The organism is Luteimonas terrae (genome assembly GCF_004358165.1).
Lineage (GTDB): Bacteria > Pseudomonadota > Gammaproteobacteria > Xanthomonadales > Xanthomonadaceae > Luteimonas > Luteimonas terrae.
On sequence record NZ_SMTG01000005.1, the window covers coordinates 282,239 to 332,337 of the forward strand.

Consider the following 50,099-nt stretch of genomic DNA (forward strand, 5'->3'; position numbering starts at 1 on the left):
GGCGACCGGGTCGACGTCGGCACCGGCGAGCGCCGCGGTACGCGCAGGTTTGGCGGCATCGTCCTCGGCCTTGTGCAGCAGTTTGTGCAGGACCTTCTCGAAACCCTCGTAGCAGAGGAACAGGCCGCCGGCCATCAGCAGCGGCGTGACCAGCCACGGCAACCACGCGCTGATCGCGAGCGCGGCCGGCACGAGGATCAGCTTGTTGCGGGCCGAGCCCTTGGCGACCGCCCAGACCACCGGCAGTTCGCGGTCGGCGGTGACGCCGGTGACCTGCTGGGCGTTGAGCGCGAGGTCGTCGCCGAGCACGCCGGCCGACTTGCGCGCGGCCACCTTGGTCATCACGGCCACGTCGTCGAGCACGGTGGCGATATCGTCGAGCAGGGTCAGCAGGCTGGACGCCATGCGGGTGGATCCGGAAGGGAGGGCGCGCGCAGTATGCAGCGCCGATGTGGCGCTTGTGTCAGCGCGCCAGCGCCCAGGCGGCCAGGCCGAACGCCAGCACCGCGACCGTGGTCGCGACGACCGCCAGCGCCTGCGCCCGCAGCAGCCGCTGCTCGGCGCGAACGGCGCCGACCTGCAAGGCCTCGATGGTCTTCTGCATGTCGGCGGCGAGCTTGCCGATCGAGTCGGCGTTCTGGCTGGCGGCGTCCTGCAGTTCGGCGATCTGCGCATCGACGACGTCGTTGCGGCGCAGCTGTCCGGCGTCGGGCAGGGCCGGCGGCGTGCGGGTGAAGATCGGCCGCGCCAGGCGGACGATCTCGGGCAGGTACGGGGCAACGACGGTGATCCAGCCTGCGGCCATGACGGGCTCCGGAGTGGCGGGCTTATTCGATGCTGGCGTAGACCGTGATCTCTTCACGGTCGTGATAGAGCTGGCGCGCGCGCAGCGTCAGCTTCTCGTGTTCGCCGATGTTGTTGGCGAACAGGTCCAGCGCCAGCAGCGTTTCCTGCCAGCGCTTCTTCATCGGCAGCTTGAGATTGAACACCGCGTTGCGGCACCAGCCTTCGCGGAACCAGGTGGCCATGCGTTCGGCGACGCGGCGCGGCTGCTCGACCATGTCGCAGACCATCCAGTCGACCGGGCCGACCGGCTGGTAGCGGAAGCCGTCGACGCGGTGGTGGTCGACCAGGCCAGTCTCCATCAGTTCGGCCTGCATCGGCCCGTTGTCGACCGCGGTCACGCGCATGTGCTCACGCGTCAGCACCCAGGTCCAGCCGCCCGGCGCTGCGCCCAGGTCGACCGCCTTCATGCCCGGCTTGATACGCGCCTTGCGCTCGCGCTCGGTCAGCAGCGCCATGAAGGCTTCTTCGAGCTTGAGCGCCGAACGCGAGGGCGCATCGGCGTGCGTGCGCAGGCGCGGAATGCCGAGCGGCCACGGTGCGCTGTCGCCGACCACCGACTGCGCCAGATATGCATGCGTACCCGAGACGAAGAACACGTGCAGGCGCGGGAAGCGCGCTTCGTCCTTCTGGCTCAGGAAGCCGCGCTTGCGCAGCGCCGGACGCAACGCGTTGCCGAAGCTCCGGGCGAGCCCGGCGAGCTGCCGGCCTTCGTCGGAATCGGAATGCTCGACGACCAGCTCGCCGTGACGGCCACGACCGGCCAGCGCGGCGAAGATCGGCGTGATGCGGTCGCTGGGATCGAGATCGCGCAGTTCGGCCAGCAGCATCAGCTTCTGGCGCGCGAAGATCAGCTCGGCGAACGGCAACGCGCCGGTCAGCGAGGGGCCGTTGTCGGAATGGAACAGCACGTAGCCGTCGTTGCGCGTCGTCTGCGCATAGCCGGCCACGTGTACGCCCGCGGCGCGCTCGGTCAGTTCGGCGGCGAGGTCGGGCTCGAAGCCCGGGCGGCAGTAGCACAGCAGGCCGGTGGCCGGCTGCACGGCATCGCCGACATCGGCGTCCGGCGTGTCGACGGCGTCGAAGGTCTCGTCGGTCGTCATATCAGTACTTCGCGCCGTCGGTTTCGCCGTAGGTCCGCAGCACCGCGCATGCCTCCTCGCGCAGGATGTCGCGCACCACCTCGATGCCGCGCTCGTTGAGCGCGCCGATCCAGTCGGCGGGCAGCGGGCCTTCGTCGAACGGCGTCAGCGCTTCCACGTCCTGCGAGCGCGCGCCGATCAGCAGCCGGTCGATGCCGGCCCAGACGGTCGCGCCGTAGCACATGCAGCAGGGCTGCGACGAGGTCGCCAGCGTCATCGCGCCGCGTTCGTTGAGGCGCGGCGTCTGCAGGCGTTGCTGCGCGAGCATGTAGGCCATGGTTTCGGCGTGCGCGACCGAACACGTGTGCGGCATCACCCGGTTCACGCCGACCGATACGATGCGGTGCTGGCTGTCGAACACGGCCGCGCCGAAGGGACCGCCGCTCTGCGCTTCGACGTTGAGACGCGACAGCTCGATCGCGAGCGCGACCTTGTCCGTGTCGCCGGGATAGGCGCGCGCGGTGTCGACGTGTTCGTGCACCCACGCGGGCAGGGTCAGGTGGACCTGGGCATACAGCATCGGGATATCCGGTAGAACGAAAGAGGAGGAGTGTCGCGTGCCGCTCAGTGCGTCACCGCGCCGGCGGGCGGCGCTTCGCAGCGCGCATTGACGCAGGCGCAGGACTGGATCTCGACGAAGCCGCAGACGCCGGCCATGCCGCGCGCCGCGCAGTCAGCCTGCAAGGCCTGCGGGTCGACCTGCGCGTTCGCGTTGACGCAGGCCGGCTGGTAGCCGCAGCAACTGCCGACGTTCCTGACCGCGCAGTCTGCATCGACCTTGCAGCTGCGGTCGGGCTGCAGCGCATTCGCCGGCAGCGGCGCGCCGTCCTGTACCGGCGTCGGCGTGGCGGCGACCGGCGCGGACGTGGCCGGCGCCGCGCAGGCCACGAGGACCAGCAGCGCCAGTGCGGCGGCGACGGACAGCAGACGGCGGAATCGGCGGCACATGCCAGCGATCCTAGCGCCGCCGCGTGTCGGCCGCGTGCGCACCATCAGCCCGCGGCGTTGCCGGCAGCCCAGGTGTCGCGCAGGGTCACGCTGCGGTTGAACACCGGCCGGGCCGGCGTGTGGTCGACGCGGTCGGCAACGAAATAACCGGTGCGCTCGAACTGGAACGACTGCTCGGGCGCGACCTGCGCCGCGGCCGGCTCGAGATAGCCGGTGACGCTGCGCTTCGAATCGGGATTGAGGTGATCGCGATAGGTCTTGCCGGTCGACTCGTCGTCGGGCTTCTCGACCACGAACAGGCGGTCGAACAACCGCACCTCGGCCTCGACCGCATGCGCGGCGCTGACCCAATGGATCGTGCCCTTGACCTTGCGGTTGGCGCCTTCCATGCCGGGACGCGATTCGGGATCGAGCGTGCCCTGGAGCTCGACGATGCGACCGTCGGCGTCCTTGACCACCTCGTCCACGCGCACGATGCCGGCGCCACGCAGGCGCACTTCGCCGCCCGGCACCAGACGCTTCCAGCCCTTGGGCGGGACTTCGGCGAAGTCGTCGCGCTCGATCCACAGCTGGCGCGAGAACGGCACCTCGCGCGTGCCCTGCGCCTCGTCCTTGGGATGGTTCGGGAAGGTCAGCGTCTCGCTGTGGCCCTCGGGCAGGTTGGTCAGCACCAGCTTGAGCGGATCGATGACCGCCATGCGGCGCGGCGCGCGCGCGTCCAGATCGTCGCGGAGCGCGCCTTCGAGTACCGAGAAGTCGATCACCGAGTTCTGCTTGCTGATGCCCACGCGGTCGACCAGCAGGCGCAGGCTCGCCGGCGTGTAGCCACGGCGGCGCAAGCCCTGCAGCGTGTACATGCGCGGGTCGTCCCAACCGTCGACCAGACCGTCGGCGACCAGCTGGGTCAGCTTGCGCTTGCTCATCACCGTGTAGTTGATGTTGAGGCGCGAGAACTCGATCTGGCGCGGCTTCGCGGCCACGACCGGCAGGCCGCGCTCGGTCAGCGAGGCCAGCAGCTCCGGATTGCTGGCGAGGTCCACCTTGTCGACGACCCAGTCGTACAGCGGCCGGTGGTCCTCGAACTCCAGCGTGCACAGCGAATGCGTGATGCCTTCGACCGCATCGCCCAGGGCGTGTGCGAAGTCATACATGGGGTAGATCGGCCAGGCATCGCCGGTGTTCTGGTGGGCGACCTGCTTGATCCGGTACAGCGCCGGGTCGCGCAGATTGATGTTGCCGCTGGCCATGTCGATCTTCGCGCGCAGGGTGCGCGTGCCGTCGGCGAACTCGCCGGCGCGCATGCGCGCGAACAGGTCGAGGTTTTCCGCCACGCTGCGGTCGCGGAACGGCGAGTTGCGGCCCGGCTCGATCAGCGTGCCGCGGTACTCGCGGACCTGCTCGGCGGTGAGGTCGCAGACGAAGGCGTCGCCCTGTTCGATCAGCTTCGTTGCGGCGCGGTAGTAGACGTCGAAATAGTCGGACGCGTGGCGCAGCTCGGACCACTCGAAGCCCAGCCAGCGCACGTCGTCCTCGATCGCGCGGACGAACTCGAGGTCTTCCTTCTCCGGATTCGTGTCGTCGAAGCGCAGGTTGCAGCGGCCGTCGAACTCGGCGGCGATGCCGAAGTCCAGGCAGATCGCCTTGGCGTGGCCGATGTGCAGATAGCCGTTGGGCTCGGGCGGAAAGCGGGTGCGGATCGCCGCGTGCTTGCCGCTGGCCAGGTCCTCGCGGACGATCTGCCGGATGAAGTCCTGGCGCACGGGGGCGGCGGCATCGGACGGCGGGGCGGATTCGGCGGGGCCTGCGGAAGACATGTGGGGCTCGGGCACGATGACGGGAAAGCCGTGCAGTGTAGCGGACGGTCAACTTGCGACACGTCCCGCCCCCGACGTGACGGGAGGGTCGCGATTTCCGTGATGCACTCCTGCCATACTTTCGTGACGACGGTACGGAAACCGTGGCACGCGAGTTGCGATGGCGCAGGGACATACAGGGGGAGCAGGCATGCGCATATCGGCGCATCCGTCTATCGATGCATTCGAGCTGCTGCCCGGCGGGGCCGACGGGCAGGTATGCCGATGGAGTTGAACGCGACGCGTTCCATGCCCGGCCACGGCTGGGTGCTCGCCGCCTGCCTGGTCCTGTTGATGGGCCTGTTCGCCGCGCTGGTCTCCACCACGCAGTTGCACCCTGACGAGACCCGCGAGGTCGCGATGACCCCGGTCGCCGACGGCGTGGTGCGCATGTCCTTCGAGCTGCCCACGGCCGGCGACCGGCGCTGGGCGCTGTGGTTCCCGCGCGAGCCGGTCGACAGGTTGCAGCTCGTTGGTCCGGACGGCTGGCACAGCGAGCCGCTGGATTTCTTCAAGGTCGGCGATGACGAGGGCATCCTGCCTGCCGGCTTCGCCTTCCTGCTGCCGCGCGACGCGCAGGGTCCGACGGTGCTCGAAGCGCATGCGGAAGGCGGTCTGCACGGCGGGCTGCGTCCAGTGCTGGCTTTGTCGCCCGACATCCGGCGGATCGAGCGGTCGGGCGTCGCGCTCGGCGGCGCGGTCTACGGCGGGCTGCTGACGCTTGCCGCGCTGGCACTGGCGCTGGCGTATGCCTCCCGCGACCGCTTGTTCATCGGCTTCTTCTGTTTCGTCGTGGCGCTGGTGCTGCTGCTGCAGGCGATGAACGGCCATCTATACGGCCTGCCCGGCGTGCGTCTGCTGGGTCTGTGGCGTCTGCAGGGACTCTCGGCGCTGACGCTGGTCCACGCGGCGGCGACGCTGTGGCTGGTCGAGGCCTACGCGATGCGTGGCCGTGCCTATCGCCACGCGCGGCTGGTCCGGGGCATCGGCATCGCCCTGGTCGCGCTGGCCGCGTTGTTCCTGCTCAATCTGCCGTGGCTGGCGCAGGCGTCCCAGGCGGTCAGCGCGGTCGGCTGGACCATGGCCGGCATCGCCGTGATCGGCCTGCTGGTCGATGCGGCGCGGCGCGGCGTGCCGCTGGGCTGGGCACTGGCCGGGTCTGCGGCGGTTTCGGTGTTGGCCGGCGTCTGGGTGGCGCTGTCGCGGCACGGGCTCCTGCCGGAAGGTCCGCTGCTGCATTACGGCTATCAGGGCGCCGCGGTCGCGTTCGCCCTGCTGCTGGCGCTGGCGCTGACCCAGCGCATCGGCGACTACCGCGAAGCGCGCGACCGCGACCGGCTCGCGCGCCTGGACACCGAACGCAAGATGCGCCGCGAAGCTGCGCGCGCCGACCTGTCGACCGCGCTGCAGACCCAGCTCAACGGCCTCGATCCGGGCGAGATTCCGTGGCAGGGCTTCCGCCTGCTGATGGACCATCTGCTGCCGCTGGTGCCGACCGAATCGTGCATCGCGGTGTTGCGCGGGTATCAGGGACGCGACCACCTGCTGGTCGAACCCGCGAGCGCGCTGCCGTCGATCGAACACGAGATCAACCGCCGCGGCCTGATCCTGCGTCGCCAGGCCACTGCCGGACTGGCGCTGCAGCAGCCGGTACATCCGTCCGCGGGCGGTCCGGTGGTCGCGATGGAAGCGCTGGTGCCGTTCCAGGTGCGCGCGCCGGGCTGGGGCGTGCTGCTGCTGCGCCGCGCCGGCGGCGACGGGTTCACCACCGACGAGATGTCGGTGATCGGCGAACTCGCGCGCGTGGTGCAGCTCCACGTCGACCAGGCGGCCGCGGCGGTCAAGCTGCGCCGCTCGGCCGAGATGGACGCGCTGACCGGCACCATGAACCGCCGCACGATCGACGTCTGGATCGAGCGCACCTTCGCCGAGGCCGAGCGCAGCGGGCGTCCGGTCTCGGTGCTGTTCATCGACCTCGACCACTTCAAGTCAGTCAACGACCGCTTCGGCCATGCCTGCGGTGACGACTGCCTGCGGGAAGTGTCGAGCGCGTTGCGCGGTGTGCTGTCGGAGGCCGACATGTTCGGGCGCTATGGCGGCGAGGAGTTCATCGCCGTGCTGCCGGGCCGTGACGGCGCCGAGGCACGCGCGGTCGGCGAGCGCATGCGCACCGCGGTGGAGAATGCCGAAGTGCGCCACGAGGGCCAGCGCGTGCGCCTGACGGTGAGCATCGGCATCGCCACGCGTCTGCGCGGCGAGGACGCCCCGGCCGCGGCGATCGCGCGCGCCGACAAGGCTCTGTACGCGGCCAAGCGTCAGGGCCGCAACTGCGTGCAGGTGGCCCCGGCCGTCTTCAGCTGAGGCCGGCCGCGCATCGCGCTGCGGGTCGCGCTGCTAGGCTGCGCGTCCCCCACGCGGACACTCTCCATGCACGACACCGCGACCGGTCGCACGGCGCTGATCTGGATGCTGTCGGGCGCGGCGCTGATCGGCACCAACGGACTGATGGTGCGGCTCGCCGGGACGCCACCGACGATCTCGGCGTTCTATCGCATGCTGTTCGCCGGCGTGCTGTTGACCCTGCTGGTGCATCTGCGTCGCGACTGGCGGCCGTTGACGCACCGCGTGTGGTGGCTCGCCCTGCTGCCGGCCGCCGCGTTCGCGGCCGATCTGTGGCTGTGGCACCGGAGCATCCTGCTGATCGGTCCGGGCCTGGCGACATTGCTGGCCAATGCGCAGGTGTTCTGCATGGCGCTGGCCGGCGTGCTGCTGTTCGGCGAACGCATCGGCCTGCGCTTCGTCGCCGGCATCGCGCTCGCGTTCTTCGGGCTGTGGCTGCTGCTGGGCGCCGATTGGGCGACGCTGCCGGCCGACTATCGCTGGGGCGTGTGGCTGGGGCTCGGCACCGGCGTGTGCTACGCGGTCTACAACATCGGACTGCGCCACGTGCAGCGCGCGGGCCACGCGCAGACGTCGGCGGCCACGGCGCCGGTCGCGCAGGTGCTGGCGATGGTGTCGCTGCTGTGCGCCGTGCTGCTGGGGCTGGCGGGTGTCGCCGAGGGCGTGTCGTTCGCGATCCCGGGCTGGCAGTCGCTGGGCTGGCTGCTACTGCTCGCGGGCCTGGGCCATTGCCTGAGCTGGATCCTGATCTCGCGCGCGATGCAGCACCTGCCGGTTGCGCTGATCGGGCTGTTGCTGCTGGTGCAGCCGGTGTGCGCGTTCCTGCTGGACATCGTCGTGCTCGACCGGCAGACGCTGCCGCGCGAGTGGCTGGGACTGGCCTTCACGCTGGCCGGCATCTTCCTCGCCAGCCTGAAGGGACGCGCGCGTCCGGTGCCGCCGCCCGCCGCGCGTACTTGAAGCGCCGCCGCGCGCCCGCATCCAGTGGGAGCGGCGCTCTGCCGCGAACGGAGATGCGGTGATGCTCGGAATCGGTGCCTGGAAACAACGCCTGCCACGTCCCGAGGACGCACTGCCCGGTCGCGCGACGCCAATGCCGGTGCACAACGCGCATGCCGTGCACGGCCGCCCGCTGCAGGGCGATTTCGACGGGCTGGAACAGGTCCAGTTCGGCATGGGCTGCTTCTGGGGCGCCGAGCGCAAGTTCTGGTCGCTGCCGGGCGTGGTGACCACCGCGGTCGGCTATGCCGGCGGCGCGACACCCAATGCCACGTACCGCGAAGTGTGTTCGGGCCAGACCGGCCACACCGAAGTGGTGCTGGTGGTCTACGACCCGGCGCAGATCGCGTTCGAGACGCTGCTGCAGACCTTCTGGGAAAGCCACGACCCGACCCAGGGCATGCGCCAAGGCAACGACACCGGCACGCAGTACCGCTCGGCGATCTACGTGACCACGCCCGAACAGGCCGCGCTTGCGCGTCGCAGCCGCGACGCCTACGAGGCCAGGCTGCAGGCGGCAGGGTTCCCCGCAATCACCACCGAGATCCTCGATCCGGCGCCGACGTTCTATTACGCCGAAGACGAGCATCAGCAGTATCTGCACAAGAATCCCGCCGGCTATTGCGGCATCGGCGGGACGGGCGTCTCCTGCCCGGTGGGCGTCGCGCTCTGAGGCATCGGGCAGCGCGCGGCACGGTCGTACACGTGCCGCACGAAGCGCTCAGTCCGACGGGCTGATGTCCAGCACGCGCAGGCGCAGGACGCGACCACCGGCGGTGGGCCAGTCGATGCGCTGACCGGTGGTCAGGCCGAGCAGGGCGGTGCCGACCGGCGCGAGCACCGAGACGCGGCCCGCGTCGACGTCGGCTTCGTGCGGCAGCACCAGGGTAAGCGCGTGATGGGCGCCACTGGCGTCGTCGATGCAGCGGACGCGGGCGTGGAGGCCGACGACCGGCGCGGCGGTGGCGTCGTCGGGCAGCAGGTCGGCGCGGTCGAGTTCGCGCTGCAGCGCGGGCGCGCCGGGGTGCTGCCGGTAGATCGGGGTGTCGAGCAGCGCGTCGAGACGCGCGAGGTCACGGGAATGCAGGCGGATGGCCGGGCTGGTGGATGGTGGCAGGCCGCTCGGGGGTTGCGAAGACATCGGATGGACTCCTGGAAGGACGGGCGCGCTGGCCCATGACGAAAGGGGCGACGCCATGCGCCGCCCCGCGGGATTGTGCCGGCTCTGCCGGTGGGCGGCGAGCGGCCTCAGGCCGCGTCGGGTTCGAACAGCGCCTGCGGCAGTTCGCGCAGCACGCCGGCGAATTCCTCGAGAAAGGCGTGCATCGCCGAGCTGCGGCGCCATACCAGCGCGATGCGCCGCGTGGGCCGCGAATCGCTGAAGTCGATCAGTCTGAGATGCGGCGACGGCGCGACCGGCGGTTTGGTCGCCAGTGTCGGCAGCAGGGTCACGCCGACGTTCGCGGCCACCATCTGCCGCAGGGTTTCCAGACTGGTCGCGCGGAACTCCGCGTGTTCGCCGGCGCCGGACAGGCGGCACACGTCGAGCGCCTGCTCGCGCATGCAGTGCCCGTCCTCGAGTAGCAGAAGCTTCTGCGACGACAGCTCCTGCAGGCTCAACCGTTCGCGCGAGGCCAGCGGATGGCGGTCGGACACCGCCAGCAGGAACGGTTCCTCGAACAGGAATTCCGCATGCAGCGTGTCCTCGTCGACCGGCAAGGCGAGGATCGCGGCATCGAGACGGCCGTCGCGCAGCCGGCTCAGCAGGACGTCGCTTTTTTCCTCGACCAGCAGCATTTCCAATTGCGGGAAACGCTCGCGGAGCAGCGGCACCGCATGCGGCAGCAGATAGGGGCCGAGCGTCGGAAACAGGCCCAGGCGGATCGAGCCGGCCTCGGGATCCAAGCTGCGGCGCGCGAGTTCCTTCATCTGCTCGACGTCGGCAACGATGCGTCGCGCACGGTCGGCGACCTGCGCGCCGATCGGCGTCAGCATGACCTTGCGCGGCGCGCGCTCGATCAGCGTCACGCCGAGTTCTTCCTCGAGCTTGCGCACCTGCGTCGACAGCGTCGGCTGGCTGACGAAGCAGGCCGCGGCCGCGCGGCCGAAATGCCGGTGATCGGCCAACGCGACCAGATAGCGCAGGTCGCGCAGGTTCATCGCGCGCGGCCCGCCGGACGCGGCTGCATCATGCGGGCCGCCGCATTGCTCACGCCGCTTCGGCCTCTTCGAGCACCGGCGCCGGCGTGCGGATCAGATGGTCGAACGCGCTGAGCGCGGCGCTGGCGCCTTGGCCCATCGCAATGACGATCTGCTTGTACGGCACCGTGGTCGCATCGCCCGCGGCGAACACGCCGGGCACCGAGGTCTGGCCACGATCGTCGATGATGATTTCGCCACGCGGCGACAGCTCGACGACGCCCTTGAGCCATTCGGTATTGGGCAGCAGGCCGATCTGCACGAACACGCCCTCCAGTTCGACGCGGTGGCTGTCGCCGCCCGCGCGGTCCTTGTAGACCAGTCCGTTGACCTTCGCGCCGTCGCCGGTCACTTCGGTGGTCTGCGCCCCGGTGACAATGCGCACGTTCGACAGGCTGCGCACCTTGCGCTGCAACACCTCGTCGGCGCGCAGCTGGTGATCGAACTCGACCAGGGTCACGTGGGCGACGATGCCGGCCAGATCGATCGCCGCCTCGACGCCGGAGTTGCCGCCGCCGATCACCGCCACGCGCTTGCCCTTGAACAGCGGACCGTCGCAATGCGGGCAATAGGCCACGCCCTTGTTGCGGTACTGGTCCTCGCCCGGCACGCCGAGCTGGCGCCAGCGCGCGCCGGTCGACAGCACCACGGTCCTCGACTTCAGCGACGCACCGTTCTCCAGCCGGATTTCGACCAGGCCGTCATCGCCGGCCGGCACCAGCTGCGTCGCGCGCTGCAGGTCCATGATGTCGACGTCGTACTCGCGCACGTGCTGCTCGAGCGCGACGGCCATCTTCGGGCCTTCGGTCTCCTTGACCGAGATGAAGTTCTCGATCGCCATCGTGTCGAGTACCTGGCCGCCGAAACGCTCGGAGGCCACGCCGGTGCGGATCCCCTTGCGCGCGGCATAGATCGCCGCGGCCGCGCCGGCCGGGCCGCCACCGACGACGAGCACGTCGAAGGGCTTCTTCGCCGCAATCTTCGCCGCATCGCGCTTGGCCGCGCCGGTGTCGAGCCTGGCGACGATCTGCTCGAGCGTCATGCGGCCCTGGTCGAACTTCGCCCCGTTGAGGAACACGGTCGGCACCGACATGATCTCGCGCGCCTCGACCTCGTCCTGGAACAGCGCGCCGTCGATCGCCACGTGGCGGATGCGCGGGTTGAGCACCGCGGCCAGGTTCAGCGCCTGCACCACGTCCGGGCAGTTCTGGCAGGACAGCGAGTAGTAGGTCTCGAACAGGAAGTCGCCTTCCAGCGCTACGACCTGCTCGATCGTGTCCTTGGCCGCCTTCGACGGATGGCCGCCGACCTGCAGCAGGGCCAGCACCAGCGAGGTGAATTCGTGGCCCATCGGCAGGCCGGCGAAGCGCACGTCGATGTCGGTGCCGGGCGAGGTCAGGGCAAACGAAGGCTTGCGCGCGTCGTCACCCGTGGTGTCGACCGTGATCTTCGCGCTGGCCTCCTTGAGGTCGTCGAGCAGCGACAGCAGTTCGCGCGACTTCGCGCCGCCGTCGACGGAGGCGATGATGTGGATCGGGCGCAGCGCGCGCTCCAGATAGGCCTTCAACTGCGCCTTGAGATCGGCTTCCAACATGACAACGCTCCTGACGACGGGTGGGGGCGTCCGCGCCGCACCGAAGGCTCGGTGCACCGGGACCGGGGGAGAGGGGTGGACCGCAAGCGGCGGGGGAGGTGGCCGCTTCCGGTCCACCCCCATCCGCGCGTGGCGGGATGGGGGCGGAGACGGCGCGATGGGCTGCGCCGTCGTGCTGCAAACGTCAGATCTTGCCGACGAGGTCCAGCGACGGGGCGATGGTCTTCTCGCCGTCCTTCCACTTGGCCGGGCAGACCTCGTTCGGGTTGGCGGCCACGTACTGGGCAGCCTTGAGCTTGCGCAGGGTCTCGGTGACGTCGCGGGCGATCGCGTTGTCGTGGATCTCGAGGGTCTTGATGACGCCTTCCGGATTCACGACGAAGGTGCCGCGCAGCGCGAGGCCGGCTTCATCGATGTGCACGCCGAAGCCACGGGTCAGCTGGTGGGTCGGGTCGCCGACCAGCGGGAACTGCGCCTTGCCCACGGCCGGCGAGGTTTCGTGCCACACCTTGTGCGAGAAGTGCGTGTCGGTGGTGACGATGTAGACCTCGGCGCCCAGCTTCTGGAACTCGGCGTAGTTGTCGGCCGCGTCCTCGACCTCGGTCGGGCAGTTGAAGGTGAAGGCCGCCGGCATGAAGATCAGGACCGACCACTTGCCCTTCAGCGTCTCGTTGCTGACCTCGACGAACTCGCCGTTCTGGTAGGCGGTGGTCTTGAAGGCGGGAACCTGGGTATTGATGAGGGACATGAAAACTCCTGGAAACAGGGGAGGGCGGGACGACTGCGGGTCGCTGCCGGTGTATCCGGCTGCGCATAGAGTAGGCGGCGTCTATCGATTTGGGAAATCGATTATAGGAATTCAATCAATAGCTGGTGGCTATCAAAGAAAGCGGGTTCGTGAGGGAGCGGAAATCGGATCCACAGGGCTTGCATTCATTGCTGCGCTGCAGCAGTATCGGGTCAACGGCGGCTGCAACACGTGTCACGCAGTCGCCCGCGGTGCTCGCACCGCGCACCGAGTTCCGTGTCCGTACCTCCCTCCCACACGTCCACGGAATCTTTGAAGGCGGCTTCGGCCGCCTTCATTTTGTCCGCGTCCCGGCCGCAGTCAGTCCGATCCGGCGCGCTCGCCGGCGCCGCGGACGAAGTCGAGGATCGCCGGCAGGACCTCGGGCGCTTTCTCCGGATCGTAGAAGGCCGCCGCGGTCACGAAGTGGTTGCCGCCGCGGATGACCTCCAGCGTTGACGACACGCCCTTGCGGCGCAGGGCGAAATCCAGCTTGCGACTGTTGGTCACGTCGACGGTGCGGTCGCCATCGCCGTGGATCAGCAGGAACGGCGGCTCGTCGCCGTCGACGAAGCGCACCGCCATCGCCTCGGGCCACTGCGCCCGCGGCCCGAAGATCTCTTCGAGCTTGCCGCTGATGACGAAGTCGTACGGCCCCGACAGGCCGATCACGCCCGCCAGATCCTGCGGTTTCATGCCGACCACCGCCAGACGCCGCGCGTCGGTGCCGAGCAGCGCGGCGATCTGCGCGCCGGCCGAATGTCCGGCCACGAACAGACGCCCGGGGTCACCGCCGTATTCGGCCGCGTGGTCTCGGGTCCAGCGGGTCGCACGCGCGGCGTCTTCCATGAAGGCCGGGAAGCCTGCCGCGGGCCAGGTGCGGTAATCGGCCACCACCGCGACCACACCGTGTTCGGCCAGGCGGCTGCCGACGAACCGGTACTGCGCGCGCATGCCATGCTGCCAGGAGCCGCCGTAGAAGAACAGCACCACCGGCGCATCCGGAGCGGCATCGCGCGGGCGGTAGATGTCGAGCGACAGACCGCGCGGCGCGTCGTAGACCGCGGTGGCATCGGGCTGCGCGCTGTCGCGGTTGACGAAGCCGAAGAACGCGCTCTGACAGCCGCTGACCAGCAGGGCGAGCGCGGCGGCGAAACACGCGCGGAACGGACGGGGCATCAGGGTGACTCCTTGCAGGAGTGCGCACCATGCACGGCACGCCCCCGGCTACGATGTGAAGCCATGGAGACGATTCCGGTACACGACGCCGATGCCCTGCTGCGCAGCGCCGCGGCGCGCATCGACGCGACCGACGCACGCTGGCTGCTGGCCCACGCGCTGGGGCGTTCGCAGACCTGGCTGTTCGCGCACGCGCGCGATCCGGTGCCGGCCGACGCGGTCGCCCGGTTCGACGCGCTGGTCTCCCGTCGCGAAGCCGGCGAGCCGGTCGCCTACCTCACCGGCGTGCGCGGATTCTTCGGGTTCGATCTCGCGGTCTCGCCGGCGACCCTGATCCCACGGCCGGACACCGAACTGCTGGTCGAGCTGGCCCTCGCGCGTCTGCCCGCGCGGGGTGCCCGCGTCGTCGATCTGGGCACCGGCAGCGGCGCGATCGCCTTGGCCATCGCGCGCGAACGGCCCGATGCCGACGTGCTCGCTACCGACGCCAGTACCGCCGCGCTCGAGATCGCGCGTGCGAACGCGGCGACGCTCGGACTGTCGCGTGTGCGCTTCGCGCACGGTGACTGGTACGCGCCGCTGGGCGGCGCACGCATGCACGTGATCGCCAGCAATCCGCCCTACATCGAGGACGGCGACCCGCATCTCGCGCAAGGCGATCTGCGCTTCGAGCCGGCGTCCGCGCTGTCATCGGGCGCCGATGGTCTCGACGCGATCCGCGTGCTGGCCGCGGGCGCGCTCGCCCACCTCGAACCGGGCGGCTGGTTGCTGGTCGAACACGGGCCGATGCAGGGCGCAGACGTACGCGCGCTGTTCGTCGAGGCAGGACTGGTCGAGGTCGACACGGCCCGCGATCTCGAGGCGCGCGAGCGCGTCACGCTCGGCCGCGCGCCCGGGGGCGCGGAAGCCGGCTGATAGACTGGACGCCGGTTTTTCCCCGGAACACGCGCATGCGCCAGCTCTATCCCGCGATCGAACCCTTCGACACCGGCACGCTCGCCGTGGACGAGCGCCACACGCTGTATTACGAGCAGTGCGGCAATCCGAAGGGCAAGCCGGTGGTGCTGCTGCACGGCGGCCCGGGCGGCGGCTGCAGCCCGAAGATGCGCAGCTTCCACGACCCGGCCAAGTACCGGATCATCCTGTTCGACCAGCGCGGCTCGGGCCGCTCCACGCCGCACGCCGATCTCGTCGACAACACCACCTGGGACCTCGTCGCCGACATCGAGCGCCTGCGCGCGCATCTGGGCGTCGACCGCTGGCAGGTCTTCGGCGGTTCCTGGGGCTCGACGCTGGCGCTGGCCTATGCGCAGACGCATCCGCGCCAGGTCACCGAACTGATCCTGCGCGGCATTTTCATGTTGCGGCGCTGGGAGCTCGAATGGTTCTACCAGGAAGGCGCCTCGCGCCTGTTCCCGGAAGCCTGGCAGCAGTACATCGCCGCGATTCCCGAAGACGAGCGGGGCGATCTGATCGCCGCCTTCCACAAGCGCCTGACCAGCGACGACGAGGCCACGCGCCTGGCCGCCGCGCGCGCGTGGAGCGTCTGGGAAGGCGCGACGAGCTTCCTGCACGTCGACGCCGATTTCGCCGACAGCCATGCCGACGCGCAGTTCGCGCTGGCGTTCGCGCGCATCGAGAACCACTACTTCACCAACGCCGGCTTCTTCGAGGTCGACGACCAGCTGCTGCGCGATGCCTACCGCATCGTCGACATTCCCGGCGTCATCGTCCACGGCCGCTACGACGTGGTCTGCCCGGTGCAGAACGCGTTCGACCTGCACCAGGTCTGGCCGAAGGCCGAACTGGTCGTGACGCCGGCCTCCGGCCACTCCGCATTCGAGGCCGAGAACGTCGACGCGCTGGTGCGCGCGACCGATCGCTTCGCCTGATCCACGCGCGCCGCGGCTCGCCCGCGGCGCGTCGTTTCCCACGCATGATCGATGCGCGGCGGCAAGCCCCGCGCACAGGAACCCGCAATGTCTGAAGAAGCACTGGTCGTCAAGGACAGCAACGGCACCCGCCTCGCCGACGGCGATGCCGTCACGGTGATCAAGGACCTCAAGGTCAAGGGCACCAGCGTCACCCTCAAGCGCGGCACCCTGGCGAAGAACATCCGGCTGACCGACGACGCCGACCTGATCGAATGCAACGTCGAGAAGGTCAAGGGCCTGGTGCTGCGCACCGAGTTCGTCAAGAAGGCCTGACGTGATTCTGTGGGAGCGCGCTTGCGCGCCAATGGGCGATCTTCCGGAAGGCATTCGCGCGCAAGCGCGCTACCACCAGAGGTATCCGGCTTCTCAGTCGGCCGACGAACCGTCCGGATTGAAGTCCACCATCCACAGCCCTGCCCAGAGCTTGAGATCGAGCTCGTAGCCTTCGGCGTGCTTGCGCATCAGCCATGCCGGCGCGGTCGCGCGCGGCACGGTGTGGACGATGATCGCCTCGTCGTCGACACCACCGCCGTCGCCGACGCGTGTCAGGTCGCGCGCACGCACGAAGGCCACGCGCTCGTTGCTCATGCCGGCCGTCGTCGGCCCGGTCAGCAGCACGTCGACGCGGCCGGCCGACCAGCCGGTCTCCTCGATCAGTTCGCGGCGCGCGGCGTCTTCCAGCGAATCGGTGCTGCCGCCATCGCCGACGAGGCCGGCCGGCATCTCGATCGTGCGCGCGCCGAGTGGCACGCGGTACTGCTCGACGAACAGCACCTCGTCATCGGGCGTCACCGCGATCACCAGCACGGCCATGCCGTTGCCGCCGTGGGTACGTTCGCAGGCTTCCCACTTGCCATGGCGGACCAGCCGCAGCCAGTCGCCCTGGTAGAGGACTTCGGTGTGTTCGCGCATCGAGGGATCGGTCATGCGCCGATGCTAACGCGGCATTCGTGACGAGCGGCAAGGGTTCTCACGCACTGACAGAAGGCGCGTACTCGAGCCCGGCGACCGCGTACAGGCGCCGACGGGTCAGCGGACCGAACCGGAGCGTTTCGCACAGCGCGTGCAGCGCGTCCGCATCGCCCGGTCGCCGCGCGAAGCCCTGCGCACCTTCGCCCAAAGGCGCGTCGCGCGCGATCGTCGTCAGCTGGCGGTACATCCGTGCGGCGTCGGCATGCAGGCGCAACTTCGGTCCGACCTGGCCGGCGCCGCGGAAGCGCAGGAACTGGATCTCCTCGCTGCGTTCGAGCAGCGCATCCAGCGTGCCGAAATGGTGCAGCAGGCTCGCCGCGGTCTTGCAGCCGATGCCGGGCACGCCGGGAATGTTGTCGACCGCGTCGCCGCACAGCGCAAGGTAATCCGCGATCTGGCGCGCCTCCACACCATGGCGGTCGCGCACCCCGTCGGCGCGCCAGCGCATGTCGCGTGCGTAGTCCCACTGCTCGTCGTGGCCTTCGAGCAGTTGCGACAGATCCTTGTCGGCCGAGACGATCACGCCGTGATGCGCCCGCGCGCGCCCGGCTTCGAGCGCACTGCCGATCAGATCGTCGGCCTCGTATTCGGTATCGGCCAGCACGACGAATCCCAGCGCCCGACACAGCGCCTTGCAGTGCGCGAACTGGCGTCGCAGTTCCTCCGGCGCCGGCGGACGGTTGGCCTTGTAGGCGGGATAGATGCGGTTGCGGAAACTGCTGTCGAGCGCCTCGTCGAACGCGATCGCGATGTAGCGCGGGCTCACCCGTTCGACCAGTTCGGCGACGAAGCGCGCGAACCCGTGCACAGCGTTGGTCGGCCAGCCTTCGGCGTCGCGGAATTCGTCGGGCATCGAATGCCAGGCGCGGAACACGTAGAGGCTGGCGTCGACCAGGTACAGCGGCGCGGTGGCCGGCGTCGCCGGTGCCTGCACCGCCTGCGGCGGCAGGGTCACGGCGCGCGCCAGTCGGTCAGCAGTGATGCCGGATCCGGGCGTTCGCGCTCCGGCGCCTCGATGCGCGGCGTGCCGATGTGGATGAAGCCGGCAATGCGTTCCTGCGCTCCGAGGCCGAGCACGTCGAGCACCGCCTCGTCGAACGCCGGCCAGCCGGTCAGCCACGATGCGCCGAAGCCCATCGCCTGCGCGGCCTGCAGCAGGGCGAAGCACACGCAGCCGGCAGTCAGCAGGCGCTCGACTTCGGGGATCGCGGTGTCGTCGGCGTCCAGCACGGCGACCACCACGATCACCAGCGGCGCGTGCGAGAAGCGCTTGCGGTCCTTGTCGAGCGCAGCGGGCGCCGCCTCCGGGTCGCGTGCGAGGGTGCGGGCGACGAGTCGCTCGCCCAGGGCATCGCGGGCGTCGCCTTCGATGCGCACGAAGCGGAACGGCACGCGCTTGCCGTGGTCGGGCACGCGCACCGCCGAGCGCAGCATGCGCAGCAGTTGTGCATCGTCGGGACCGGGCGGGTCGAGCTGCCGGGCGGGAACCGAGCGGCGCGCATCGAGCGCCGCCAGAGCATCGTGTTCAGTATTTGCGGAAATGGTCACAGACCTGCCGTGGGGGTTCGGGAATCTTATGCGCGGGGCAGTGCGCCCCTTCCCCCGATTCTCCCCCAAATGACGCATCACCACGACATCGGCGCCGGTACCGCTACGCGCGCGGGTCCTGCCCGCGACGCTGCCCGCGTGCTCGAAACGCTGCGCCACGACGCGGTGACCGCGCTGGGTGGCGTGCTGTCGGGGTTCTGGAGTGCGATCGAGGAGCAGGTGCGGCTGGCGGCGCTTGCGCGCCACGACTACATGGTCGCGCAGGAAGAGCGCATGGCCGTGCAGGACCTCAGCCATCGCGCGCTGGAACTGGCCACGCACTACCGCAAGGCGATCGAGACCGAGTTCGACCTCTGGCTGGCCGATCGCCCCGCGCCGCCCGGTGCCGACACGCTGTCGCTGATGTCGGAAGGCGAGCTGGAGATCCATCTCGCCGCGCAGCAGATCGTCGAGCTGATGGACCACCAGTTCCTGCATCCGCTGACCGCACTCGGCGAGCGGCTGGATGCACTGGCCGCGCGGCTGGGCATCGGCGGCGTGCACGCCAACCCGCTGCGCCCGGAAGTGCCGGTGATGGCCTTCATGCGTCTGTTCCAGGCCGACGAGCTGCCGCCCGGGTTGCGCACCTTGGTATTCAACCAGTTCGACAAGCGCATGCCGGGCATCCTCGGCGAGGTCTATGCCAAGGCCAACGCGACCCTGGATGCCGCCGGCATCGGCCCCGGCGCGGATGTCGTGCCCCAGGCGCGACAGCTGGTCCGTGGCACGGCGCCTGCGCGCAGCGGACGTGTCGACGCCGGCGCCGAGACCTGGGTGCCGGACGGCGGCGTGGTCGAACATGCGGTTGCCGGCGACCAGGCCGCAGCGCCCGCCGCAGGCGGCACTGGCTATGGTCCGCTGTCGACAGGACTGATGGACGAACTGGCCGCGCACGGCCAGGCAGCTTCGAATGCTGCCGCGTCGCGCGGCTATCGCGACCTGGTGCGCGAGCAGCTGCACCACTGGCGCGAGCGCCGCGCACATGAAGCGCCGGTCGATGCGGGCGCCGATGGCGCCGGCGGCAACGTGCTGGGCATGTCGCAGCTGCTGAGCGTCGCGCGGATGCTGCAGGGCGACGATCCCGCGCCGTTCGCACGCGCGCTGACCGGCGACGACCGGCGTCGCCTCGGCGACGTGATCCGCGACGAACTGCTGCGCGGACTGCGCGAGCTCGGTGTGGATCCCGAGCAGACGCCGCTGAGCCGCAACGACGAGGACGCGATCGATCTGGTCGGCATCCTGTTCCAGGCGCTGTTCGACGCCAACGATCTGCTGCAGCAGGCGCGCGACATCTACGGCCGCCTGGTCATGCCGTATCTGAAGGTCGCGCTGACCGACGATTCGATGTTCAACCAGCGCGCGCACCCGGCGCGCCGGCTGCTGGACGCGGTGACCGAGGCCTGCGACGGCAACGTCGGCGACACGCCGCAGGACCGCGACCTGCTCGACCAGGCCGGTCGCGTCGTCGACCGCGTCGTCGACGAATATGAAAGCGACCAGGCGGTGTTCGAACTCGCCGCGGGTGAGTTGCGCGAGCGTCTCGACCAGCAGCGTCGACGTGCCGACGTCGCCGAGCGCCGTGCGGCCGAGGCGATCCACGGCCGTGAACGCCTGCAGCAGGCGCGCCGCAGCGTCGACGACATGGTCGCCTCGCGGCTCGCCGACCGCCGCCTGACCGCCGCGGTCGCGTTCTTCCTCGACCGCCACTGGCGGCACCACCTCACTCAGACCTGGCTGCGCGACGGGCCGGATTCGGCGCGGCACCTGGCTGCGATCGGTGTCGGCGACGCGATGGTGCAGGTCGATTTCGACGCCGCGCATGCGCTGGGCAGTGCGGTGGCCGACGAACTGCTGGCGCTGCAGATGCCGCTGGCCGAGTGCTATTCGAGCTGCGGTCTCGATGCGAACGCCGCGCGCGACGCGGTCGCCCGGATCATCGCCGCGCTCGCGCTGCCCGACACGCCGCGCAGCGTGCACGCGCCGCAGCCGCTGGACGCCGAGGACGAGGCGCCGGATCCGGCCTTGCGCCTGGCCGGCGGACACGGCGCGCTCGATTTCGATCCGACCATCGCCGCGCGCATGCGCCAGTTGCGCGTCGGCCAGTGGCTGCGTCTGGTCGACGACAACGGCCGCGAATCGGCGGCGCGTGTCGCCTGGATCAGCCCGCTGACCCAGCGGCTGTTGATCGTCAACCGTCGCGGCATCCGTCGCATGGTGGTGTCGCCCGAGGAACTCGCCGCGCTGGTCGGTGCCGGGCGCGCGGTGGTGCGTGCGGTCGACGCGCCGTTCGACGAGGCGATGAAGCAGTTGTGGCAGCAACTCAATGCCGCCAACGACCCTGCCGGCGACGCTGCGACCGCCTGATCGAAGGCCTTTTCCACGCATGATCGATTGCTCGCGTTAAGACGCCGGCATGTCGCTTGCGTTATTGTCCGGCCATCCTCAGGGGGCTGGAGTGGGCGCGATGCCCGTGTCGACGCAAGGACCGGGCGATGCCCTGCGGGCGGAAACGCCGGCGCAATTGATGGAAGGAATCCGTCGCGAGGCCACCGCGCGGCTGCTGCCGTTGCTGGGCGAAACGCTGCGCAGCGAGCGCGCGCGCGTCCAGAAATCCCTCGAAGCGGCGACCGGCGACTCGCCGGCGCGCGCGATGGAATCCGAAGACCTCGCCAGCCTGACCGTGCTGGCCGCCGAACTGATCCAGCACGAGCAGAAGTGGCAGAAGGCGCTGGGTGAGGTGTTCGCGGTCTGGCCCGATCCGCCGGTCGCGCAGGGACACGATGCGTATTCGCTGCTCTCGGACGACGAACTGCAGGCGCAGCTGATCGGCCAGCCCGTCGCCGAAGCGCTGGACCGGCGCTTCGAGAGCGTGCGCGACATCATCGACCGGCGCCTGCACACGCTGGCCGCGCGCCTGCAGTACCGCGGCCGGCCGTCGAATCCGCTGGCTGCGCGTTTCCTCGTCGAGAGTTTCCTGCGTGCATTCGATGCCGGCGACTGCGGCCGTCGCCTGCGTGCGGCCCTGCTGCGTCGTCACGAAGCGCTGCTCGATGGCGAACTCGCCGCGCTCTACGGCTGGTGCAACACGCGACTGGCCGAAGCCGGCTGCGCGCTCGCCGGCGACAGCGACCAGGCGGCGCTGATCGCCGGCCTCGGCGGTTCGATGGACGCGGTGCCGGCCAACAAGACGCGGATCTGGGAGACCGGCAACGCGGTCGCCCGCGCGGGCGCGGGGGCATCGCCGGCGTCGCGGCTCGAGGCGCCACGCGGCAATCTGCTGCGCCGTCATGCCCGACGCCAGCGCGACGACCGACGCGCGGAACTCGACGCGGCCGAGCGCAGCTTCCTGCGCGACGAGTTCATGTCGACGCTCGCGCTGCTGCAGGCCGACCGCCTGCTGCCGCCGGGCACGTCGCATGCCGCGCGTCTGCGCGAGGGCATGTACATGGTGGCCGGCGGGCTGGGCATCGATCGCCGCACGGTCGCGTTCGATGCCGAACAGGACGAGGCGATGACCGTCGTCGGCGCGCTGTTCGACCGCCTCGCTGAACGTCATACGTTGGGACCTGCGGCGCGCGAGAAGCTGGCGCTGCTGGCGGTGCCGTGGCTGCACCTCGCGCTCGAGGATCCGCAGCTGTTCGAGCCTTCCTCGCCGCCGGCGATGCAGGTGCTCTCGCTGCTGGTGGAGCTGTGGGACGGCACCGATGGCGGCGATGCCCAATCGCTGGAACTGCAGACCCTCGCCGATCGCGTCGCCGATGCGATTCTAGACGCGCCGCACGGCGACGGCCGGGTATTCGCCGCGCAGCTGGCGCAGATCGATGCCGCGCTCGCCGCCGGCCGGCGTCGCGCCGAAGCGGTCGAGCGCCGCACCTGGCAGGCGCTGCGCGGGCGCGAACGGCTCGATGCGGCGCGCCGCCAGGCATCGTTCGAACTCCAGCGCCGGCTCGAGGGGCGCCCCTTGCTGCCGAGCGTGGCCGGCTTTCTCGATGTCGAATGGCGACAGGCGCTGGCCCAGGCCTGGCTGCGCGACGGCGACGCGTCAGACCGCTATCGCGAAGTGCTGTCGCTGGGCGATGCACTGGTCGAATCCGATGGCCTCGCGGCCAACGACGGCGGCAGCGCCGTGGCCGACCGGCTGCTCGGCATGCTGCCGGCGCTGCGCGATTGCTGCGCGCAGTGCGGCGCCGATCCCGCGGCGACCGAAGCGCGTCTTGCCGGGCTCGTCGCCGAGCACGCCAGCCCCACACCCAGGCAGGTGCACGTGCCGACGGCCCCGGCCGGCGACGACGCACCGCTGCTGCCGGACGACGCGGATCTCGTGGCCGGCCTGGCCGACACGCGTTTCAGCGAAGGGCAGCGCTTCGTGCAGCCGGGCGCGGCGGGCGTGGGCCGCACGCTGCGGCTGGCCTGGCGCAGCTCGCTCAGCGGCGCCTGTCTGCTGGTCAACGCCAGCGGCACGCGCGAACTGCTGCTGATGCCCGACGCGCTACAGGCGATGATCGATTCCGGGCATCTGCAGGCGCGGCCCCCGAATGGCGGCGCGGTGTCCGAAGCGCTGTCGACGCTCGCTGCCCGGGCCGGCGCGGCCTGACCGGGCCGGTATCGCTGGGCTAGGATGGCCCCGACTCCAGGGCGAGGGCGGTGTCGATGGCGGTGACGATCGGCGTGGCACGTGAGACCGCGGTGGGCGAGCAGCGCGTCGCGCTGACGCCCGAGACCTGCAGAAAGTTCGTCGCTGCCGGCGCGCAGGTGCGCGTGGAGCGCGGCCTCGGCGCCGGCGCGCACATTTCCGATGCGGCGTTCGCCGAAGCCGGTGCGACGCTGGTCGATGACGCGGCCGCGGCCGTATCCGGGGCGGCGCTGGTGCTCTGCGTGCGGCCGCCGGATGCCTCGCGGCTGCAGTCGCTCGATGCCGGCGCGGCCGTGATCGGGGTGCTGCAACCCGACGCCGATGGTGCGCGTGGCGAAGCGATCACCGCCCGCGGACTGCTGGCGTTTCCGCTCGAACGTCTGCCGCGCACGACGCGCGCGCAGGCGATGGACGTGCTCAGTTCGCAGGCCGGCATGGCCGGCTACAAGGCGGTGCTGATCGGCGCGCAGCTCGCGCCGCGGTTCTTTCCGATGCTCACGACCGCTGCCGGCACGATCCGGCCTTCGAAGGTGCTCGTGATCGGCGCAGGCGTTGCCGGGCTGCAGGCGATCGCGACCGCCAAGCGCCTCGGCGCGCAGGTCGAGGGCTTCGACGTGCGTCCGGAAACGCGCGAGCAGATCGAATCGCTGGGCGGCCGCTTTCTCGAGCTGGGCGTCAGTGCCGCAGGCGAAGGCGGCTATGCACGCGCACTGACCGACGACGAGCGCGCCGAGCAGCAGCGCCGGCTCGGCGAGCATCTCAAGAGCGTCGACGTGCTCGTCTGTACCGCGGCCGTGCCGGGACGCCCCGCGCCGAAGATCGTCACCGCGGCGATGGTCGCGGGCATGCGGCCGGGCAGCGTGATCGTCGATCTGGCCGCCGAGAGCGGCGGCAACTGCGAGGCGACGCGACCGGGGGAAACGAGCGACGTCGATGGGGTGACCGTTGCCGGGCCGCTGGATCTGGCGTCGATGGGCGCCACCCACGCGAGCGAGATGTTCGCCCGCAACGTGTTCAATTTCGCCCAGCTGCTGCTGGTCGAAGGCGCACTGGCGCCGGACTGGAACGACGAATTGCTGGCGAAGACCGTGTGGCCGGCGAGAGCCGCTGCGGAGCACGCGGCAACCTGAGAGCGGCGTGTGCTTGTGCCTTCCCCCGATTGCGGGGGCGGACGTTCACGTCGCGCAGCCTGCCATTCGCGAGCAAGCCGGCAAGCATCGGCCTTTCGTTCAAGAGGATTGACGGTTCGCGCCACCCGACCCTCCCCCGCAGGCGGGGGGAGGGCTCCGGTCATGACTGCGTTGACCTGTCGACAGCGGTCGATCAGCGCTCGCGGGGACTCCGCGGCGGCGCGGGGTTCTCGGCCGCCCAGCGACGGCGCTGCTCGGGTGTCATCTGCTTCCAGCGGTCGCGCAGGGCTTCGCGCTCGGCCTCGGGCAGGGTGCGCAGCTTGCTGTAGAGCGCACGCGCTTCCTCGCGCTGCTCGGGTGGCAGACGCTTCCAGCTGTGCATGCCTTCGCGCGCCTCCGCGCGCTCGGCCGGCGTCATCGATTGCCAGCGGCGCGCGTGCTCGAGCATGCGGCTGCGGTCCTCGGCGCTGGCGTTGTTGTAACGCTCGCGGATGGGGCTGATGAGCTGTTCGCGCTGCGCGGGCGTGAGCTGGTCCCAGGCGGACGCGGGCGCCGACTGGGCGAACGCGCCGCCGCAGAGCAGCAGCGACAGCAGGGCGGTCGGGACGAGGATCCGGGACGAGTGCGCTGACATGGTCACTCCACAGCGAGCAGGGTGGTTTCGTTGGCGGCGAGCCAGCGATAGAAGTCGGGGGATTCTTCGTAGCTGGCCAGGGCTTCGGCGACACCTTCGTCCAGGTGCGCGGCCGAGTCGGCGGCGGCCAGTACCGGCGTGGCGGCAGGTGCGGCGACGTCGGCGTCCGGCATCAGTGCACGCGCACCGATCGCCATCGCGCACACCGCGGCGAACCCCGTCGCCAGCGGCAGGCCCCAGCCGCGTCGCGCGGGCGTCGCGGACTGCGCGGCGGCATGACGCCCGCGGTGCAGGCGCGCGGTCGTCGCCGGACTGATGGCGCCCTGCGCATGGCGGTACAGCGCGCGCAGCGCGGCATCGTCCTGGTCGTGCGGGCCGGTCATCGAAATTCCTCCAGGTGCTTCTGCAGCGCCTCGCGGGCGCGGAACAGATGGGTCTTCACCGACCCCTCGCCGCATCCCATGATGCGTGCGGTGGTCGGCACGTCGAACTCTTCAAGCACGCGCAGCGTGAACGCTTCGCGCTGGCGTCGCGGCAGTTGCCGCAGGACCGCCGTCAATCGTTCCCAGGCCTCGCGGCCATCGTGGTTGCGCGACGGGTCGGGGCCGTCGTCGGCCCAGTCGATCTCCTCGCCGTCGGGCATCCGCGCGTCGCCGAGCCAGCCGAGGCGGAAGGTCCGGCGCCGCTGCACGTCGATGATCCGGCTACGCAGCACGGTCCAGAACAGCGGCGTCCACTCGCCTGGCGGCCGGTCGCGATAGCCGAGCATCTTGGTCATCGCGTCCTGCACCGCGTCGAGCGCGTCGTCGCGGTGGCGCAGGCCCAGCTCGGCAAAACGGAACGCGCGACGCTCGACGCTCGCCAGAAACCCTTCGAGCGTCGTCGGCAGATCGGGACCTGCGGCGTCGGCCGCGTCGGGATATTCGCTCACGTCGCCAAGCCTATCGCGCGCGGCGGACGCATGCGGGGCGGGGAAGTGGCTGCCATCCATCGTCGGGGTTGTCGCCAGTGGCGGGTTGTACACGGTCAACGCGTGCGTGCCGCGGCGGTTGACGCCGCCGGTGGTCGCCTGCTGGCGCCCCGTTCAAGCACGGTTATGATGCGGACGAGGGGCCCCGGGGAATCGCGATGATCGATGGTGTCGTGGCGCTGTACATCTTCATGCTGGCGGCGATCGCCGGCCACGTGATCATCTCGCGGGTGCCGGTGATCCTGCATACGCCGCTGATGTCGGGTTCGAACTTCATCCACGGCATCGTGCTGATCGGCGCGATGCTGGTGCTGGGCCACGCCGACACCACGCTCGAGAAGATCATCGGTTTCATCGCCGTGCTGATGGGCGCCGGCAACGCGGCCGGCGGCTACGTGGTGACCGAGCGGATGCTCGAGATGTTCAAGCCGTCCGGCCGGCCGGGGCAGGGCGGCTGATGGCGGCGGCACCGGAGACGCGCGCATGAGCACGCTCGGGATGATCGTCGCCGCCAGCTACTTCGTCGCCGCCACGCTGTTCCTGCTCGGCCTGCAGCGCATGGCCTCGCCGCGCACGGCGCGCTCGGGCATCCAGTGGGCCGGCGTGGGCATGGTGCTGGCGACGCTGGCCACGTTCCTGGTGCCGGGGCTGGAAAACATCGGCCTGATGCTGGTAGCGATCGCGCTGGGCACGGGGCTCGCGTGGATCTCCGGCAAGAAGGTCGCGATCACCGACATGCCGCAGATGGTCGCGCTCTACAACGGCCTGGGTGGCGGGTCGGCAGCAGCGATCGGTGCGGTCGAACTGCTGCGCTGGTCCGGCACGGGCGCCGCGCCGCCGCGGCTGTCGCTGGTGCTGGCGGTACTGGGCGCGCTGATCGGCGCGGTCGCGCTGTCGGGCTCGGTCATCGCCTGGGCCAAGCTCGACGGGCGCATGGACAAGCGTTACGTGTTCCCGGGCCAGCAGCTGTTCAACCTGGCGGTGTTCGTCGCTGCGCTGATCGCCGGGGGCCTGATCGTGCACGCGCTGGGCTTGCCGTGGATCGTCGCGTTCTTCGCGCTCGCACTGGCGCTGGGCGTGCTGATGACGCTGCCGATCGGCGGCGCCGACATGCCGGTGGTGATCTCGCTCTACAACGCGTTTACCGGTCTGGCGGTCGCGCTCGAAGGCTACGTGCTCGGCAACGAGGCCCTGATCATCGCCGGCACCATGGTCGGCGCGGCCGGCATGCTGCTGACGAAACTGATGGCCAAGGCGATGAACCGGTCGATCGCCAGCGTGCTGTTCTCGAACTTCAGCGCGAGTGGCAGAGGCGCCGCGATCGAGGGCAGCCAAAAGCCCATCGAGGCGGCCGATGTCGCGGCACTGATGGCGTATGCGCAGCGCGTGGTCATCGTGCCCGGATATGGCATGGCCGTGGCCCAGGCGCAGCACAAGATCTGGGAGCTGAGCCAGCGGCTGATCGAGCGCGGGGTCAAGGTGCGCTTCGCCATCCATCCGGTGGCCGGGCGCATGCCCGGGCACATGAACGTGCTGCTGGCCGAGGCCGGGGTGCCCTACGACCTGATCGTCGACATGGACGATGTGAATCCGGAGTTCTCGAACACCGACGTCGCCCTGGTGATCGGCGCCAACGACGTGGTCAATCCGGTCGCCAAAACCGACCCGCAGAGTCCGATCTACGGCATGCCGATCCTCGACGTGGTGCTGGCGAAGAACGTCGTGGTGATCAAGCGCGGCAAGGGCACGGGCTTTGCCGGCATCGAGAATGCGCTGTTCTATGCCGACAACACCCGCATGCTCTACGGCGACGGTGCGGAAGCGGCCGGCGCGCTGGTGGCCGAGCTCAAGGCGCTCGACGGCGGCGGACACTGACGCAGCCGCGCGGAGCGACGGGCTCAGCGCGACAGCACCGCCGCAATCACCAGGCCGGCCGCGAGCCATGCCAGGTCCACGCTCGAGTTCGCCAGCGACGCCAGCGTCCAGGCGTGATGCGGGCCCAGCTTGAGCGCCGATTCCCACGGCACCATGCCCATCGGCCGGGCGAGCTGGGAGGCGACGATGCCCCAGTTGGCGATGACGATCGCGAGCAGTGTCGCCGCGGTCCCGGCGATCGCGCGCACCGCGCCCGGACGCGCGCGCGCCAGTCGGAGTAGCCAGGCGGCATCGAGCGCGGCGATCACCGCCATCCAGCTCGACTGGGCCCCGCGCGTGTCGGCCAGCAGGATCCAGGCGGCAGCGATGCCGACACTTCCGAGCAGCAGCAGGGCGGTCGCCAGCGGCCAGCGCCGGGCGCGCGCGGTGTCGGGCATGGAAGGCTGCGATGCGGAAACGGGCGGCCAGCATACCGGCGCGCGACAGTACAATGACAGCACTTGTCGTGGCCGCCGTTCGCCACAATCTTCCAGGCCATGTACTCCCGCAGCAGCGAACCCGTCCGTTTCGAGCGCGATTGCGCCGCCGTCCTCGTGCCGGCCGGCGAACACGTGACCCTGCCTGCCGGCAGTGCCGGCTACATCACCCAGGCACTGGGCGGCAGCTACACGCTGTTCGTCGAGGGCAACCTGTTCCGCATTTCCGGCCGCGATGCCGATGCGATCGGCAAGGAGCCGCCGGTGCCGCTGGAGCTCCCCGACGGCGCCGACAACGCCGCGGTCGAACGCATGGTCTGGGACCAGCTGCGCACCTGCTTCGATCCGGAGATTCCGATCAACGTGGTCGACCTGGGCCTGGTGTACGAGGCCGAAGTGCAGCCGGCCGACGACGGCCAGCGCCGCGTCGAGGTCAAGATGACCCTCACTGCGCCCGGCTGCGGCATGGGCGACATCCTCGTCGACGACGTGCGCAGCAAGCTCGAACTGATCCCGACGGTCGTCGAGGCCGATGTCGAGCTGGTGTTCGACCCGCCGTGGAACCGCTCGATGATGTCCGAGGCCGCGCGCCTCGAGACCGGCATGATGTAAGCCGCCGGGCGCTCCGTCCGCGCGCCCGATGTCTGCTCCCGACTCCTGATCCGGTGACACATCGCGTCGCCGGCGTCGTCGTGCGCCCGGTTATCGGCGCCTCGCATACACAACCTCCTGGCGGTCCCTGCGCACGCCGGATTCAGCGTGCGTTCGGTCTCAGATTCATGACCTGTTATGTCACTTTGTGACGTAACGCACGCTTTCGCCGGCGCTTTTAACGGTTTTTTACGTTGTGGATCGACTGCAGTGTCGCGTAGCGTCAGTTTGCGGTCAGTTTCGTCACGTCCGCGTTCTCGCGGAGCGGACCACGCCTGTAGGCGATGCATCCCGTTCCAACTCTGCCGCCGCCGTGCGGCCTTCCCATCGTTCCGGGGTCACGAATGTCGAAGCAGCACCATGCACCGCGCCGACGCCTGATCGTCGCCGCCACGTCTCTCGCGCTCGCAGCGGTCGCACCGCTGTCGCTCCATGCCACGGAACGGCTCAACCTCGGCGGCCTGCAGTCGGGCGACACCCACGACCGCTTCATCGTCAAGTACCGGGATGGCGCGGCGGCCCAGGTCGACACCGCCGCCATCGACGCCTCGCTCCGCGCGGTGGCCGGCAAGCTCACCGTCAGTGGCGGCGGCAAGCAGTTGCGGGTCGAACACCTGCGGCGCATGGCGCAGGGCGCCGACGTCGTGCGGACCAGCCGCAAGCTCGACCGCGCCGACGCCGAGTCGCTGATGCGCCAGATCGCCGCCGATCCGAACGTCGAGTTCGTCGAGGTCGATCGTCTCAACCAGGTGTTCTGGACGCCCAACGATCCGCGCTTCAGCAGCCAGTACGGCTTCGGCACCGGCGCTGGCGGCATCCGCGCGACGACCGCCTGGGACACCACGAAGGGCGCAGGCGCCGTGGTGGCCGTGCTCGATACCGGCATCACCAATCACAGCGATCTCAACGCGAACATCCTGCCCGGCTACGACTTCATCATCGACCCGGCCGTGTCGGGCGACGGCGGCGGCCGTGATGCCGACCCGAGTGACCCGGGCGACTACTACAACGGGCGCGCGTCGAGCTGGCACGGCACGCATGTCGCCGGCACCGTCGCGGCCGTGACCAACAACGGCATCGGCGTGGCGGGCACGGCGCCGGAATCGAAGGTCGTGCCGGTGCGCGTGCTCGGCCGCGGCGGCGGCTATGACTCCGACATCGCCGACGCGGTGATCTGGGCCTCCGGCGGCACGGTCAGTGGCGTGCCGGCCAACGCCAATCCGGCCGAGGTCATCAACCTCAGCCTCGGCGGCGCGGGCACCTGCGGCAACGCGATGCAGAACGCGATCAACGGCGCGGTCGGCCGCGGCACCACGCTGGTCATTGCGGCGGGCAACAGCAACGCCAACGTGTCGGGCTTCTCGCCGGCCAACTGCAGCAACGTCATCGCGGTGGCATCGAACACCAGCACCGGCGCACGCTCGAGCTTCTCCAACTACGGCGCCGGCATCACGATCTCCGCGCCGGGCTCGGGCATCGTCTCCACGCTCAACAGCGGGCAGACCACGCCGGGCAGCGAGAGCTACGCGTCCTACGACGGCACGTCGATGGCGGCGCCGCACGTGGCCGGCGTCGTCGCGCTAATCCAGTCGGTCTCCAATCCGGCCAAGACACCGGCGCAGATCAAGACCCTGCTGACCAGCACCGCGCGCGCGTTCCCGTCGACCCCGTCGCAGCCGATCGGCGCGGGCATCGTCGATGCGGCGGCCGCGGTCGCAGCCGCGACCGGTGGCACCGTGCCCAACCCCGATCCCGATCCGGGCGCCGGCGGTCTGCAGAACGGTGTGCCGGTCACCGGCATCTCCGGGGCGGCCGGCAGTACGCGGACCTGGACGTTCAACGTGCCCTCGGGCGCGCGCAACCTGGTCATCGCGATCTCCGGCGGCAGCGGCGATGCCGACCTGTACGTCCGCCGCGGCAGCGCGCCGACCACGTCCAGCTACGACTGCCGTCCCTATCGCACGGGCAATACCGAAAGCTGTTCGTTCGCCACACCGCAGGCGGGCACGTACCACGTGATGGTCCGCGGCTACACATCGTTCTCCGGGGTCACGCTGCGCGCCAGCCACAACTGAAGACGGGCGCGGGGAGAGTGCGGGGAAGGAAGGGCAGGTGCAGGCATCGAGCGTGATGCCTGACGCCGGCGGGGCACGCCGCGAATGGCTGGCCCCGCTTTTTCTGGTCACCAACGAGGGGTAGGAACAGGATGAAGACACTCATCGCTTGCATCACCGCCGGCACGCTGTCGGTCGGGGCCGCGGCAGCCGCCACACGCGACGCGCGGCCGGCCGCATTCGACAACCGATTGCCGTCCGAGACGACCGTCGAACTCAAGCGCATGCCGACGGTCGACGCCGCGCGTCTGCGTGCCGAGGACGCGCAGCAGGATCGTGCGATGGGGCTGCGCCCGATCCGCTTCGCCACGCCGCATGCGGTGAACCTGACGCCGAACAACGCCGGCGACTGGGACCAGATCGCCGGCGACAACCTGGTGTGGCGCCTGCGCGTGGAATCGAAGGACGCGCTGTCGCTGAACTTCGGTTTCTCCGAATTCCACCTGCCCGAAGGCGCGCGACTGCTGGTCTATCCCGAGGGCCTGCAGAAGAACGCCAAACCCGAAGCGATCCAGACCTTCACCGCCGCCGACAACAAGGCCAGCGGCAGCCTGTGGACGCCGATCGTGCCGGGCGACAACGCGGTGATCGAAGTCGTCGTGCCCAAGGCGCGCGTCGGCGAACTCAAGCTGCGGCTGACCAGCGTCAATCACGACTACGTCGGCTTCGGCCGCCTGGCCCGCGAAGGCGCGCTGGCCCAGACCAAGGGCGTGTCGGGCAGCTGCAATGTCGACGTGGTGTGCCCGGACGGCGACGAGTTCCGCGACGAGATCCCGTCCGTCGGTGCCTACTCGCGCTTCGGCACGTTCTACTGCAGCGGCTCGCTGGTGAACAACACCGCGGGCGACCAGAAGATGTACTTCCTCACCGCGCACCACTGCGGCATGGGCACCGCCGATGCGGCCGCCAGCATCGTCGTGTACTGGAACTACCAGAACTCGACCTGCCGCAACCCGGGCAGCGCCGAGAGCGGCGCCAATGGCGACGGCAGCCTCGCGCAGAACCAGACCGGCGCCGTGGTCCGCGCGACCTATGCCGCGTCCGACTTCACCCTGCTCGAGCTCGACGACGCCGCCGACGAGAGCTTCAACCTCAGCTGGTCGGGCTGGGACCGCCGCGATCTCGCGCCGGCCGGCGCAACCGGTATCCACCATCCGCGCGTCGCGGAGAAGCGCATCACGCATTCGGACAACCCGCTGCGCGTCGAGGGCTATCTGGGCGCAAGCGGCAACTCGCATCTGTGGGTGCAGTGGAACCAGCGCGGCACCACCGAGGGCGGGTCCTCGGGTTCGCCGATCTACAGCCCCGAAGGTCGCGTCATCGGCCAGCTGCACGGCGGTTACGCCTCGTGCACCACGACCGGCGCCGACCACGTGGACTGGTACGGCCGCGTGTTCACCTCGTGGACCGGCGGCGGCACCGCGGCCACGCGTCTGAGCGACTGGCTCGATGCATCGGGCACGGGCGCGGAGTTCGTCGACACCATCGGCGCCGACGGCGGCGGTGTGCCGGGCGCGCCGGTGGCGGGCTTCGACTTCACCGTCGACAACGACACGCTGACCGTGACCTTCACCGATACCTCCAGCGACGACGGCGAAATCGTCTCGTACGCCTGGGCGTTCGGTGACGGCACCACGTCGACCGAGGCCAATCCGGTCAAGACCTACGACGAGGCCGGCGTGTATTCGGTCGCGCTGACGGTCACCGACGACGAGGGCAACACCCATACCCGCACCCAGCAGGTGGAAGTGGGCGACCTCGGCCCCGATGCGATCGAACTGACCAACCGTACGCCGGTGCCCGGTCTGTCGGGCGCGGCCGGCACGGAGCTGCTCTACAGCATCACCGTGCCGGAGAACGTCAGCGGTCCGCTGTCGATCACCACCTCCGGCGGCAGCGGCAACGTCTCGCTGTACGTCAGTGCAGACGAGGAGCCCTCGGCCGACAGCTACGACTTCGTCTCGCAGCGTCCGGGCAACAACGAGGTGGTGCGCATCGCCAATGTCGAGGCGGGTACCTACTACGTAAAGGTCGTCGGCCAGTCCGCGTTCGCCAACGTCACCGTGCAGGCGCGTCACAACCCGCCGAGCGAAGGCGGCGGCGACGGCAGCCTGCGCAATGGTGTGCCGGTGACCGGTCTGAGCGGCGCGGCAGGCAGCCAGCAGTTCTGGACGATCCAGGTGCCGGCCGGCACCGCCAGCCTGCGCGTGGCGATGAGCGGCGGTTCGGGCGACGCGGATCTCTACGTCCGCGCCGGCTCGCAGCCGACCACGACGGCCTACGACTGCCGTCCGTACCTGACCGGCAACAACGAGACCTGCACCATCAGCAATCCGGCGGCCGGGACCTATCACGTGCTGATCAACGCCTACACGGCGTTCGACGGGGCGTCGCTGGTCGCCAACTGGTGACATCGCCGGCCTTCACTCCGGACCTGCCCGGAGTGAAGGCATCATCGGCGGACCGCAACGACAGGTAGCGCGCTCCGCGGAGACGGCCATGTTCCAGCACCTTCTCGCGCGGCGCCTCGGCGCCGCGTGTTTCGTTCCGGCACTGCTGCTGTCGGCCTGCGCGATGGGCGGCGATCCGCCCACACGACCGACCAGCGAGGCCAGCGCCATGCAGCAGCGTTTCATCGTCCGCTATGTACCCGGCACCGCGCCGGAGCGCGACTCGACCCTGGTCGCCGACCGCATCGAAGCGACCGCGCGCAGCGCCGGCATCGTCGATGCAAGGGGCTCACCGGGGGATGTGACCTGGTTGCGCCGACTCGCGGTCGGCGCTGACGTCGTGTCGATCACGCCCGAGCTCGACGCCGCACAGGCGCAGCGCCTGCTCGACGCCCTGAACGCGGACGCCGACGTCCAGTACGCCGAACCCGACGGTCGCATGACCATCGGTCCGGGTCCGGAGATGCGGATGCGCGGCACGCCGGTCGAATGACCGGCGCAGGCATTCAGCCGATCGGTTCGAAGCGGTTGGCTTCGACGTTCTTGCGCACCTTCAGCGGATCCCAGATCCGGCCGTTCATCGCCACGTAGACACCCGGCGGCTTGGACTGCACGGCGCCGACGGCGGTGCCGATGTTGAATTCGGCGTCCGAGCCGCGGAACCGCGCAGGACTCAACGCGCCGGTCAGGATGATCGTCTTGTCGGTGATCGAGGCCAGCACCTTGGCGGTCTCGACCATCGAGTCGGTGCCGTGGGTCAGCAGCACGTGCCGTGCGGGCTGCGCGGCGATGGTCGCGCGGATCAGCTCGCGGTCCTCGTCGGTGATGTGCAGCGAGTCCTTGCGGATGATCGGAATCACCCGGAAGCGGAACGCGACGCCGAGTTCCTCGAGCATGCGTCCGATCTGCGGATCGCCGACCTGGAAGTCCGACTTGTCGTCGAAGTAGATCTTGTCGATCGTGCCACCGGTGGTGACGATCAGCAGCTCGTCCATCGTGATGCGGTCCTGCAGGCCAGCGAAGCGGGGCGCCCATGATACCGGGGCGACGCACCTCGCCGTGGCGACGGTCATTGCTTGGTCGCGCGCCGGTGCGCGAAGCGCGCGCGGATGCCGGGCAGGCTGGCCGAGAACACGACCGACAGCGACAGCGCGATGCCGGCCCACGGCCACAGGCCGAGTTCGGGATAGGTCCAGGCATACATGACGCCGTGCGAGAACCAGAACAGCGCCGCGATGCCCGACAGCAGCGGCGCCGCGCGCAGGCCGGCGAGCACGCCGGCGAGCAGCAGCAGCGGCGGCGCCACGAACACGATCAGGGCGGCGACGAAATGCGCATCACCGCGATGCCACAGCAGGTAGAGCAGGGCGAGCAGCGCGAGCGAGATCGCCAGCACGACACGCGACATCGACCAGGCCGCCTTCATGCGCCGAGCTTCGCCGCCAGCGTCGCGATGCGGCGGCCGAGCGCACGCGCCAGCACGGCCTCGTCGTCGGTCGGCTGCGGATCGTCCTGCTGCCCGGCGACGTGGCTGGCGCCATAGGGCGTGCCGCCGCCACGCGTGCTGGTCAGCGCGGGCTCGGTGTACGGAATGCCAGAGATCACGCAGCCGTGGTGCAACAGCGGCACCAGCATCGTCAGCAACGTGGCTTCCTGGCCGCCATGCTGCGTGGCGGTCGAGGTGAAGACGCCGGCCGGCTTGCCGACCAGCGTGCCGCTGGCCCACTCCGCGCCCAGGCCATCGAGGAAGTGCTTCAGCGGCGCGGCCATGTTGCCGAAGCGCGTCGGACTGCCGAGCAGCAGGCCGGCGCATTCGGCCAGATCCGCGCGCTCGACATAGGGCGCCCCGTCCTCGGGCACCGGGGGCGCGGCCTGCTGGGTGACCGCCGCGACCGGCGGCACCGTGCGCAGCCGTGCCTGCATGCCGTCGACCTCGCCGATGCCCCGCGCGATCTGCCGGGCCAGACGCGCGACCGAACCGTTGCGGCTGTAGTAGAGAACGAGGATGTCGGGCATGGGTGGACGGAGATTGCGGACAGAGGCCCGCAGTCTGACACGCATGCAACTGCAGCCTGATCCTCGAACGCCGAACGCCGTCATTCCGGGGAACGCGGGAGGTCCCCGGTACAGCAGGCGCAAGCGCGGATTCACGACACCCGGTGTGACAAGGCATGGGTCTGTCGAGAGCCGGCGGCATGACGCGCAAGTGCCTTGCGTCGAGCGGCTCCCGCATGCATCCACCTCCGGAGCGCTTTGCTACGCTTCGGCCGATGGAGCCCCTCGACACATTCACCCGCTGGAGCGAACGCGCGATGGACCGCGCGCGCGCGCTGACCTTCGCGCGGTTCCTGTGGCGACGCTTCCTCGACGACCGGCTGTTCGAAGCCGCCGGCGCACTGGCGTTCACCACGGTGTTCGCGCTGGTGCCGCTGTCGATGGTGGTGTTCGGCGTGCTGGCGGTGTTCCCGGCCTTCAGCCAGTGGCGCGACCAGCTCAGCGACTACATCTTCTCCAACTTCGTGCCCGATTCGGCGCGCGCGGTCGAGGCGGTGCTGCTGCAGCTGTCGACCAACACCGGCCAGTTGACGACGATCGGCGTGATCGCGCTGGTGATCTCGGTGCTGGTCACGCTGCTGAGCGTGGAGACCACGTTCAACCGCATCTGGCGGGTGAAATCCGCGCGCCCGACCTTCGGCCGTTTCCTCGTCTACTGGACGGTGCTGACGCTGGGCGCACTGGTGGCCACGGCCAGCCTCGCGGTGTCGGCACGCTTCTTCGCGCTGGAGATCTTCAGCACCGAGTCGGGCCAGCTGCTGCGCGGGCTGATGCTGTGGGCGGCGCCGATGCTGATCGAGCTTGCTGCGTTCACGACGATCTTCCGCGTGGTGCCGCACCGCACCGTGCAATGGCGGCATGCGCTCGCCGGCGCGACGCTGGCGGTGCTGCTGTCGGAGGTCGTGAAGTGGGCGATCGGCCTGTATCTCGGCAGCTTCGATGCGTACGAGCGCATCTACGGGCAGATCGCGTTCCTGCCGATCTTCCTACTGTGGGTGTACCTGAGCTGGGTGGCGATCCTGCTCGGTGCCTCGTTCGCGTCGTCGATCTCGGCGTTCCGCTACCAGCCCGCGCACATGCGCCTGCCGCGCGGCTACGAACTCTACGGACTGCTGCGCATGCTCGGCCGCTTCGCACATGCGCGCACGCAGGGCCGTGGCCTGCACAGCGACGAGATCCAGGAACTCGAGCCGATGCTGACCGACACGCTGGTCCAGCAGATGCTCGCCGAGCTCGAGGAGATCGCGCTGCTGCGGCGCGCCGAGACCGGCGAATGGCTGCTCGCGCGCGATCTGGGCGATCTCACCGTCGGCGAACTCTACGAAGCCTGCCATCTGCGCATCCCGGTGGCCGAGGCGCATCTGCCATGCCGCGACGATGCACTCGGCGTGGCGTCGGCGCAGGCGCTCGACGATCTGCGCATTCCCCTGCGCGACCTGCTCAAGAAGCGGGTCGCCAGTCTTTACGTGTCCCCGGAGACCTCTGCATGAACCGCTACGCCCTCTGCCTCGCATCCGCCCTGTTGCTGGCGGCCTGTACGCCGGACGGACAGGCCCCAGCCACCGATGCCGCGCCGGCGGCACCGGCCACGCAGACGGATGCAGGTGCGACGGCTGCACAGGTGCCTTCGAAGTCCCATCCGTCGTTGCAGGTCGACACGCTCGACGGCGGCCGCTTCGACCTCGCCGAACATCGCGGCCAATGGGTGGTCGTGAATTTCTGGGCGACGTGGTGCGCACCGTGCCTGAAGGAAATGCCCGAGCTTTCGGCGCTCGACGCGATGCGCGAGCACGTGCAGGTGGTCGGCCTCGCCTACGAGGAAATCGAGGCCGACGACATGCGCGCCTTCCTGCAGAAGCATCCGGTGGTCTACCCGATCGCGATCGTCGACACCTTCGATCCGCCGGCCGATTTCGACACGCCGGTCGGCCTGCCGATGACCTATCTGATCGGGCCCGAGGGGCAGGTGGTCGAGAAGATCCTCGGACCGGTCACGGCCGAGAGTCTCGAGGCGCTGATCGCCAAGGCCGGCGGACCGGCCGTCGAGGCCTGAGCCTTCAGTCGGGCACGAACGGCGGCAGCGGCGGCAGCACGTCGTAGCGCTCGGGCCGCGGCTTGCGCTTGAGCGCCGGGAACCTGATACCCGGCGCATCGACAGCGGTGTCGGGCAGGCGATCGAGCAGATCGCGCAGCAGGGTCAGGCGGCCGCGCTGCTGGTCGTTGAAATCCACCAGCGTCCACGGTGCGTGCGCGGTGTGCGTGGCGCGCAGCATGACGTCGCGCGCTGCCGTGTAATCGTCGTAGCGCGTACGCGCGGCGACGTCGACGGGCGAGAGCTTCCAGCGCTTGAGCGGGTCGTGCAGACGTTCGGCGAAGCGCGCTTCCTGCTGCGCCTGGTCGCAGCCGAGCCAGTACTTGAACAGCAGGATGCCGTCGTCGACGAGCTGTTGCTCGAACGCCGGTGCCTGGGTGAGAAATGCGCTGACCTGTTGCGGCGTGGCATAGCCCATCACCGATTCGACGCCGGCGCGGTTGTACCAGCTGCGGTCGAACAGGGCGATTTCGCCCGCCGAGGGCAGGTGCGCGACGTAGCGCTGGAAATACCACTGGCCGGCCTCGCGATCGCTGGGCTTGGGCAGTGCGACGACGCGGCACTGGCGCGGATTGAGATGCGCGGCGATCGATTCGATCGCGCCGCCCTTGCCCGCGGTGTCGCGGCCTTCGAACAGCACCAGCAGCCGGCGTCCACTGTGCTGCAGCCAGCGCGCCACCGCGGCCAGTTCGATCTGCATCGGTTCGAGGGCGGACTCGTAGGCCCTGCGCTTGAGCGGCTTCATCGAGGACTCCATCGACAGCGGCGTGCTTACTCGCGCGCCTTGCGGGTCGGCGCCTGGGCCATGGTGCGTGCGACCTCGAGCAGCGCACCCTGCTGGCGACTGCCGAGGGCGCGATAGGCCGCCAGCAATTCGTGTTCGCCCTTCGTGCGCGCGGGATCGAGCGTGGCGGCGAGCGTCGCCAGCAGGGCGCCGGCCGGTACGCCGAACGCGCGCGCCAGCTGGTCGAGCTGCGCGCGGCCCGGTGTCTTCTCGCCCCGCATCCAGGCCGACACCGTCGCCGCGCCAACGCGTGGAATCGCCGCGGCGATTTCCGCCGCGGTCAGGCCGCTGGCTTTGGCGAGCAGGCGCAGGGTCTGGTCGATCGCCACGGTCACTCCTTCAGGCGGGGCCGGATGGTCGCGAGATTGCAGGGTTTCGTACGCGCGTCGAGCTGGTGCCGGACGATCTTCTCCCACGCCGTGCGGCAGGCGGAGGTGGAGCCGGGCAGGGCGAACACGAAGGTCGCATTGGCCAGGCCGGCGAACGCGCGCGACTGCAACGAGGACGTGCCGATCTCCTCGACTGACACCGCGCGGAACAGTTCGCCGAAGCCCGGCATTTCCTTGTCGAGCAACGGCAGCAGCGCTTCGGGCGTGGAATCGCGTCCGGTAAAGCCGGTGCCGCCGGTGACGAGGATGCCGTCGACGTCCGGGTCGGCGATCCACTTCGACACCAGGGCGCGCATCGCGTAGCGGTCGTCAGGGAGCAGGGCGCGCTCGACGACGCGGTGGCCTTCGGCGGTCAGCGATTCGGCCAGATAGGCGCCGGAACTGTCGGTCTCCAGCGTGCGGCTGTCGGACACGGTCAGCACGCAGATGGCGAGCGGAATGAAATCGGATTGGGCGGTCATGTGCGCAGGTTAGCCCGATGCGCGTTCGCCGTCTGTGGCCGGTGTGATCCGCGCTCAGACCACGGTCGTGTGCAGCGGCAGCCGGAACTGCAGGCTGCCGTCGAAATGATCCCAGCCTGCCGCGAGATACAGCGCCTGCGCGGCGACGTTGTCAGGCGTGGTGTCCAGTTCCAGGCGCAGCGCGCCGTCGTCGCGCGCGAACGCCGCGGCGGCGTCCAGCAGGGCGCGCGCGAGACCGCGGCGGCGCTGCGTGGGCAGGACGTACAGATCGTTGAGCACCCAGACGCGGGCCAGTCGCACCGACGACCAGGTCGGATAGAGCTGCACGAAGCCGGCATCGCCCTCGGCCAACAGCAGGACCGACTGGTTCCGCGACAGACGTTCAGCGAGGAAATCGCGGCTGCGCGCCGGCGACGGCGCCTGGCCGAAATCGGTACGGTAGCGCTCGAACAGCGCCGCTGCCGTGTCGAGATCTTCGATCGATGCGCGCCGCACGCCGGACCCGCTCATGTGCCGCGTGTCAGCGCCGCCAGCGCATCGGCCTGATGTTCCTGCGACAGGCGATCGACCAGCGCATCGACATTGCCCTCGAGCACATTCGGCAGGTCGTACAGGGTCAGGCCCTCGACGCGGTGGTCGGTGATGCGGCCCTGCGGATAGTTGTAGGTGCGGATGCGCTGGCTGCGATCGCCGCTGCCGACCTGCAGCTTGCGGATCTCGGCCGTCGCGGCGGCGCGGCGTTCGGCTTCGGCCTCGGCAAGCATCGCGCGCAGGCGCTTCATGGCCTTGTCGCGGTTGGCGTGTTGGCTGCGCTCGGTCTGCGACTCGACGACGACGCCGGTCGGCACGTGGGTGATGCGGATCGCCGAATCGGTCTTGTTGACGTGCTGGCCGCCGGCGCCGGACGAGCGGAAGGTATCGACCTTCAGGTCGGCGGGATTGAGCACGATGTCCACCGTATCGTCCTCGACCGGGATGATCGCGACCGTCGCGGCCGAAGTATGGATGCGGCCCTGGGACTCGGTTTCGGGCACGCGCTGCACGCGGTGGGTGCCGGATTCGAACTTCAGGCGCGCGTACGCGCCCGCGCCGTCGACGCTGGCGATGATCTCGCGGTAGCCGCCGTGTTCGCCCGGGCTCGCCGATTCCACGTCGATGCGCCAGCCCTGACGCTCGGCGTAGCGGCTGTACATCCGGAACAGATCGCCGGCGAAGATCGCCGCTTCGTCGCCGCCGGTGCCGGCGCGGATTTCGAGATACAGGCCGCCCTCGTCGCGCGCGTCGCGCGGGACCAGCAGGGCGAGCAGCTTGGCTTCCAGCGCTTCGAGGCGCGCGTCGGCGGCGGCGATTTCCTCCTGCGCCATTTCGCGCATGTCCGGATCGTCGAGCAACGTACGCGCGGCCTCGAGGTCGTCGAGCGTGCGGCGTTCGTCGGCCAGCGCGGTCGACAGCGGTTCGAGTTGCGAGAACTCGTGCGAGAGCGCGCGGAAACGCGCCTGGTCGGCGACGGTCGCAGGATCGGACAACAGGCGTTCGAGTTCTTCGCGGCGTTCGGCCAGCGCTTCGAGCTTACGGCGCAGGGTCGGCAGCATCGGGGGTCCGGAGATCGTTCAACGGGAGCACGGCATCGGACGGCAGCAGCGCGTCGAGACTGTCGGCCAGGGTGTCGTCGCCACGCAACGCCGCATCGCGCAGGGCGGCGGTCGGCACATGCAACAGGCGGTTGGTCAGGGTGTGGGCGAGCAGTTCCAGCACCGCGTCGGGCGACTGGCCCGCGGCGAGCTGCTGCCGGGCGCGGGCGAGGACTTCGCTGCGGACAGCCTCGCCGTGCGCACGCAGGCGCTTGACCGGCGCCAGCCGGCCGCGCGCGGCGGCCGACTCGCCGAATCGCGTGACCTGCAGGTCGATGATCGCCTCGGCATCGCCGGCGGCTTCGCGGCGTCCGCGGCGGTTGTCGTCGAGCGTGCGTTCGAGATCGTCGACGGTGTACAGGAACACGTCGCGCAGCTCGGCCACGTCCGGCGCGATGTCGCGCGGCACGGCCAGGTCCATCAGCAGCATCGGCCGGTGCTTGCGCGCGGCCAACGCCGCGGCGACCTGGTCGCGACGGATCACCGGCTCGCGGCTCGCGGTCGCGGAAAACACGATGTCGGCCAGGAACAGGTGCCGGTCGAGTTCGTCGAGTGGCAGGGCGATGCCGCCATGGCGCGCGGCGAGTTCCTGCGCGTGCGCATAGGTGCGGTTGGCGATCAGCAACCGCTTGACCTTCGCATTGGCCAGATGGCGCGCGGCCAGTTCGATCGTCTCGCCGGCGCCGACCAGCAGCACGGCCGAATCCGACGGGCGCGCGAAGGAGTCCTGCGCGAGGCGGACCGCGAGCGAGGCCACCGACACCGGGCTGTTGCCGATGCGTGTCTCGCTGCGCGCGCGCTTGGCGGTGACGAAGGCATGCTGGAACACACGGTCGAGCTCGCCGCCCAGCGTGCCGGCCGCGCGCGCGCTGGCCCAGGCCTGCTTCACCTGGCCGAGGATCTGCGGCTCGCCGAGGACCAGCGAATCGAGCCCGGTCGCCACCCGGAACAGATGCCGGACAGCATCGGCATCGCGGTGGCGGTACAGATAGGCCTGCAGCGACCCGCCGGCCAGCGCGGCGTCGTCGCCGGGATGGGTCGCGAGCCAGTGCGCCAAGGCATCGCCGTCGTCGTCGCACACGGCGTACAGCTCGGTGCGGTTGCAGGTCGACAGCAGCGCCACCTCGCGCACCGGCGGCAACGCACGCAGCTGCGCCAGCGCCGCATCGAGCGCATCGCCGGCGAACGCCACCCGTTCGCGCAGGGCGACCGGCGCGGTCTGGTGGTTGATGCCGAGGGCGAAGAGACTCATGGGCGGGCGTGTCTGCGGACGCGTATTTCCGTTCAGGCGCTTGCGATAAGCTGCGGACGAAGGCGCCCATTTTACGGCCCGGTTGCCCCAGATGCCCGTTTTCCCCCCGATCCGCACCGCGCGGCTGCGCGCGGCGCTGCTGGTGCCCCTGCTCGGGCTGGCCTGCGTGGCCCACGCGCAGCGCGGCGATCTCGACCGCAACGATCCGTTGCACCAGGACGTGCTCGGCGCGACGCTCGCCGGCGAGTTCGCCGTGCAGGCCGGGCGCCTGGACGAGGCCGCCAACTGGTATCTCGATGCCGCCCGCCAGTCCGACGGAGACGCGGGGCTGGCCGAACGCGCCACCCGCATCGCGCTGCTGGCAGGCGACGACCGCCGCGCCGCGCAGGCCCTGGATCTGTGGCGCCGCAATGCGCCGGGCTCGATGCCGATGCTGGCGGCCGAGACCACGCTGTCGCTGCGCAACGGCCGCGACCGTGCCGCACGTCGCCAGCTCGAAGCGCTGCTGCGCAGTGGCGACCCGGCGGGCTGGCGCCATGCCTTCACCGTGCTCGGTGGCGGCGCGCGCGACCAGGACCAGGCCGCGCGCCTGCTCGGCCAGCTCGTCGACAGCGGCGCCATCCCCGACGTGCTGCAGGCCTGGATGGCCTTCGGCGGCCTTGCCCAGCGTTTGGACCGCAGCGATCTGACCGAACGCATCCTCGACAACATCGTCGCGCGCTTCCCCGGCGAGCCCCGCGTGGCCCTGCTGCGCGCCAGCCAGTTGCGCGAGACCGGCCGCGCCGACGAGGCGCGTCAGGCGCTGGTCGCGCTCGGCGATGCGGCCCTGATCGCGCCGGACCTGCGCCTGGCGATCGCCGGCGAGTACGAGGCGCTCGGCGATCTCGCCGACGCCGAGCGCACGATGGCGATGGGCCCGCAGGACGGCCGCACGTACGTGTTGCGTGCGTCGCTGCTGGCGCGTGCCGAGAACAAGACCGCGCTGGCGGCGCTCTACGAGGAGGTCAAGGCGGTCGCGCTGACGCCCAACCCCGCGCAGCGCCTGCTGCTGGGCCAGATGGCCGAATACCTCGAGCAGTACGACGAGGCGCTGGAGTGGTACCAGACCGTGCCCGGCGGCCCCGAGCGCGCGCAGGCGCGTCTGCGTGGCGCGCGCGTGTTGCACGAGCTCGACCGCAAGGACGATGCCTGGGCACGGTTGCGCGAACTGCAGTCCGACGGCGGCGCTGACGAGGACACGCGTCGCAATGCCTATCTGCTCGAAGCCGAACTGCGGCAGCAGGGCAACGACCCGGCCGAGCTCGACGTCTACAACCGGGGCTTGGCGGCGATGCCCGACGATCCGGCCGTGCTCTACTCGCGCGCGCTGATGTGGGAGCGTCGCGACGACATTCCGCGCGCCGAGGCCGACCTGCGCCGCATCCTGGCGATCGACCCGGAAAACGTCGCTGCGCTCAATGCGCTGGGCTACACCCTGGCCGACCGCACCACGCGCTACACCGAAGCGCTCGAGCTGATCGACCGTGCACGCGTGGCCGAACCGGACAACGCCGCGATCATCGACAGCTACGGCTGGGTGCTCTATCGCCTGGGCCGCAACGAGGATGCGCTGGTGGAGTTGCGCCGTGCGTTCTCGATGATGAAGGACGCCGAAGTGGCCGCGCACATCGGTGAAGTGCTGTGGGTCATGGGCCGTCACGACGAGGCACGCAAGTACTTCGACGAGGCGCGTGGTATCGATCCCGACAACCGCTCGCTGATCCGCGCGCTGGAGAAGACCGGCGCATGAAACTGAAGATCGCCAGCGCCGCGCTCGCGGCTGCATTGTTGTCCGCCTGTACCAGCGTGCCGGTGCGTGCGCCGCTGCAGACCGTCGAACTGGAGCCGGCCGCACTCGCGGCGGCCGAGGCCCGCCTCGCGGCCCGCGAATCGGCAGTACGCGCACTGCCCGAACTCGCGTTCACCGGCCGCGTGGCGATGTCCAATGGCCGCGACGGCGGCAGTGGCCGCATCGAATGGCGCCAAGCCAGCGCCGACTACCAGGTGACGCTCAGCGCGCCGGTCACCCGGCAGAGCTGGCAGCTGCGTGGCGGCCCGGCCGGTGCGCGCATCGATGGTCTCGAAGGCGGGCCGCGCGAGGGCGCGGACGTCGGCACGTTGCTGTGGGAAGCCACCGGCTTCGAAATCCCGGTCACCGCGATGGCGGCCTGGGCCGCCGGCGCACGTGCCGATGCGACGACGTCCGGACCGGCCGAGGTCGGTTACGACGCGGCCGGTCGGCTCGCGCGGCTGCAGCAGGACGGCTGGACCATCGACTACCTCGAATGGCAGCCGGACCCGGTGGCCGGCGGCACCCCGGCGTTGCCGACCCGCATCAACGCCCAGCGCGGCGAGGCGCGCGTGCGGCTGATCGTCGACAGCTGGGCGCCGGGCACGACCGACGCTCCATGAACACCGTGGTCGATTCCGGCGGCTGGTCGGTCTGGCCGGCGCCGGCCAAGCTGAACCTGTTCCTGCGCATCACCGGTCGACGCGAGGACGGCTACCATGCGTTGCAGACCGTGTTCCGGATGCTCGACTGGGGTGACACGATCCGTCTGCGCCCACGTGCGGACGGGCAGATCCGCCGGGTCGGCGACTCGATTCCGGGACTCGCCGAGGCCGATGATCTGGTCGTGCGCGCAGCGCGGCTGCTGCAATCTTCGCTCAAATTCGCGCAAGGCGCTGACATCATCGTCGAAAAGATGATTCCATCTGGTGCCGGCCTGGGCGGCGGCTCTTCGGATGCCGCGACGGTGCTGCGTGCGTTGGACCGGTTGTGGGGACTGGATCTCGGCGAGGACCGTCTCGCCGCGCTCGGTCTGACCCTGGGCGCAGACGTGCCGGTGTTCGTCCGCGGACACAACGCCTGGGCCGAAGGCGTGGGCGAATCGCTGGTGCCCATCGATCTGCCGCCGGCCTGGTACCTGCTGGCGGACCCCGGCGTGCACGTGAATACCGCCGGCTTGTTCCAGGCCCCTGAATTGACGCGAAATGCTGCGCCCGCGACAATGGCGGACTTCGTTTCAGGTGCATCGCTCGGCAACGCGTTCGAGCCGGTCCTGCGTCGCCGCGAATCTGCCGTCGAGGCCGTGTTCGCAGTGCTCGCGGAGGTCGGCACGCCACGCCTGACCGGGACGGGCAGCGGCTGCTTCGTCGAATTCGCTACGCGCGAATCCGCTGAAGAAGCGCAGGCCCGGGTCGCATCGCGGGTCCAGTCCCGCGTCGTGGCCGGCGCGATGCGCTCTCCGCTGCTGGATGCATTGGAGGCCGGGATTCGGGATTAGGGATTGGGGATTCGCTCACGCGTCGAATCCCCAATCCCGAATTCCTAATCCCGGATTTCTGAAGGGGCGTCGCCAAGTGGTTAAGGCACCGGGTTTTGATCCCGGCATTCGCAGGTTCGAATCCTGCCGCCCCTGCCATCCCCGTGCTCGCGCACGGTCCTCCCATCCGCTCGGTCAGAGCGACGCGGAACCGCAGACATGAAAGAAGAACGCAATCTCCTGATCTTTTCCGGCAACGCCAATCGCGCACTGGCCAAGTCCGTGTGCCGCGAACTGGGCGTGCGCCAGGGTCGTGCGCTGGTGTCCACGTTCTCCGACGGCGAAGTGCAGGTCGAGATCGAGGAGACCGTGCGTCGTCAGGACGTGTTCGTCATCCAGCCGACCTGCGCACCGTCGGCCGAGAACCTGATGGAACTGCTGGTGCTGATCGACGCGCTCAAGCGCGCATCGGTCGCCAGCGTGACCGCGGTGATCCCGTATTTCGGCTATTCGCGCCAGGACCGTCGCCTGCGTTCGAGCCGCGTGCCGATCACGGCCAAGGTCGCCGCGCGCATCATCACCGCTGCCGGCGCCGACCGCGTGCTGACGGTGGACCTGCACGCCGACCAGATCCAGGGCTTCTTCGACATTCCGGTCGACAACGTCTACGCCTCGCCGCTGCTGCTGGCCGACATCTGGCGCGCGCACGGCACCGACAACATGGTCGTGGTCTCGCCCGACGTGGGCGGCGTGGTGCGCGCCCGCGCGATTGCCAAGCGTCTCGACGACGCGGACCTGGCGATCATCGACAAGCGCCGCCCGCGTGCCAATGTCGCCACGGTGATGAACATCATCGGCGACGTGCGCGGCAAGACCTGCGTGCTGGTCGACGACATCGTCGACACCGCCGGCACGCTGTGCGCCGCCGCTGCCGCGCTCAAGGCGCAGGGCGCGGTCAAGGTCGTCGCCTACTGCACGCACGCCGTGCTGTCGGGCGCGGCGATCGACAACATCAACAAGTCGCAGCTCGACGAAATGGTGGTCACCGACACCATTCCGCTGTCGGAGGCCGCGCGCGGGTGCGCGCGCATCCGTCAGCTCAGCGTCGCCGAGCTGCTTGCCGAGACGATCCGCCGGATCGCGTTCGGAGAATCGGTCAGTTCGCTCTACGTGGACTGACCTGCTGCAACGTCTCGTCTGGTCGCGGACGAGACGCATCACCGCCGCGAGGCGGTTTCAACTCCAGAAAAGTGAATCAAGAACATGGCTACCACGCATGAAATCAAGGTGCAGCGCCGCGAAGACGAGGGGAAGGGTGCGAGCCGCCGCCTCCGTCACGCCGGTGAAGTGCCTGCCGTCGTCTACGGCGGCGACCTCAAGCCCGTCAGCATCAAGCTGAGCCACAACGATGTCTGGCTCGCCAGCCAGCACGAGTGGTTCTACGCCTCGATCCTCGACCTGAGCCTCAACGGCGACGTCCAGAAGGTCCTGCTGCGCGACATGCAGCGTCACCCGTTCAAGCAGCAGATCCTGCACCTGGACTTCCAGCGCGTGAACGCGAACGAGACCATCCGCACCGCCGTGCCGCTGCACTTCATCAACGAAGACAGCTCGCCGGCCGGCAAGGCGGCCGACGTGGTGATCACGCACGAGCTCAACGAAGTCACCGTGACTTGTCTGCCGGGCGACCTGCCGGAGTTCATCGAGATCGATCTCGGCGCGATGGTCGTCGGCGACATCGTCCACCTCTCGCAGGTCAAGCTGCCCAAGGGCGTCGAGATTCCGGAACTGGCGCTGGGCGCGGACCACGACGTTGCCGTCGTCGTCGCCAAGCACGGCCGCGTGGAAGCCGAGCCGGAAGAGACCGACGAAGCGTCGGCCGATGTCCCGGCCACCAAGGCTGCCAAGGACGACGAGTAATCGTCGTGCGGGCGTGCCTTCGGGCGCGCCCGCGTTGCCGTCTCGATGTCAGCACTGCGACTGATCGTCGGCCTGGGCAATCCCGGCGCCGAGTACGCACGGACCCGGCATAACGCCGGGTTCCGTTTTGTCGACGAACTCGCCGCGAAGGCGGGCGCAACATTCCGGCTCGACAGCAAGCTGTTCGGTGAGACCGCGAAGATCGACATCGCCGGCCGGCCGGTCTGGCTGCTCAAGCCGGCCACCTTCATGAATCTCAGCGGCAAGTCGGTCACGGCGGCGCTGCGTTTCTGGAAATTCGAGCCGGCACAGGCGCTGCTGGCGCACGACGAACTGGACCTGGCGCCGGGCACTGCGCGTCTGAAGTTCGACGGCGGGCATGGCGGGCAGAACGGCCTGCGCGACACGATGCAGCTGCTGGGGCATGGCAAGTTCCACCGTCTGCGCATCGGCATCGGGCATCCGGGCAGCAAGGACAAGGTCACGCCGTGGGTGCTGGGGCGCGCGAGCGCCGATGACGACATCCTGATCGGCCGCGCGATCGACGCTGCGATCGACGTGCTGCCGCTGGCGATGGACGGCAATTTCATGGATGCGATGACGAAGCTGCACACGGTGAAGCCGTAATTCGTGATTGGTGATTGGTGATTCGTGAGCGCGCGCCACTGCTGCCCTTTCGAATCACCAATCACGAATCACCAGTCACGGATCCCAGATGGGCATCAAATGCGGCATCGTCGGCCTGCCGAACGTCGGCAAGTCGACCCTCTTCAACGCGTTGACCAAGGCGGGCATCGCCGCGGCCAACTTCCCGTTCTGCACCATCGAGCCGAACGTCGGCATCGTGCCGGTGCCGGACCTGCGCCTCAATGCGCTGGCGGCGATCGTCAAACCGCAGAAGGTGCTGCCGACGGCGGTCGAATTCGTCGACATCGCCGGTCTCGTCGCCGGCGCGGCCAGCGGCGAGGGCCTGGGCAACAAGTTCCTGTCGCACATCCGCGAGGTCGACGCGATCACGCACGTGGTGCGCTGCTTCGAGAATCCGGACGTCATCCACGTCAACAACAAGGTCGACCCGATCGCCGACATCGAGACGATCGATACCGAGCTGGCGCTGGCCGATCTCGATTCGGTCGAGCGCGCGCTGCAGCGCGCCGAGCGTTCGGCCAAGACCGGCGACAAGGACGCCAAGGTCCGCGCCGAGGTGCTCGGCCGCGTGCAGAAGGGTCTGGCCGACGGCCATCCGGTGCGATCGCTCAAGCTCTCCGATGACGACCAGGCCGCGATCCGCGACCTGTTCCTGCTGACCAACAAGCCCGTGCTGTACATCGCCAACGTGCTCGAGGACGGCTTCGAGAACAATCCGCACCTCGACGCCGTGCGCGCACGCGCGGCGGGCGAGGGCGCCGAGGTCGTGCCGGTGTCGGCGGCGATCGAGGAAGAACTCTCGCAGCTCGACGATGCCGATCGCGATGCGTTTCTGACCGATCTCGGTCTCGAGGAGCCGGGCCTGAACCGCGTGATCCGCGCGGCCTACGGGCTGCTGACGCTGCAGACCTACTTCACCGCCGGCGTGAAGGAAGTGCGCGCGTGGACCGTCCGCATCGGCGCGACCGCGCCGCAGGCGGCCGCAGTCATCCACACCGATTTCGAGAAAGGCTTCATCCGCGCCGAAGTGGTCGGTTACGACGACTTCATCCGCTACAACGGCGAAGGCGGTGCGAAGGAAGCCGGCAAATGGCGTCTGGAAGGCAAGGAATACATCGTCAAGGACGGCGACGTGATGCACTTCCGCTTCAACGTCTGACACGCTGCGTCGGTCGAGAAAAAGGCGCCTTCGTGGCGCCTTTTTCGTGCCCGGGTGGGCGGGCCGGGTCCAGGCTCCTTCAGTACCGTCATTCCCGCGAAAGCGGGAGGCGCTTGTTCACCAGCCGAAGGCTGGTCATCCAGTGTCTTTGGCCCTTCTACTCAGGTTGGCGCGAACTTCTGCTTCGCAAAGTGGGACCTGCTTGGGCGCCTGCCGGGTACCGCGCCCAGTCGCGGCCCGATATCCGCTTGGTGGTCACGGCGCCGACAGGCGCTGGACACCATCCGGCTGCTGATCGAAGAGCGGGTTCGGCGAGCAGATTCGAAGAAAATTCCTGTCCGGACCATGGCATCCGCGCGGCGCTCCGGTTAAGATGCGCGCCCGCCTGCGCAGGCCGTCTGCAGCGAAGGCGGGTCCGGTGAAATCCAGCGTCATCCGACGTTGACAGGAACCGGAACTGGCCCCAAAATCGCGGGCTGTTTTCACCGGCAACGAAAGCGCTGGAGGGATACCCAAGCGGCCAACGGGGGCAGACTGTAAATCTGCTGGCTTACGCCTTCGGTGGTTCGAATCCACCTCCCTCCACCACTTTCGGCACGGTGGAACAATTGCAGTGCGACAGGTTGTAATGCGGTATGCGGGTCCCGGTGCGGGAGTAGTTCAACGGTAGAACCTCAGCCTTCCAAGCTGATGGTGCGGGTTCGATTCCCGTCTCCCGCTCCATTGAACTGCCGGCATCACCCGATCCACCGTTCCACATCGTTGCTCACGTAGCTCAGTCGGTAGAGCACCTCCTTGGTAAGGAGGAGGTCGAAGGTTCGATTCCTTTCGTGAGCACCACCTTTTCGCGGTCGCCGCCGGTGGTGGGGCCGCTGCACGCAATCACCAATTCACCAGATTTCGAGATAGAGCAGCCATGGCAAAGGGTAAGTTCGAGCGCACCAAGCCGCACGTCAACGTCGGCACCATCGGTCACGTCGACCACGGCAAGACCACGCTGACCGCCGCACTGACCAAGATCGGCGCCGAGCGT

General features: G+C 69.6%; 51 protein-coding genes, 4 tRNA genes and 1 pseudogene (1 of these 56 cut by a window edge). 29 read left to right on the plus strand and 27 right to left on the minus strand.

What is annotated here, in order from left to right; genetic code table 11:
- The 6 genes in view from E2F49_RS13285 to E2F49_RS13310 are tightly spaced (at most 58 nt apart) and all read right to left on the minus strand, a layout consistent with a single transcriptional unit that may run on beyond the window.
- Nucleotides 1-405, minus strand: partial view of a DUF808 domain-containing protein gene (locus tag E2F49_RS13285; protein ID WP_133394318.1) — the 5' end (the start) only. The gene continues 531 nt to the left of window position 1, outside the view; only the first 405 of its 936 coding nucleotides appear in the window; the start codon lies at nucleotides 403-405; its stop codon lies beyond the left edge, outside the window.
- A 58-nt stretch (nucleotides 406-463) separates the two neighbouring features.
- Nucleotides 464-805 (minus strand): hypothetical protein, encoded by a 342-nt coding sequence (locus tag E2F49_RS13290; protein ID WP_133394319.1) that lies wholly within the window; start codon nucleotides 803-805, stop codon nucleotides 464-466.
- Between the two features lie 22 nt (nucleotides 806-827).
- Nucleotides 828-1,946 carry a 23S rRNA (cytidine(2498)-2'-O)-methyltransferase RlmM gene (rlmM, locus tag E2F49_RS13295; RefSeq protein ID WP_133394320.1) on the minus strand — a complete coding sequence of 373 codons (1,119 nt, stop codon included), beginning with the start codon at nucleotides 1,944-1,946 and terminating at the stop codon, nucleotides 828-830.
- A 1-nt stretch (nucleotide 1,947) separates the two neighbouring features.
- Nucleotides 1,948-2,505: a nucleoside deaminase gene (locus tag E2F49_RS13300; protein ID WP_133394321.1), complete on the minus strand. Its 558-nt coding sequence runs from the start codon at nucleotides 2,503-2,505 to the stop codon at nucleotides 1,948-1,950.
- A gap of 44 nt (nucleotides 2,506-2,549) precedes the next feature.
- Complete coding sequence (locus E2F49_RS13305; RefSeq protein ID WP_133394322.1) at nucleotides 2,550-2,933, minus strand: hypothetical protein; 384 nt, start codon at nucleotides 2,931-2,933, stop codon at nucleotides 2,550-2,552.
- A gap of 44 nt (nucleotides 2,934-2,977) precedes the next feature.
- Nucleotides 2,978-4,747, minus strand: coding sequence for a glutamine--tRNA ligase/YqeY domain fusion protein (locus E2F49_RS13310; protein ID WP_133394323.1), 1,770 nt, complete (start codon nucleotides 4,745-4,747; stop codon nucleotides 2,978-2,980).
- Nucleotides 4,748-5,011: 264 nt separating this feature from the next.
- On the opposite strand from E2F49_RS13310, the gene E2F49_RS13315 reads away from it, so the two are divergent.
- The 3 genes from E2F49_RS13315 (at nucleotide 5,012) to msrA (ending at nucleotide 8,858) form a co-directional block, all read left to right on the plus strand.
- A complete protein-coding gene (locus tag E2F49_RS13315; protein WP_165971239.1) occupies nucleotides 5,012-7,147 on the plus strand; it encodes a GGDEF domain-containing protein in 2,136 nt (711 codons plus the stop codon).
- A gap of 66 nt (nucleotides 7,148-7,213) precedes the next feature.
- Nucleotides 7,214-8,146: a DMT family transporter gene (locus tag E2F49_RS13320; protein ID WP_133394325.1), complete on the plus strand. Its 933-nt coding sequence runs from the start codon at nucleotides 7,214-7,216 to the stop codon at nucleotides 8,144-8,146.
- Nucleotides 8,147-8,207: 61 nt separating this feature from the next.
- Complete coding sequence (msrA, locus tag E2F49_RS13325; protein ID WP_133394326.1) at nucleotides 8,208-8,858, plus strand: peptide-methionine (S)-S-oxide reductase MsrA; 651 nt, start codon at nucleotides 8,208-8,210, stop codon at nucleotides 8,856-8,858.
- Between the two features lie 48 nt (nucleotides 8,859-8,906).
- On the opposite strand, the gene rnk is transcribed toward msrA, so the two are convergent.
- From rnk to E2F49_RS13350, 5 genes are all read right to left on the minus strand, one after another.
- A complete protein-coding gene (rnk, locus tag E2F49_RS13330) occupies nucleotides 8,907-9,326 on the minus strand; it encodes a nucleoside diphosphate kinase regulator (RefSeq protein ID WP_055246737.1) in 420 nt (139 codons plus the stop codon).
- A gap of 107 nt (nucleotides 9,327-9,433) precedes the next feature.
- Entirely contained in the window at nucleotides 9,434-10,345 is a 912-nt protein-coding gene (gene oxyR / locus E2F49_RS13335) for a DNA-binding transcriptional regulator OxyR (RefSeq protein ID WP_133394327.1), read from the minus strand.
- Nucleotides 10,346-10,394: 49 nt separating this feature from the next.
- Nucleotides 10,395-11,978, minus strand: a complete 1,584-nt coding sequence (gene ahpF / locus E2F49_RS13340; RefSeq protein ID WP_133394328.1) for an alkyl hydroperoxide reductase subunit F — start codon at nucleotides 11,976-11,978, stop codon at nucleotides 10,395-10,397.
- 184 nt (nucleotides 11,979-12,162) lie between these two features.
- Complete coding sequence (gene ahpC / locus E2F49_RS13345; RefSeq protein WP_055246742.1) at nucleotides 12,163-12,726, minus strand: alkyl hydroperoxide reductase subunit C; 564 nt, start codon at nucleotides 12,724-12,726, stop codon at nucleotides 12,163-12,165.
- Nucleotides 12,727-13,086: 360 nt separating this feature from the next.
- Nucleotides 13,087-13,944, minus strand: coding sequence for an alpha/beta hydrolase (locus E2F49_RS13350; RefSeq protein WP_133394329.1), 858 nt, complete (start codon nucleotides 13,942-13,944; stop codon nucleotides 13,087-13,089).
- A gap of 63 nt (nucleotides 13,945-14,007) precedes the next feature.
- Here E2F49_RS13350 and prmC point away from each other — a divergent pair, with 63 nt between their 5' ends.
- The 3 genes and pseudogenes from prmC to E2F49_RS13365 all read left to right on the plus strand — a co-directional run.
- Entirely contained in the window at nucleotides 14,008-14,859 is an 852-nt protein-coding gene (gene prmC / locus E2F49_RS13355; protein ID WP_133394330.1) for a peptide chain release factor N(5)-glutamine methyltransferase, read from the plus strand.
- Between the two features lie 35 nt (nucleotides 14,860-14,894).
- Nucleotides 14,895-15,836 (plus strand): prolyl aminopeptidase, encoded by a 942-nt coding sequence (gene pip, locus E2F49_RS13360; RefSeq protein ID WP_133394331.1) that lies wholly within the window; start codon nucleotides 14,895-14,897, stop codon nucleotides 15,834-15,836.
- 96 nt (nucleotides 15,837-15,932) lie between these two features.
- A pseudogene (locus E2F49_RS13365) lies at nucleotides 15,933-16,151 on the plus strand (alkylphosphonate utilization protein); the annotation flags it as partial.
- Nucleotides 16,152-16,244: 93 nt separating this feature from the next.
- Here the strand turns inward: E2F49_RS13365 and E2F49_RS13370 are convergent.
- From E2F49_RS13370 to E2F49_RS13380, 3 genes are read right to left on the minus strand one after another with little or no spacing between them, the layout of a single operon-like run.
- Nucleotides 16,245-16,805 carry an NUDIX hydrolase gene (locus tag E2F49_RS13370; protein WP_425481382.1) on the minus strand — a complete coding sequence of 187 codons (561 nt, stop codon included), beginning with the start codon at nucleotides 16,803-16,805 and terminating at the stop codon, nucleotides 16,245-16,247.
- 43 nt (nucleotides 16,806-16,848) lie between these two features.
- Complete coding sequence (locus E2F49_RS13375) at nucleotides 16,849-17,805, minus strand: 5'-3' exonuclease (protein ID WP_243713602.1); 957 nt, start codon at nucleotides 17,803-17,805, stop codon at nucleotides 16,849-16,851.
- Nucleotides 17,802-18,392 (minus strand): nitroreductase family protein, encoded by a 591-nt coding sequence (locus E2F49_RS13380; RefSeq protein ID WP_243713608.1) that lies wholly within the window; start codon nucleotides 18,390-18,392, stop codon nucleotides 17,802-17,804. The genes E2F49_RS13375 and E2F49_RS13380 overlap by 4 nt, the downstream gene beginning before the upstream one ends.
- Nucleotides 18,393-18,467: 75 nt before the next feature.
- On the opposite strand from E2F49_RS13380, the gene E2F49_RS13385 reads away from it, so the two are divergent.
- The 3 genes from E2F49_RS13385 to E2F49_RS13395 all read left to right on the plus strand — a co-directional run bounded on the left by E2F49_RS13385 (nucleotide 18,468) and on the right by E2F49_RS13395 (nucleotide 24,200).
- Nucleotides 18,468-20,801 (plus strand): DUF1631 family protein, encoded by a 2,334-nt coding sequence (locus tag E2F49_RS13385; protein WP_133394333.1) that lies wholly within the window; start codon nucleotides 18,468-18,470, stop codon nucleotides 20,799-20,801.
- Between the two features lie 160 nt (nucleotides 20,802-20,961).
- Entirely contained in the window at nucleotides 20,962-23,031 is a 2,070-nt protein-coding gene (locus tag E2F49_RS13390; RefSeq protein ID WP_165971240.1) for a DUF1631 family protein, read from the plus strand.
- Between the two features lie 56 nt (nucleotides 23,032-23,087).
- The gene (locus E2F49_RS13395) at nucleotides 23,088-24,200 is read left to right on the plus strand and encodes an NAD(P) transhydrogenase subunit alpha (protein WP_133394335.1); all 1,113 of its coding nucleotides are present in this window, start codon (nucleotides 23,088-23,090) and stop codon (nucleotides 24,198-24,200) included.
- Nucleotides 24,201-24,393: 193 nt separating this feature from the next.
- Here E2F49_RS13395 and E2F49_RS13400 read toward each other — a convergent pair whose 3' ends face one another.
- Genes E2F49_RS13400 through E2F49_RS13410 form a run of 3 tightly spaced genes read right to left on the minus strand, consistent with a single transcriptional unit; the run spans nucleotide 24,394 to nucleotide 25,765 of the window.
- Complete coding sequence (locus tag E2F49_RS13400; protein ID WP_133394336.1) at nucleotides 24,394-24,834, minus strand: DUF3106 domain-containing protein; 441 nt, start codon at nucleotides 24,832-24,834, stop codon at nucleotides 24,394-24,396.
- Nucleotides 24,835-24,836: 2 nt separating this feature from the next.
- On the minus strand, nucleotides 24,837-25,217 hold the full coding sequence (locus E2F49_RS13405; protein WP_133394337.1) for a hypothetical protein: 381 nt from the start codon (nucleotides 25,215-25,217) through the stop codon (nucleotides 24,837-24,839).
- Nucleotides 25,214-25,765: an RNA polymerase sigma factor gene (locus E2F49_RS13410; RefSeq protein ID WP_243713603.1), complete on the minus strand. Its 552-nt coding sequence runs from the start codon at nucleotides 25,763-25,765 to the stop codon at nucleotides 25,214-25,216. Before E2F49_RS13410 ends, E2F49_RS13405 begins: the two co-directional genes overlap by 4 nt.
- Nucleotides 25,766-25,962: 197 nt before the next feature.
- Between E2F49_RS13410 and E2F49_RS13415 the strand changes: the two genes are divergently transcribed.
- Nucleotides 25,963-26,262 (plus strand): NAD(P) transhydrogenase subunit alpha part 2, encoded by a 300-nt coding sequence (locus E2F49_RS13415; RefSeq protein WP_055246766.1) that lies wholly within the window; start codon nucleotides 25,963-25,965, stop codon nucleotides 26,260-26,262.
- A 25-nt stretch (nucleotides 26,263-26,287) separates the two neighbouring features.
- Nucleotides 26,288-27,679 (plus strand): NAD(P)(+) transhydrogenase (Re/Si-specific) subunit beta, encoded by a 1,392-nt coding sequence (locus E2F49_RS13420; protein ID WP_133394338.1) that lies wholly within the window; start codon nucleotides 26,288-26,290, stop codon nucleotides 27,677-27,679.
- Between the two features lie 23 nt (nucleotides 27,680-27,702).
- On the opposite strand, the gene E2F49_RS13425 is transcribed toward E2F49_RS13420, so the two are convergent.
- On the minus strand, nucleotides 27,703-28,116 hold the full coding sequence (locus tag E2F49_RS13425; protein WP_055246770.1) for a hypothetical protein: 414 nt from the start codon (nucleotides 28,114-28,116) through the stop codon (nucleotides 27,703-27,705).
- Between the two features lie 99 nt (nucleotides 28,117-28,215).
- Here E2F49_RS13425 and sufT point away from each other — a divergent pair, with 99 nt between their 5' ends.
- The 4 genes from sufT to E2F49_RS13445 all read left to right on the plus strand — a co-directional run bounded on the left by sufT (nucleotide 28,216) and on the right by E2F49_RS13445 (nucleotide 33,863).
- A complete protein-coding gene (sufT, locus tag E2F49_RS13430) occupies nucleotides 28,216-28,767 on the plus strand; it encodes a putative Fe-S cluster assembly protein SufT (RefSeq protein ID WP_133394339.1) in 552 nt (183 codons plus the stop codon).
- A gap of 383 nt (nucleotides 28,768-29,150) precedes the next feature.
- Nucleotides 29,151-30,881 (plus strand): S8 family peptidase, encoded by a 1,731-nt coding sequence (locus tag E2F49_RS13435; RefSeq protein WP_133394340.1) that lies wholly within the window; start codon nucleotides 29,151-29,153, stop codon nucleotides 30,879-30,881.
- 131 nt (nucleotides 30,882-31,012) lie between these two features.
- Entirely contained in the window at nucleotides 31,013-33,331 is a 2,319-nt protein-coding gene (locus E2F49_RS16735; RefSeq protein WP_133394341.1) for a pre-peptidase C-terminal domain-containing protein, read from the plus strand.
- Nucleotides 33,332-33,419: 88 nt separating this feature from the next.
- Nucleotides 33,420-33,863, plus strand: a complete 444-nt coding sequence (locus tag E2F49_RS13445) for a hypothetical protein (protein ID WP_133394342.1) — start codon at nucleotides 33,420-33,422, stop codon at nucleotides 33,861-33,863.
- A gap of 13 nt (nucleotides 33,864-33,876) precedes the next feature.
- Here the strand turns inward: E2F49_RS13445 and E2F49_RS13450 are convergent, their stop codons facing one another.
- From E2F49_RS13450 to wrbA, 3 genes are all read right to left on the minus strand, one after another.
- Nucleotides 33,877-34,365 (minus strand): asparaginase domain-containing protein, encoded by a 489-nt coding sequence (locus E2F49_RS13450; RefSeq protein WP_055246777.1) that lies wholly within the window; start codon nucleotides 34,363-34,365, stop codon nucleotides 33,877-33,879.
- Between the two features lie 74 nt (nucleotides 34,366-34,439).
- Nucleotides 34,440-34,796 carry a DUF2069 domain-containing protein gene (locus tag E2F49_RS13455; protein WP_133394343.1) on the minus strand — a complete coding sequence of 119 codons (357 nt, stop codon included), beginning with the start codon at nucleotides 34,794-34,796 and terminating at the stop codon, nucleotides 34,440-34,442.
- Entirely contained in the window at nucleotides 34,793-35,386 is a 594-nt protein-coding gene (wrbA, locus tag E2F49_RS13460; RefSeq protein WP_133394344.1) for an NAD(P)H:quinone oxidoreductase, read from the minus strand. Before wrbA ends, E2F49_RS13455 begins: the two co-directional genes overlap by 4 nt.
- Before the next feature lie 254 nt (nucleotides 35,387-35,640).
- On the opposite strand from wrbA, the gene E2F49_RS13465 reads away from it, so the two are divergent.
- A complete protein-coding gene (locus tag E2F49_RS13465) occupies nucleotides 35,641-36,915 on the plus strand; it encodes a YihY family inner membrane protein (protein ID WP_133394345.1) in 1,275 nt (424 codons plus the stop codon).
- The gene (locus E2F49_RS13470; RefSeq protein ID WP_133394346.1) at nucleotides 36,912-37,478 is read left to right on the plus strand and encodes a TlpA family protein disulfide reductase; all 567 of its coding nucleotides are present in this window, start codon (nucleotides 36,912-36,914) and stop codon (nucleotides 37,476-37,478) included. Before E2F49_RS13465 ends, E2F49_RS13470 begins: the two co-directional genes overlap by 4 nt.
- Before the next feature lie 4 nt (nucleotides 37,479-37,482).
- Here E2F49_RS13470 and ppk2 read toward each other — a convergent pair whose 3' ends face one another.
- From ppk2 to hemA, 6 genes are read right to left on the minus strand one after another with little or no spacing between them, the layout of a single operon-like run.
- Nucleotides 37,483-38,262, minus strand: a complete 780-nt coding sequence (gene ppk2, locus E2F49_RS13475; RefSeq protein ID WP_133394347.1) for a polyphosphate kinase 2 — start codon at nucleotides 38,260-38,262, stop codon at nucleotides 37,483-37,485.
- A 26-nt stretch (nucleotides 38,263-38,288) separates the two neighbouring features.
- A complete protein-coding gene (locus E2F49_RS13480) occupies nucleotides 38,289-38,630 on the minus strand; it encodes a helix-turn-helix domain-containing protein (protein WP_055249735.1) in 342 nt (113 codons plus the stop codon).
- A 2-nt stretch (nucleotides 38,631-38,632) separates the two neighbouring features.
- Complete coding sequence (gene moaB, locus E2F49_RS13485) at nucleotides 38,633-39,151, minus strand: molybdenum cofactor biosynthesis protein B (RefSeq protein WP_133394348.1); 519 nt, start codon at nucleotides 39,149-39,151, stop codon at nucleotides 38,633-38,635.
- Between the two features lie 54 nt (nucleotides 39,152-39,205).
- Nucleotides 39,206-39,661: a GNAT family N-acetyltransferase gene (locus E2F49_RS13490; protein WP_133394349.1), complete on the minus strand. Its 456-nt coding sequence runs from the start codon at nucleotides 39,659-39,661 to the stop codon at nucleotides 39,206-39,208.
- Complete coding sequence (gene prfA, locus E2F49_RS13495) at nucleotides 39,658-40,743, minus strand: peptide chain release factor 1 (RefSeq protein WP_133394350.1); 1,086 nt, start codon at nucleotides 40,741-40,743, stop codon at nucleotides 39,658-39,660. Before prfA ends, E2F49_RS13490 begins: the two co-directional genes overlap by 4 nt.
- A complete protein-coding gene (hemA, locus tag E2F49_RS13500) occupies nucleotides 40,721-42,034 on the minus strand; it encodes a glutamyl-tRNA reductase (protein ID WP_133394351.1) in 1,314 nt (437 codons plus the stop codon). The genes prfA and hemA overlap by 23 nt, the downstream gene beginning before the upstream one ends.
- Nucleotides 42,035-42,125: 91 nt before the next feature.
- On the opposite strand from hemA, the gene E2F49_RS13505 reads away from it, so the two are divergent.
- The 12 genes from E2F49_RS13505 to E2F49_RS13560 form a co-directional block, all read left to right on the plus strand.
- Nucleotides 42,126-43,823 carry a tetratricopeptide repeat protein gene (locus E2F49_RS13505; RefSeq protein WP_133394352.1) on the plus strand — a complete coding sequence of 566 codons (1,698 nt, stop codon included), beginning with the start codon at nucleotides 42,126-42,128 and terminating at the stop codon, nucleotides 43,821-43,823.
- Complete coding sequence (gene lolB, locus E2F49_RS13510) at nucleotides 43,820-44,485, plus strand: lipoprotein insertase outer membrane protein LolB (protein WP_133394353.1); 666 nt, start codon at nucleotides 43,820-43,822, stop codon at nucleotides 44,483-44,485. The genes E2F49_RS13505 and lolB overlap by 4 nt, the downstream gene beginning before the upstream one ends.
- Nucleotides 44,482-45,360, plus strand: a complete 879-nt coding sequence (gene ispE / locus E2F49_RS13515) for a 4-(cytidine 5'-diphospho)-2-C-methyl-D-erythritol kinase (RefSeq protein WP_133394354.1) — start codon at nucleotides 44,482-44,484, stop codon at nucleotides 45,358-45,360. Before lolB ends, ispE begins: the two co-directional genes overlap by 4 nt.
- Before the next feature lie 62 nt (nucleotides 45,361-45,422).
- Nucleotides 45,423-45,498 (plus strand) — tRNA-Gln (locus E2F49_RS13520).
- A gap of 60 nt (nucleotides 45,499-45,558) precedes the next feature.
- Nucleotides 45,559-46,518 (plus strand): ribose-phosphate diphosphokinase, encoded by a 960-nt coding sequence (locus E2F49_RS13525; protein WP_055246801.1) that lies wholly within the window; start codon nucleotides 45,559-45,561, stop codon nucleotides 46,516-46,518.
- Between the two features lie 84 nt (nucleotides 46,519-46,602).
- On the plus strand, nucleotides 46,603-47,259 hold the full coding sequence (locus E2F49_RS13530; RefSeq protein WP_133394355.1) for a 50S ribosomal protein L25/general stress protein Ctc: 657 nt from the start codon (nucleotides 46,603-46,605) through the stop codon (nucleotides 47,257-47,259).
- A 45-nt stretch (nucleotides 47,260-47,304) separates the two neighbouring features.
- On the plus strand, nucleotides 47,305-47,886 hold the full coding sequence (pth, locus tag E2F49_RS13535) for an aminoacyl-tRNA hydrolase (protein WP_133394356.1): 582 nt from the start codon (nucleotides 47,305-47,307) through the stop codon (nucleotides 47,884-47,886).
- A gap of 88 nt (nucleotides 47,887-47,974) precedes the next feature.
- Nucleotides 47,975-49,066 carry a redox-regulated ATPase YchF gene (gene ychF, locus E2F49_RS13540; protein WP_055246808.1) on the plus strand — a complete coding sequence of 364 codons (1,092 nt, stop codon included), beginning with the start codon at nucleotides 47,975-47,977 and terminating at the stop codon, nucleotides 49,064-49,066.
- A 502-nt stretch (nucleotides 49,067-49,568) separates the two neighbouring features.
- Nucleotides 49,569-49,654: transfer RNA gene (locus E2F49_RS13545), tRNA-Tyr, on the plus strand.
- A gap of 61 nt (nucleotides 49,655-49,715) precedes the next feature.
- Nucleotides 49,716-49,789 (plus strand) — tRNA-Gly (locus E2F49_RS13550).
- 41 nt (nucleotides 49,790-49,830) lie between these two features.
- Nucleotides 49,831-49,906: transfer RNA gene (locus tag E2F49_RS13555), tRNA-Thr, on the plus strand.
- 76 nt (nucleotides 49,907-49,982) lie between these two features.
- On the plus strand, nucleotides 49,983-50,099 hold a 117-nt coding region (locus tag E2F49_RS13560; protein WP_049420184.1), incomplete at its 3' end, for a GTP-binding protein.

Excerpts from the sequence above, each read along its gene's own strand:
- E2F49_RS13290 (WP_133394319.1), bottom strand. The coding sequence starts at position 805 with ATGGCCGCAGGCTGGATCACCGTCGTTGCCCCGTACCTGCCCGAGATC.
- rlmM (WP_133394320.1), bottom strand. The coding sequence starts at position 1,946 with ATGACGACCGACGAGACCTTCGACGCCGTCGACACGCCGGACGCCGAT.
- E2F49_RS13300 (WP_133394321.1), bottom strand. The coding sequence starts at position 2,505 with ATGCTGTATGCCCAGGTCCACCTGACCCTGCCCGCGTGGGTGCACGAA.
- E2F49_RS13305 (WP_133394322.1), bottom strand. The coding sequence starts at position 2,933 with ATGTGCCGCCGATTCCGCCGTCTGCTGTCCGTCGCCGCCGCACTGGCG.
- E2F49_RS13310 (WP_133394323.1), bottom strand. The coding sequence starts at position 4,747 with ATGTCTTCCGCAGGCCCCGCCGAATCCGCCCCGCCGTCCGATGCCGCC.
- E2F49_RS13315 (WP_165971239.1), top strand. The coding sequence starts at position 5,012 with ATGGAGTTGAACGCGACGCGTTCCATGCCCGGCCACGGCTGGGTGCTC.
- E2F49_RS13320 (WP_133394325.1), top strand. The coding sequence starts at position 7,214 with ATGCACGACACCGCGACCGGTCGCACGGCGCTGATCTGGATGCTGTCG.
- msrA (WP_133394326.1), top strand. The coding sequence starts at position 8,208 with ATGCTCGGAATCGGTGCCTGGAAACAACGCCTGCCACGTCCCGAGGAC.
- rnk (WP_055246737.1), bottom strand. The coding sequence starts at position 9,326 with ATGTCTTCGCAACCCCCGAGCGGCCTGCCACCATCCACCAGCCCGGCC.
- oxyR (WP_133394327.1), bottom strand. The coding sequence starts at position 10,345 with ATGAACCTGCGCGACCTGCGCTATCTGGTCGCGTTGGCCGATCACCGG.
- ahpF (WP_133394328.1), bottom strand. The coding sequence starts at position 11,978 with ATGTTGGAAGCCGATCTCAAGGCGCAGTTGAAGGCCTATCTGGAGCGC.
- ahpC (WP_055246742.1), bottom strand. The coding sequence starts at position 12,726 with ATGTCCCTCATCAATACCCAGGTTCCCGCCTTCAAGACCACCGCCTAC.
- E2F49_RS13350 (WP_133394329.1), bottom strand. The coding sequence starts at position 13,944 with ATGCCCCGTCCGTTCCGCGCGTGTTTCGCCGCCGCGCTCGCCCTGCTG.
- prmC (WP_133394330.1), top strand. The coding sequence starts at position 14,008 with ATGGAGACGATTCCGGTACACGACGCCGATGCCCTGCTGCGCAGCGCC.
- pip (WP_133394331.1), top strand. The coding sequence starts at position 14,895 with ATGCGCCAGCTCTATCCCGCGATCGAACCCTTCGACACCGGCACGCTC.
- E2F49_RS13370 (WP_425481382.1), bottom strand. The coding sequence starts at position 16,805 with ATGACCGATCCCTCGATGCGCGAACACACCGAAGTCCTCTACCAGGGC.
- E2F49_RS13385 (WP_133394333.1), top strand. The coding sequence starts at position 18,468 with ATGACGCATCACCACGACATCGGCGCCGGTACCGCTACGCGCGCGGGT.
- E2F49_RS13390 (WP_165971240.1), top strand. The coding sequence starts at position 20,962 with ATGGAAGGAATCCGTCGCGAGGCCACCGCGCGGCTGCTGCCGTTGCTG.
- E2F49_RS13395 (WP_133394335.1), top strand. The coding sequence starts at position 23,088 with ATGGCGGTGACGATCGGCGTGGCACGTGAGACCGCGGTGGGCGAGCAG.
- E2F49_RS13400 (WP_133394336.1), bottom strand. The coding sequence starts at position 24,834 with ATGTCAGCGCACTCGTCCCGGATCCTCGTCCCGACCGCCCTGCTGTCG.
- E2F49_RS13405 (WP_133394337.1), bottom strand. The coding sequence starts at position 25,217 with ATGACCGGCCCGCACGACCAGGACGATGCCGCGCTGCGCGCGCTGTAC.
- E2F49_RS13415 (WP_055246766.1), top strand. The coding sequence starts at position 25,963 with ATGATCGATGGTGTCGTGGCGCTGTACATCTTCATGCTGGCGGCGATC.
- E2F49_RS13420 (WP_133394338.1), top strand. The coding sequence starts at position 26,288 with ATGAGCACGCTCGGGATGATCGTCGCCGCCAGCTACTTCGTCGCCGCC.
- E2F49_RS13425 (WP_055246770.1), bottom strand. The coding sequence starts at position 28,116 with ATGCCCGACACCGCGCGCGCCCGGCGCTGGCCGCTGGCGACCGCCCTG.
- sufT (WP_133394339.1), top strand. The coding sequence starts at position 28,216 with ATGTACTCCCGCAGCAGCGAACCCGTCCGTTTCGAGCGCGATTGCGCC.
- E2F49_RS13435 (WP_133394340.1), top strand. The coding sequence starts at position 29,151 with ATGTCGAAGCAGCACCATGCACCGCGCCGACGCCTGATCGTCGCCGCC.
- E2F49_RS16735 (WP_133394341.1), top strand. The coding sequence starts at position 31,013 with ATGAAGACACTCATCGCTTGCATCACCGCCGGCACGCTGTCGGTCGGG.
- E2F49_RS13445 (WP_133394342.1), top strand. The coding sequence starts at position 33,420 with ATGTTCCAGCACCTTCTCGCGCGGCGCCTCGGCGCCGCGTGTTTCGTT.
- E2F49_RS13450 (WP_055246777.1), bottom strand. The coding sequence starts at position 34,365 with ATGGACGAGCTGCTGATCGTCACCACCGGTGGCACGATCGACAAGATC.
- E2F49_RS13455 (WP_133394343.1), bottom strand. The coding sequence starts at position 34,796 with ATGAAGGCGGCCTGGTCGATGTCGCGTGTCGTGCTGGCGATCTCGCTC.
- wrbA (WP_133394344.1), bottom strand. The coding sequence starts at position 35,386 with ATGCCCGACATCCTCGTTCTCTACTACAGCCGCAACGGTTCGGTCGCG.
- E2F49_RS13465 (WP_133394345.1), top strand. The coding sequence starts at position 35,641 with ATGGAGCCCCTCGACACATTCACCCGCTGGAGCGAACGCGCGATGGAC.
- E2F49_RS13470 (WP_133394346.1), top strand. The coding sequence starts at position 36,912 with ATGAACCGCTACGCCCTCTGCCTCGCATCCGCCCTGTTGCTGGCGGCC.
- ppk2 (WP_133394347.1), bottom strand. The coding sequence starts at position 38,262 with ATGAAGCCGCTCAAGCGCAGGGCCTACGAGTCCGCCCTCGAACCGATG.
- moaB (WP_133394348.1), bottom strand. The coding sequence starts at position 39,151 with ATGACCGCCCAATCCGATTTCATTCCGCTCGCCATCTGCGTGCTGACC.
- E2F49_RS13490 (WP_133394349.1), bottom strand. The coding sequence starts at position 39,661 with ATGAGCGGGTCCGGCGTGCGGCGCGCATCGATCGAAGATCTCGACACG.
- prfA (WP_133394350.1), bottom strand. The coding sequence starts at position 40,743 with ATGCTGCCGACCCTGCGCCGTAAGCTCGAAGCGCTGGCCGAACGCCGC.
- hemA (WP_133394351.1), bottom strand. The coding sequence starts at position 42,034 with ATGAGTCTCTTCGCCCTCGGCATCAACCACCAGACCGCGCCGGTCGCC.
- E2F49_RS13505 (WP_133394352.1), top strand. The coding sequence starts at position 42,126 with ATGCCCGTTTTCCCCCCGATCCGCACCGCGCGGCTGCGCGCGGCGCTG.
- lolB (WP_133394353.1), top strand. The coding sequence starts at position 43,820 with ATGAAACTGAAGATCGCCAGCGCCGCGCTCGCGGCTGCATTGTTGTCC.
- ispE (WP_133394354.1), top strand. The coding sequence starts at position 44,482 with ATGAACACCGTGGTCGATTCCGGCGGCTGGTCGGTCTGGCCGGCGCCG.
- E2F49_RS13525 (WP_055246801.1), top strand. The coding sequence starts at position 45,559 with ATGAAAGAAGAACGCAATCTCCTGATCTTTTCCGGCAACGCCAATCGC.
- E2F49_RS13530 (WP_133394355.1), top strand. The coding sequence starts at position 46,603 with ATGGCTACCACGCATGAAATCAAGGTGCAGCGCCGCGAAGACGAGGGG.
- pth (WP_133394356.1), top strand. The coding sequence starts at position 47,305 with ATGTCAGCACTGCGACTGATCGTCGGCCTGGGCAATCCCGGCGCCGAG.
- ychF (WP_055246808.1), top strand. The coding sequence starts at position 47,975 with ATGGGCATCAAATGCGGCATCGTCGGCCTGCCGAACGTCGGCAAGTCG.